This is a genomic window from Nocardia sp. NPDC057668 (genome assembly GCF_042799795.1).
GTDB lineage: Bacteria > Actinomycetota > Actinomycetes > Mycobacteriales > Mycobacteriaceae > Nocardia.
Window position 1 is genome coordinate 111983 of record NZ_JBHVIC010000002.1, and the last position, 57671, is coordinate 169653.

49 protein-coding genes and 1 tRNA gene (2 of these 50 running past the window's edge) are annotated in these 57671 nt (G+C 69.4%); 19 read left to right on the forward strand and 31 right to left on the reverse strand.

From position 1 onward, the window contains the following. From ACFVBH_RS13480 to ACFVBH_RS13495, 4 genes are all read left to right on the forward strand, one after another. Positions 1-386, forward strand: the 3' portion of a protein-coding gene (locus tag ACFVBH_RS13480) for a hypothetical protein (protein ID WP_354991270.1). Its footprint begins 190 nt before the window's first position; 386 of the gene's 576 nt are visible here — the last part of the coding sequence; its start codon lies off the left edge, out of view; its stop codon occupies positions 384-386. Positions 387-498: 112 nt separating this feature from the next. Beyond that, complete coding sequence (locus ACFVBH_RS13485; RefSeq protein ID WP_379001890.1) at positions 499-1992, forward strand: PepSY-associated TM helix domain-containing protein; 1494 nt, start codon at positions 499-501, stop codon at positions 1990-1992. 177 nt (positions 1993-2169) lie between these two features. Then, complete coding sequence (locus ACFVBH_RS13490) at positions 2170-2874, forward strand: hypothetical protein (protein ID WP_379001892.1); 705 nt, start codon at positions 2170-2172, stop codon at positions 2872-2874. A gap of 186 nt (positions 2875-3060) precedes the next feature. Then, a complete protein-coding gene (locus tag ACFVBH_RS13495) occupies positions 3061-3561 on the forward strand; it encodes a hypothetical protein (RefSeq protein WP_379001894.1) in 501 nt (166 codons plus the stop codon). Between the two features lie 74 nt (positions 3562-3635). On the opposite strand, the gene ACFVBH_RS13500 is transcribed toward ACFVBH_RS13495, so the two are convergent. Both ACFVBH_RS13500 and ACFVBH_RS13505 read right to left on the reverse strand, forming a co-directional pair. Beyond that, a complete protein-coding gene (locus ACFVBH_RS13500) occupies positions 3636-3950 on the reverse strand; it encodes a winged helix-turn-helix domain-containing protein (protein WP_379001896.1) in 315 nt (104 codons plus the stop codon). 46 nt (positions 3951-3996) lie between these two features. Beyond that, positions 3997-4218: a hypothetical protein gene (locus tag ACFVBH_RS13505; protein WP_379001898.1), complete on the reverse strand. Its 222-nt coding sequence runs from the start codon at positions 4216-4218 to the stop codon at positions 3997-3999. A gap of 189 nt (positions 4219-4407) precedes the next feature. Between ACFVBH_RS13505 and ACFVBH_RS13510 the strand changes: the two genes are divergently transcribed. Further along, a complete protein-coding gene (locus ACFVBH_RS13510; RefSeq protein WP_379001900.1) occupies positions 4408-5019 on the forward strand; it encodes a HEAT repeat domain-containing protein in 612 nt (203 codons plus the stop codon). Here ACFVBH_RS13510 and ACFVBH_RS13515 read toward each other — a convergent pair. From ACFVBH_RS13515 to galK, 3 genes are all read right to left on the reverse strand, one after another. Beyond that, positions 5016-5261, reverse strand: coding sequence for a hypothetical protein (locus ACFVBH_RS13515; RefSeq protein WP_354990690.1), 246 nt, complete (start codon positions 5259-5261; stop codon positions 5016-5018). The genes ACFVBH_RS13510 and ACFVBH_RS13515 overlap by 4 nt on opposite strands. A gap of 13 nt (positions 5262-5274) precedes the next feature. Continuing rightward, complete coding sequence (locus ACFVBH_RS13520) at positions 5275-7020, reverse strand: sodium:solute symporter family protein (protein ID WP_379001902.1); 1746 nt, start codon at positions 7018-7020, stop codon at positions 5275-5277. A gap of 350 nt (positions 7021-7370) precedes the next feature. Next, positions 7371-8483, reverse strand: a complete 1113-nt coding sequence (gene galK, locus ACFVBH_RS13525) for a galactokinase (protein ID WP_379001904.1) — start codon at positions 8481-8483, stop codon at positions 7371-7373. A 406-nt stretch (positions 8484-8889) separates the two neighbouring features. Between galK and ACFVBH_RS13530 the strand changes: the two genes are divergently transcribed. Together ACFVBH_RS13530 and ACFVBH_RS13535 are read left to right on the forward strand one after the other, a co-directional pair. Then, entirely contained in the window at positions 8890-10410 is a 1521-nt protein-coding gene (locus ACFVBH_RS13530; RefSeq protein WP_354990687.1) for a GGDEF domain-containing protein, read from the forward strand. A gap of 41 nt (positions 10411-10451) precedes the next feature. Continuing rightward, positions 10452-10967, forward strand: a complete 516-nt coding sequence (locus ACFVBH_RS13535; protein ID WP_379001906.1) for an excalibur calcium-binding domain-containing protein — start codon at positions 10452-10454, stop codon at positions 10965-10967. Between the two features lie 160 nt (positions 10968-11127). On the opposite strand, the gene ACFVBH_RS13540 is transcribed toward ACFVBH_RS13535, so the two are convergent. From ACFVBH_RS13540 to ACFVBH_RS13560, 5 genes are all read right to left on the reverse strand, one after another. Further along, positions 11128-11916, reverse strand: coding sequence for a DUF6319 family protein (locus ACFVBH_RS13540; RefSeq protein WP_354990685.1), 789 nt, complete (start codon positions 11914-11916; stop codon positions 11128-11130). Positions 11917-12198: 282 nt separating this feature from the next. Beyond that, positions 12199-12468: a hypothetical protein gene (locus ACFVBH_RS13545; protein ID WP_354990684.1), complete on the reverse strand. Its 270-nt coding sequence runs from the start codon at positions 12466-12468 to the stop codon at positions 12199-12201. A 511-nt stretch (positions 12469-12979) separates the two neighbouring features. Then, positions 12980-13870, reverse strand: coding sequence for an SGNH/GDSL hydrolase family protein (locus ACFVBH_RS13550; RefSeq protein ID WP_379001909.1), 891 nt, complete (start codon positions 13868-13870; stop codon positions 12980-12982). Positions 13871-14048: 178 nt separating this feature from the next. Beyond that, positions 14049-16487, reverse strand: coding sequence for an MFS transporter (locus ACFVBH_RS13555; RefSeq protein ID WP_379001910.1), 2439 nt, complete (start codon positions 16485-16487; stop codon positions 14049-14051). 166 nt (positions 16488-16653) lie between these two features. Next, a complete protein-coding gene (locus tag ACFVBH_RS13560) occupies positions 16654-17313 on the reverse strand; it encodes a PhoU domain-containing protein (protein ID WP_354990681.1) in 660 nt (219 codons plus the stop codon). A gap of 173 nt (positions 17314-17486) precedes the next feature. Between ACFVBH_RS13560 and ACFVBH_RS13565 the strand changes: the two genes are divergently transcribed. Beyond that, positions 17487-18686, forward strand: a complete 1200-nt coding sequence (locus ACFVBH_RS13565) for an AI-2E family transporter (RefSeq protein WP_354990680.1) — start codon at positions 17487-17489, stop codon at positions 18684-18686. Positions 18687-18707: 21 nt separating this feature from the next. Here the strand turns inward: ACFVBH_RS13565 and ACFVBH_RS13570 are convergent, their stop codons facing one another. Beyond that, positions 18708-19067, reverse strand: coding sequence for an immunity 51 family protein (locus ACFVBH_RS13570; protein ID WP_354990679.1), 360 nt, complete (start codon positions 19065-19067; stop codon positions 18708-18710). 96 nt (positions 19068-19163) lie between these two features. Between ACFVBH_RS13570 and ACFVBH_RS13575 the strand changes: the two genes are divergently transcribed. Continuing rightward, complete coding sequence (locus ACFVBH_RS13575) at positions 19164-20528, forward strand: DUF2252 domain-containing protein (protein WP_379001911.1); 1365 nt, start codon at positions 19164-19166, stop codon at positions 20526-20528. Positions 20529-20642: 114 nt separating this feature from the next. Further along, positions 20643-22904 carry a bifunctional serine/threonine-protein kinase/ABC transporter substrate-binding protein gene (locus ACFVBH_RS13580; protein ID WP_354990677.1) on the forward strand — a complete coding sequence of 754 codons (2262 nt, stop codon included), beginning with the start codon at positions 20643-20645 and terminating at the stop codon, positions 22902-22904. A 248-nt stretch (positions 22905-23152) separates the two neighbouring features. Here ACFVBH_RS13580 and ACFVBH_RS13585 read toward each other — a convergent pair whose 3' ends face one another. The 5 genes from ACFVBH_RS13585 to ACFVBH_RS13605 all read right to left on the reverse strand — a co-directional run bounded on the left by ACFVBH_RS13585 (position 23153) and on the right by ACFVBH_RS13605 (position 26773). Next, complete coding sequence (locus tag ACFVBH_RS13585; RefSeq protein WP_379001912.1) at positions 23153-23917, reverse strand: PP2C family protein-serine/threonine phosphatase; 765 nt, start codon at positions 23915-23917, stop codon at positions 23153-23155. A gap of 138 nt (positions 23918-24055) precedes the next feature. Next, positions 24056-24823 (reverse strand): trans-aconitate 2-methyltransferase, encoded by a 768-nt coding sequence (locus ACFVBH_RS13590; protein ID WP_379001913.1) that lies wholly within the window; start codon positions 24821-24823, stop codon positions 24056-24058. A gap of 79 nt (positions 24824-24902) precedes the next feature. Then, positions 24903-24976, reverse strand: a tRNA-Met gene (locus ACFVBH_RS13595). Between the two features lie 101 nt (positions 24977-25077). After that, complete coding sequence (locus ACFVBH_RS13600) at positions 25078-26070, reverse strand: ion transporter (protein ID WP_379001914.1); 993 nt, start codon at positions 26068-26070, stop codon at positions 25078-25080. A gap of 148 nt (positions 26071-26218) precedes the next feature. Beyond that, the gene (locus tag ACFVBH_RS13605; RefSeq protein ID WP_354991744.1) at positions 26219-26773 is read right to left on the reverse strand and encodes a TetR family transcriptional regulator; all 555 of its coding nucleotides are present in this window, start codon (positions 26771-26773) and stop codon (positions 26219-26221) included. 79 nt (positions 26774-26852) lie between these two features. On the opposite strand from ACFVBH_RS13605, the gene ACFVBH_RS13610 reads away from it, so the two are divergent. From ACFVBH_RS13610 to ACFVBH_RS13620, 3 genes are all read left to right on the forward strand, one after another. Next, positions 26853-27320 carry a DUF4334 domain-containing protein gene (locus ACFVBH_RS13610; RefSeq protein ID WP_354991745.1) on the forward strand — a complete coding sequence of 156 codons (468 nt, stop codon included), beginning with the start codon at positions 26853-26855 and terminating at the stop codon, positions 27318-27320. A gap of 2 nt (positions 27321-27322) precedes the next feature. Continuing rightward, a complete protein-coding gene (locus ACFVBH_RS13615; RefSeq protein ID WP_379001915.1) occupies positions 27323-28423 on the forward strand; it encodes an NAD(P)-dependent alcohol dehydrogenase in 1101 nt (366 codons plus the stop codon). A gap of 165 nt (positions 28424-28588) precedes the next feature. After that, positions 28589-29659: an alpha/beta hydrolase gene (locus ACFVBH_RS13620; RefSeq protein ID WP_379001916.1), complete on the forward strand. Its 1071-nt coding sequence runs from the start codon at positions 28589-28591 to the stop codon at positions 29657-29659. Position 29660: 1 nt separating this feature from the next. Here ACFVBH_RS13620 and ACFVBH_RS13625 read toward each other — a convergent pair whose 3' ends face one another. Further along, complete coding sequence (locus ACFVBH_RS13625) at positions 29661-30452, reverse strand: SAM-dependent methyltransferase (RefSeq protein WP_354991747.1); 792 nt, start codon at positions 30450-30452, stop codon at positions 29661-29663. A gap of 186 nt (positions 30453-30638) precedes the next feature. On the opposite strand from ACFVBH_RS13625, the gene ACFVBH_RS13630 reads away from it, so the two are divergent. Further along, positions 30639-31043: a hypothetical protein gene (locus ACFVBH_RS13630; RefSeq protein WP_354991748.1), complete on the forward strand. Its 405-nt coding sequence runs from the start codon at positions 30639-30641 to the stop codon at positions 31041-31043. Positions 31044-31101: 58 nt separating this feature from the next. Continuing rightward, positions 31102-31536, forward strand: a complete 435-nt coding sequence (locus ACFVBH_RS13635; protein WP_379001917.1) for an SRPBCC family protein — start codon at positions 31102-31104, stop codon at positions 31534-31536. A gap of 48 nt (positions 31537-31584) precedes the next feature. Here ACFVBH_RS13635 and ACFVBH_RS13640 read toward each other — a convergent pair whose 3' ends face one another. The 6 genes from ACFVBH_RS13640 to ACFVBH_RS13665 form a co-directional block, all read right to left on the reverse strand. Further along, positions 31585-32070 carry a lipopolysaccharide assembly LapA domain-containing protein gene (locus ACFVBH_RS13640; RefSeq protein ID WP_379001918.1) on the reverse strand — a complete coding sequence of 162 codons (486 nt, stop codon included), beginning with the start codon at positions 32068-32070 and terminating at the stop codon, positions 31585-31587. Between the two features lie 325 nt (positions 32071-32395). Beyond that, the gene (locus tag ACFVBH_RS13645; RefSeq protein WP_379001919.1) at positions 32396-34858 is read right to left on the reverse strand and encodes a hypothetical protein; all 2463 of its coding nucleotides are present in this window, start codon (positions 34856-34858) and stop codon (positions 32396-32398) included. Positions 34859-34889: 31 nt separating this feature from the next. Further along, complete coding sequence (locus tag ACFVBH_RS13650; RefSeq protein WP_379001920.1) at positions 34890-36272, reverse strand: SWIM zinc finger family protein; 1383 nt, start codon at positions 36270-36272, stop codon at positions 34890-34892. Between the two features lie 40 nt (positions 36273-36312). Next, the gene (locus tag ACFVBH_RS13655; RefSeq protein WP_354987453.1) at positions 36313-37206 is read right to left on the reverse strand and encodes a metal ABC transporter permease; all 894 of its coding nucleotides are present in this window, start codon (positions 37204-37206) and stop codon (positions 36313-36315) included. A 1-nt stretch (position 37207) separates the two neighbouring features. Then, positions 37208-37987: a metal ABC transporter ATP-binding protein gene (locus ACFVBH_RS13660; RefSeq protein ID WP_354987454.1), complete on the reverse strand. Its 780-nt coding sequence runs from the start codon at positions 37985-37987 to the stop codon at positions 37208-37210. After that, positions 37984-38925: a metal ABC transporter substrate-binding protein gene (locus ACFVBH_RS13665; protein WP_354987455.1), complete on the reverse strand. Its 942-nt coding sequence runs from the start codon at positions 38923-38925 to the stop codon at positions 37984-37986. The genes ACFVBH_RS13660 and ACFVBH_RS13665 overlap by 4 nt, the downstream gene beginning before the upstream one ends. A 492-nt stretch (positions 38926-39417) precedes the next feature. On the opposite strand from ACFVBH_RS13665, the gene ACFVBH_RS13670 reads away from it, so the two are divergent. The 4 genes from ACFVBH_RS13670 (at position 39418) to ACFVBH_RS13685 (ending at position 48429) form a co-directional block, all read left to right on the forward strand. Then, positions 39418-44835: a glutamate synthase-related protein gene (locus ACFVBH_RS13670; RefSeq protein ID WP_379001923.1), complete on the forward strand. Its 5418-nt coding sequence runs from the start codon at positions 39418-39420 to the stop codon at positions 44833-44835. Between the two features lie 11 nt (positions 44836-44846). Beyond that, positions 44847-46583 carry a sulfite reductase flavoprotein subunit alpha gene (locus ACFVBH_RS13675; RefSeq protein WP_379001925.1) on the forward strand — a complete coding sequence of 579 codons (1737 nt, stop codon included), beginning with the start codon at positions 44847-44849 and terminating at the stop codon, positions 46581-46583. Next, positions 46573-47412: a hypothetical protein gene (locus ACFVBH_RS13680; protein ID WP_379001927.1), complete on the forward strand. Its 840-nt coding sequence runs from the start codon at positions 46573-46575 to the stop codon at positions 47410-47412. The genes ACFVBH_RS13675 and ACFVBH_RS13680 overlap by 11 nt, the downstream gene beginning before the upstream one ends. Positions 47413-47556: 144 nt before the next feature. Beyond that, a complete protein-coding gene (locus ACFVBH_RS13685) occupies positions 47557-48429 on the forward strand; it encodes a class I SAM-dependent methyltransferase (protein ID WP_379001929.1) in 873 nt (290 codons plus the stop codon). Positions 48430-48578: 149 nt separating this feature from the next. Here ACFVBH_RS13685 and ACFVBH_RS13690 read toward each other — a convergent pair whose 3' ends face one another. From ACFVBH_RS13690 to ACFVBH_RS13725, 8 genes are all read right to left on the reverse strand, one after another. Beyond that, positions 48579-49736, reverse strand: coding sequence for a lipase family protein (locus ACFVBH_RS13690; protein ID WP_354987504.1), 1158 nt, complete (start codon positions 49734-49736; stop codon positions 48579-48581). 201 nt (positions 49737-49937) lie between these two features. Next, the gene (eutC, locus tag ACFVBH_RS13695; RefSeq protein ID WP_379001931.1) at positions 49938-50801 is read right to left on the reverse strand and encodes an ethanolamine ammonia-lyase subunit EutC; all 864 of its coding nucleotides are present in this window, start codon (positions 50799-50801) and stop codon (positions 49938-49940) included. Beyond that, positions 50798-52210 (reverse strand): ethanolamine ammonia-lyase subunit EutB, encoded by a 1413-nt coding sequence (locus ACFVBH_RS13700; protein ID WP_379001933.1) that lies wholly within the window; start codon positions 52208-52210, stop codon positions 50798-50800. Before ACFVBH_RS13700 ends, eutC begins: the two co-directional genes overlap by 4 nt. After that, a complete protein-coding gene (gene eat, locus ACFVBH_RS13705; RefSeq protein ID WP_379001935.1) occupies positions 52207-53634 on the reverse strand; it encodes an ethanolamine permease in 1428 nt (475 codons plus the stop codon). Before eat ends, ACFVBH_RS13700 begins: the two co-directional genes overlap by 4 nt. A 219-nt stretch (positions 53635-53853) precedes the next feature. Continuing rightward, positions 53854-55035: a glycosyltransferase gene (locus tag ACFVBH_RS13710; RefSeq protein ID WP_379001937.1), complete on the reverse strand. Its 1182-nt coding sequence runs from the start codon at positions 55033-55035 to the stop codon at positions 53854-53856. After that, positions 55032-56420: a glutamate-1-semialdehyde 2,1-aminomutase gene (locus ACFVBH_RS13715; protein WP_379001939.1), complete on the reverse strand. Its 1389-nt coding sequence runs from the start codon at positions 56418-56420 to the stop codon at positions 55032-55034. The genes ACFVBH_RS13710 and ACFVBH_RS13715 overlap by 4 nt, the downstream gene beginning before the upstream one ends. Positions 56421-56439: 19 nt before the next feature. Then, positions 56440-56997 carry a YdcF family protein gene (locus ACFVBH_RS13720; RefSeq protein WP_379001941.1) on the reverse strand — a complete coding sequence of 186 codons (558 nt, stop codon included), beginning with the start codon at positions 56995-56997 and terminating at the stop codon, positions 56440-56442. Next, positions 56994-57671 carry the 3' portion of a GNAT family N-acetyltransferase gene (locus ACFVBH_RS13725; protein WP_379001943.1) on the reverse strand. 564 nt of this gene lie beyond the right edge of the window, so the window shows 678 of its 1242 coding nt (coding positions 565-1242); its start codon lies off the right edge, out of view; it ends in the stop codon at positions 56994-56996. The genes ACFVBH_RS13720 and ACFVBH_RS13725 overlap by 4 nt, the downstream gene beginning before the upstream one ends.

A 57671-nucleotide genomic window follows, 5' to 3' on the forward strand; every position in this document is an offset into this window, starting at 1 on the left:
TCGCGGGGATCGGTGTCCTGCGCACCACCCGGCTCGGGCTCGTCGCGGCGCTGCTGGGCGGGCAACTGCTCGGGCACTTCGCCATGCTGTGGGGTGCGCCGGGCGGCGGGCATCACGGCCATCACCAGGCCTCGGTCTGGAGTCCGGCCATGCTGGCCGCGCACCTGAGCGCCGCCTGCGTCGCGGCGGTGGTGATTCTGGGCGCCGAGGCCGCGTACCGGATCGTCAGCGGTGTGCTGACGTGGGCGCTGCCCGTTCCGATTTCGCTGCCGGTGCTGTCCGGGCCGCCCGCGCTGCCCATTCCGCACCGCGATCGCGTCGTGCTGCGCGTGCTCGCGGCCGACGCCTTCCGCACCCGCGGGCCACCCGCCTTCGTTCGAGGCTGATCTTTTCTCCGGGGCTCGATCGAGTCCCGCATCCCCGTGCGCACGGTGCTGTTCTCCGTGTGCCATCGCCGTATTCGGCGACCGGGGTATTTCCTCGAACGAAAGACCGCTCGTGACAATCACAGAAAGCGGTGTCGATTCCTCGGCACCGCAACCTTCCCCTACCGGAAAGTCGGACGCGACGGAGAACAAACCGTCGACCGGCTCCACCAAACGCGGCGCGGGCAATGCCTTTCAGGCGCTGATGCTGCGACTGCATTTCTACGCCGGCGTGTTCGTTGCGCCGTTCATCCTGATCGCGGTGGTCACCGGTGCGCTGTACGCGATCGCGCCGCAGATCGAGAACTTCGTCGATCGCGGGCTGCTGCACACCGATTCGACGGGTGCGCCCAAGCCGCTCGCCGAGCAGATCGCCGCGGCCACCGCCCAGGTTCCGGACCTGTCGCTGGCGGCGGTCGCGCCCGCGCAGAACGCGGGCGACACCACCCGGGTGATCTTCACCGATCCCTCGCTCGGCGAGTCCGAGCGGCGGGCGGTGTTCGTCGACCCGGTGACCGCGCAGCCGCAGGGCGTGAGCGTGGTCTACGGCAGTTCGGGTCAGTTGCCCACGCGCACCTGGATCGACACCCTGCATCGCACTCTGCACCTGGGTGACCTCGGGCGCTACTACAGCGAGATCGCCGCGTCCTGGCTGTGGCTCATCGCGCTGGCCGGGCTGGTGCTCTGGTACCGCCGGGTGCGGGCGCGGCGCGAACGCCGGTCCGCGGGCTGGCTGCTGCGGGTCGATCGCTCCAAGCCGCGCGCTCGCACGCTGAATTGGCATGCGGTCGTTGGTTTGTGGGTGCTGCCGGTGGTGCTGCTGCTCTCCGCGACCGGTATGACCTGGTCCAAGTACGCCGGTGAGAATGTGGGCGAGCTCCGCAAGGAGCTGAGCTGGATGACCCCGGCGATCGACCAGAAGCTGCCCGGCGCGACCGGTCCGGTCGCGGCCGCCGGTGGCGACCACGCCGATCACGGCGGCAAGCCCGCCGCGCCCAAGCCCGCGGCGAACAAGGCCGCGCAGGCCGACACCGCCTACGCGGTGGCCCGGGCGAACGGGCTCGAGGGACCACTGGAGATCAGCATTCCGGCGGCGGACAACACCGCGTTCGTGGCCAAGGAACTGCGGCGGCCCTTCGTCTACACGCAGGATGCGATCGCGGTGAACGGCGAGACCGGTGTGGTCACCGACGTGCTGCGCTTCTCGGACTGGCCGCTCATGGCCCAGGCCACGAACCTCGGCATCGGGCTGCACATGGGCGTCACCTTCGGGCTGATCAATCAGCTGGTGCTGCTGGTGGCCATGCTCGCGCTGCTGACCGTGGTCGTGCGCGGCTACCTCATGTGGTGGCGGCGCCGGCCGACCAGGGAGACGAGCAAGCTGGGCGCCGGTAAGGCGCCGCGGCGCGGGGCCATGCGGCAGACGCCGCTTCTCGTGCTGGTTCCGTTCGTGGCGGTGGCCGCGGTCGTGGGCTGGTTCGCACCGCTGCTCGGCATTCCACTGCTGGGGTTCCTGGCGCTCGACGTGCTGGTCGGCTTGGCAGCCCGCCGGGCCGCGTCCGCCTGATCTCCCGCTGATCCGCTGCCCGGCAGCGGTTTTCACACATTCACAACCGAATCCTGCCAGCGACACCGCCTTCCGGCCGTGCCGCCGGATTCGGACGCCCTGTCACGATCCGGCGCGCTGGATCGTCACCACTGCACTGCGGAACCCGACCGCACAAGACGCGAGGAACTACCCCTGATGAAGATCAAGATGTTCGCCCTGTCCGCCGCCGCCGTCTCGAGCATGCTGGCCGTGGGCGCGAGCACCGCGCACGCGGCTCCCGCTCCCGAGGCGAACGCGGACGGCGCGATCAACTACGCCGTCACCACCACCGGGGAGCACACGGTCGTCAACACCGACGCCGGTTCGCTGGTGGTCGAGGACGGTGTGTTCAAGGTCAAGGCCGACAACGGCGTCACCGTCGCCGGCACCGAATTGAGCGTTCGCGTAGACGATTTCGTCTTCCCCATCGCCGCCGACATCACCGGCCGCACCGCGACCCTCACCCCGCGGTTCGACCTGGCGCACGCGGTCTACCAGCCGGTCGCGCTGCCGTTCGAGAACTCGGCGCCGTGGAAGTCCGAGTACGACCGCGAGGTCGCCGCGTGGTCACGCATGACCAGCACCATCTCCCTGGGCGCCAGCATCGCGACCCTGGTCGGCGGCATCGGCGGCGCGGCCCTGGGCTGCGTCGCCGGCGGGATCGCCGGCGCGGCCCTGACCGGCCCCCTGGCCCTGATGTTCGGCGCGGGCCCGGTAGGCGGCTGCCTGATCGGCGCGGCGGCGACCGGGTTCCTGGGCACCCTCGCCGGCCAGATCTTCATCACCGCTCCGGTGGCGATCCTGGCCGCGGCCCAGTACTTCACCACGATCAACCAGCCCTTCACGGCCCCGGCGAAGTAGTTCTGCACGAAAACTGAAGCGGGGCTGTGGATCTCGTACCGCCACAGCCCCGCTCCATGCGCACCACACCCCAGACGTTCTGCCCCGGCGACGATCTGCTTCACCCCCTCGAGGTACCGCTAGCCCACGAAACCGGGGGCGGCCGAAATCATGTGAGCCGTTAGTGCTTCAGAAATAATCCCGGCCATGAACAAGATATTTGGACGTCTCGCCGCCGGTTGCGCGGTGGCGGCCGCGGTTCCGCTCTCGGCCGGCACCGCGACGGCCGTACCGGGAGATCAACCCGTTTGGCTCTTCCTGGATCGCAATGCCGATCTGCTTTCCTGTGATGCGACGACGGTGGCGTGCGGGCTGAACGTGCTCGTCTTCGACATGACTACGCCGATCACCATCAGCGTCGACGGAAAGACACTCGTTTCCGGTGCGCCACTGCCGAATACGGTGAATCACGGCACCAAGCACACCGGGACACTCGCCACGACGTGGATTCCGCAGACCGCGGGTAAGCATGTGGTGTCCGCACAGCAGGGTGGCGAGAGTCAGTCGATGACCTTGACGATCATCGGCAACAACTCACCCGAAGCCATCGCGAGGCGGACCGTCAACGCCCTGCGGCCGGTGGTGTGCGGCTCGGGGTCGGGCACCCTTGTCGGCTCGGCCGTCGGTGGGTGCCCGCTCGATCTATGAGTCGGCGCGCCCGGCACTCCGGAGTGCCGGCCCGGCGGGGGTAGCGGGCCGGCCCGGAACTGAACACCGGTGTCTCAGGTCCTCCTGCTGGCATGCCGAGCGGCCGTGCGGCCCGCGTCCGTGAGGGTCCAGACTCCCCTGACGGTCACTCCGGCGACATACCGCTCCAACAAACCTTCCGCCACCATCGTGTTGCGTTCCCAGGCGGTTTGGTTTTGCCACTTCGGCTCCCCGTTCGAGTCCTGAGGTAGCCAGTCGACGTCGGTGAAACGCTTCCCGAACCGTTCGTTCATCCGTGTGAGAACAGCCTGCTTATGCGCTGTGCCTTCGAGCTCCAACAACGCGACGAGCAGGTAGTTTCGCAGTGTGGTTTGAGGCGTCAGCTCCATGCGCGCCCCGCTTCCCGCGGATCGCACCGTCCCGGTCCGCGACCGCTCACAGACCGCAGTTGAACAGGTGCACCACCGCCAGCACCTGTTCTCCCGATCGCACGGCCGCCAACTGCTCGACGGTGAGTTGTGCGCTCGCTTGCTCTTCCGCCGAAGGAAATCCGGTGGCGAACCAGATCGACGCCGCACACTCGCTCGGTCCTCGGCCTCTGGCGACGATGGTCTCCCACGGATTCACGATCGGGGGCGTCAGCGGGTACAACTCCATTCCCGGAACCACAACCGCCGTAAGCGGATCCGGCCGCGGGGCGGGCCCGATGAACCACGCGCTCGCGAAGGTCACGGCATCGTAGTTGTCTCGATCATCACCTGTCCCGACCCAACTCCTCGGCGGCCACCATGGCCCGGCCTTCCACCCTTCGGGCACGATAGTCGTCGTGCGCAGGGATGTGAACCGATGACGAATCTGCCTCCCGCCGAACAACTCCTGAGTGCCTACCGTGCGGCCGGTGGGTACGCTCGGGGGCTTGCCGATCTGCCCCGTCCGCCGCGGCATCCTGCCGGAGCCATCGCGGTTCTCGCAGAGTGGCTCGCCGATCTGGAGGCGCGGTGGCCAGGGCCGGACACGGACCGTGACACCGCCCGGCTCGTGCTTGTTCAAGCCCTCAACCGGCGCGAGTCACGGGCATCGGCCGCCATCCTCGCACTCATCGCCCAATTCGACGCTTCGAAGGCCATCGGCGAAAACGCCCGCTGGAGTGCGGGAAACGCGCTCTACGAGATTCCGGCGGGTGACAAGTACTTCGATGAACTCGCGGGGATCGCCGCCAACCGGTCCCTGGGCATGTCGCGACAGATGGTCGTGAACTGGCTCGGTAAGTCGCATCGACCGGAGGCCGCGACCATCGCGGCCGACCAGCTCGGTGACGAATCGGTGTGCGGGCATGCCCTCGAGGCCCTGGCGAGCCTGCGAGCCCAAGGTGTCCGCGAACAGGTCGAACCTTTCGCGAACTCGAAGAACAAGTGGCACCGGAGGACCGCCGAACGGATTCTGCGCAATCTGCGCTAGTCGACGGCGTCCTCGTCGACCGGGACCGGGGAGCCGGTCAGGGGGCGGACCGGGCGGAGGCGGACCCAGGCGAAGAAGACCAGGGCCGCGGCGGTCATGCCTATGCCTGCCCAGAGGTTGATGTCTATGCCGCCGGTTTTCGCGCGCTGGTATTGGGTGTCGTAGCTGAGGGCCACGATGATCAGGATTACGCCGTAGCAGGCGAGCAGTCCGCCGACGATGGTGCGAATATCGAACAGCATTGACGCGCCTTTCTTATCCGATGAAAACGTTGAGGGCGATGACGATTGCGAGGGCTATCCCGGCCAGGATCGCGGGGCGCTGATACCAGGGCAGGGTGTCCGCGTCGGGATCGGTGCGGACCGACTTCGGGGTTTCGGAATAGACCAGGCCCACCAGTTCGGCGGCCGGTTTGGGGCGGGTGACCTGGGTGACGGCGACGCTGACCACGATGTCGACCGCGAAAGCGACCCCGGCGGCCACGAAACTCGTGCCCTGACCGGACAATTCGAAGACGCCCGCCTTGCCCATGACGAACACCGCGATCGCCGCGCCGGTCCCGCTCACCAGGCCGATCCAGCCGGCGGCCGGGGTCATCCGCTTCCAGAACATGCCCAGGATGAAGGTGGCGAACAGCGGGGCGTTGAAGAAGCTGAACAGGGTTTGCAGGTAGTCCATCATGTTGGAGAAATTGCCCGCGATGAACGCGGTGCCGATCGCGCCGACGGTCGCGCCGACCGTGGCCAGGCGGCCGACCCTCAGGTAGTAGCCGTCCTCCCGATCCTTGACCGCGTACCGCTGCCACAGGTCGTAGCTGAAAACGGTGTTGAACGCCGAGATGTTCGCGGCCATCCCGGCCATGAACGCCGCGAGCAGCCCGGCCAGGCCCACACCCAGCAAACCGTTGGGCAGGACGTCTTTCATGAGATAGAGCAGCGCCTGGTTGTAGGTGACGTCACCCTCGAAATCGGGATTCGCCGTGACCTGGGCCTTGAACTCCGCGATCTGCGGCACCAGCACCGCGCTGATCATTCCGGGAATCACCACGATGAACGGAATGAACATCTTCGGATACGCGCCGATGATGGGCGTGCGCTGAGCGGCGGAAATGGAATGCGTCGCGAGCGCGCGCTGGACCTCCACGAAATTCGTTGTCCAGTAACCGAAGGACAGCACGAACCCGAGCCCGAACACGATGCCGATCACCGAGGCGATGTTGCTGGTGAAGCCGGTCATCTCGTTGCCGGGCCACGCCTGCAACTGCTCGGCCCCACCCGGCCCCTCGATCACTTTGCCGCGCAACCCATCCCAGCCGCCCACCTTGTGCAGGCCGACCAGCGTGAGCGGCAGCAGCGCGGCCACGATGATGAAGAACTGCAGCACCTCGTTGTAAATCGCCGCCGAGAGCCCGCCCAGGGTGATGTAGGACAGCACGATCACCGCGGCCACCATCACCGACACCCACAGCGGCCAGCCCAGCAGCACGTTCACGATGGAACCGAGCAGATACAGATTGACCCCGGCGATGAGCACCTGCGCCACCGCGAAACTCAGCGCGTTCACCAGATGCGCGCCGGGCCCGAACCGCCGCAACATGAATTCCGGCACGCTGCGGACCTTGGAGCCGTAATAGAACGGCATCATCACGATGCCCAGGAACAGCATGGCCGGCACCGCGCCGATCCAGAAGTAGTGCATGGTCGGCATGCCGTACTGCGCGCCGTTGGCGGACATGCCCATGATCTCGACCGCGCCCAGGTTGGCGGAGATGAACGCCAATCCGGTCACCCAGGCGGGGAGCGAGCGTCCCGACAGAAAGAAGTCCAGACTGGAGGACACTTGACGGCGCGCCAGCCAGCCGATCGCCAGGACGAAGCCGAAATACAGTGCGATCAGCGCGTAATCGATCGGATCCGCATCGAGCCGCAGCCCGCTGCCCGCCGCGGCCACGGCATCGGCGTACGCGTGTACCTCGACGGGCACACTGGCGTCGAACGGCATACGACTCTCCTGTCGAAACACTGCACGAGATGACGCGGGCACGACTGTTGTCTGACGCGAGCACTGCTGTGACTCGAAGATCCCCGGCTATGGATCCGGTCCGTGACGGGCAATACTAGCCGCGAGTTCGCTATTGCCGGGGAGGATCGCCGACGCCATGAAAGGCCATCGGAAAGCGCCTGGTAAACAAGGTATTCAAGCGTCAAAGATGTAGTTGCTCGCCAGTTTCCATTGCGATTTCGGTGCGCCACGCGGGCGCCGAACTACCAACAGGCCATGGCTCGCTCGTTCCTGATGTGCGAGTGGAGGGTTCCTGTTTCAGGTTAAGCCTCCGCCGCCACGCGCGTGGCCTAAACGAGCCGGTGCGCACCCGGCGCGGGCGTGACCTCGAAGGTGCGCGGAGCATCGAATCCCATGCGGGCGAACGCGTCTCGCACGGTCGCGATGACCGCGCCGGCAGCCTCCCGATCGACCAGGGCGATCACGCTGCCGCCGAATCCACCGCCCGTCATCCGAGCGCCGTGCGCCCCGGCCCGCAGCGCGCTGTCCACCGCGGTGTCGAGCTCGGGCGCGGAGACCTCGAAATCGTCGCGCAACGACACGTGCCCCGCCGTCAGGATCGGGCCGATGTCACGGGGATCCGCACCGGCGCGCAATTTTTCGGCTACCCGCAGCACCCGCGCGTTCTCACCGACCACATGCCGGGCGCGCCGGCGCAGCACCGGGTCCGCCAGGCGTTCGACCTCCGCGAGATCGGTGACATCCCGCAAAAACAGAACGTCCAGTTCCTCAGCGGCGGCAGCACATTCGGCCCGCCGCGCGGCGTACTCGCCGTCGACCAGCCGATGCGGACTACCGGTGTCGAATACCAGCAGTTCCAGCCCGAACCGCTCGAGCTCGAACGGAATCTGTTCGTACTCCTGGGTGCGCACGTCCAGGAAGAGCAGATGCCCGGCGGTGCAGAGCATGGAAGCCGACTGATCCAGCACACCCGTGGGCACCCCGACGTACACGTTCTCGGCGGTGCGCGCGATGTCGATGATCTCGGCGGCCCGCACGCCGGGCGCGAACAGATCCCGCAGCGTGATGGCCACCGCGCAGGACAGCGCCGCCGAAGAAGACAGCCCCGCACCCATGGGCACGGTCCCGTCCAGCTCGAGTTCGAGCCCGCGCACCTCGTGCCCGCGCCGCTCGAACTCCCGGATCACCCCGAGCGGATAGTGTGCCCAGGTGGGCAGTTCGGACCAGCCCCCCGTTCCCAGATCGCACAGGGTCATATCGACCCCGTCGCAGGGCGCCTGGCGCGAGCGCAGCCGGATCACCGGCTCGCGCAGCAGGGTCGCGGAGCAGGTCACCCCGAGCGGCAGCGCCATGGGCAGGACGTAACCGTCGTTGTAATCGGTGTGCTCACCGATGAGGTTGACCCGCCCGGGCGCGTGCCACCGCCCCGCCGCTGTCCCCACAATGCCCTCCGCTCCGCTTCGGGTTGGTCCGACGGCCCGGCGCCCGCAGGGCTTCCCGCAGAGTCATGCAGGCCGTACGGTTCGATTGGCAGGCAGCATAGCGAGTCACGCGGACCGTGATCCTGCGGGTTCGGCGGACTCGCCTACAGAGTGCGGGCTTTCGTGTAATGATCGACGCGGTTGCCCAGATCTCGATGGCAGCGCTCCCTCCCCCGTGGACACGGCCGCCGTCGGCTGGGACCTATGCTCGTACAGCAACACTCGGTTTTCGATCGCCGGGGCCCTCGAGCACCGCGCGGTACGTCCGCGAGCACGCTCGACGAGTTCGACGGTCGTGACCCCGTTGTGCAAGATGCTGATCGACGGACGGCGTGGTTCTGGGGACGGAGCGGAACGAGGGGGGCTGGTGACACCAGAAGGAGAACCGGCCGGTCAGTCCGGACTGCGGCACCGGATCTGCTGGCGCACGATGGGACTCGGCTGCGGGCTACTGATCCTGCTCCTGCCCCTGGTCAGCGACTCCCGTCCACTGGCACTCGCGACGCTGTTCGCCTCGGTCGCCCTCAGCCTCATCATGATCGGCGCGGGCGTGCACAGATTCCGCCCCCGCCATCCGCTGCCCTGGTATCTGCTGTCCGCCTCCGCCGTGCAGTTCACCGTGGGCACCGCGCTGCGCACCCTCACCGAGTGGCAGCGCCACCCCTTCGACGATCTGTTCCTGCTCAGCGGCTACTGCCTGATCGGCGCGGCCGCGGTGCTGTGGCTGCGACCGCGCCAGAACAGCACCGATCACGATCTGCTGCTGGATTCCGGCCTCATCGGACTCGGCGCGCTGCTGCTGTCGTGGACCTTCCTGATCTCCCCCATCCTGCACGCCGCCGGCGGGCTCACCCTCACCTCGCTCACCGCCTGCGTCTACCCGGTGGTCGACGCGCTGCTGCTGACCGTGGTGGCGCACTCGGTGGTGACCTCCGCGCGCTCGGAAACTTCACTGCGCCTGGTGTATCTGGCACTGCTCGCCATTCTGGCCGGCGATCTCGGCTACAACCTGGAGGCAGCCGGTTCGGCCGACCCCAGTCGCCAGATGCTGCTCATGCCACTGCAATTGGCCTACACGCTCATCGGCGCGGCGGCCCTGCACCCCAGCATGGTGGTGCTGGGCGGCCCGCGCGACATCCACGCGCACCGCTCCCGCCAGCGCGCCAGCATCATCGCCATCACCATGATCGTGGCCGCGCTGGTGCCGGTGGTCGGATCCAGCCTGGACATGATGGATCGCGTCGTCGTCTCCTCGCTGTTCGCCCTGTTGCTGTCCGGTGTGCTGCTACGCAGCGAACGCGCCATCGAACGCAGCGCCCGGAGCGAACGGCGCGCGCAGTACCAGGCCGATCACGACATGCTGACCGGACTCCTGAACCGCGCCGCCCTGCTCCGGGCGCTGCATCGTAATCGGGACAGATGGGGTGATCAGCCGCTCGCGCTGCTGTTCATCGATCTGGACGGCTTCAAGCGCGTCAACGACAACTGGGGCCACGCGGTGGGCGATGAGCTCATCGCCAATGCCGCGGCGCGTATTCGGCGCATCATCCGCCGCGACGACGCCGCCGCGCGCTACGGCGGCGACGAATTCGTTGTGCTCGCCCCGCTGGGCCGCCAGCAGGCGCTACTGCTGGCCGAGCGGCTGCTGGCCGCCCTCGGGGAACCCTTCGAGCTCAGCGCCGCCGAGGTGCGCATCGCCGCCAGCATCGGCATCGCGTGCAGCGGTCCGCGCGGCGTCGATACCACCGTGTATGAGCTTCTGCGCGAGGCTGATTCGGCGATGTATCACGCGAAGGAATACTCGCTGGGGTACGTTTTTCATGCCGATCTCAGGCACGGTCATCCGGAGTCCGGTCCGCGCACGTGGCGCCGGGAGTCCGCGGTCTGACATCGCAATTTGCTGTCACCGCACGGATATTCGGGTACCTCATGCAGTATCGATCATTCACCGCCGAGCCGGCACGGACCGGATTGATTCGGCTCACCGCCACCCTGGCGTGTTCGACCGCCGTGGTTCTCGCCGGCACGGGCGTCGCGCTCGCGGATCCGCTGGAACTCGAAACATCAACGCTCAACGCGGAAGTGGGCCCCGCCGCGCCGTCCGGTGGCGAGATCGCGACCGGCACCGGTTCGGCCAGCCTCTCGGCGAATCCCGGCTCGGCCTCGGGCTCGGCCGGAAGCGGCTCGGGCGCAAGCGGTTCGGGCACGCTCCCACCGGGCACCGGTTTCGGCACCCTGGGCAGCGGTTCGGCGAGCAAGCTCGGCCTGCTGGGGCCCACCATCGCCAATGGCATCGATTCCCTGATGCGCGGCCTGGGATTCGCGCCCGGCAACTACACGAGTTGCGCGGACGTCGAACGCACGGGCGTGGGTCCGCTGCTGCGCGGCACGCCCGGCTACAACGCGCTGCTCGATCCCGACGGCGACGGCGTCGCCTGCGAGTGAGCCTCGCCGCGCGCGCGTCCGATCGCGACATCGGCACGGCGCGCCGGGTGGGTCCGGATCGAACTCACGTGGTGAACCAACGACCGAGGCCCGGCCACAAGTGACCGAGCCCCTGTCCCGCGCCGCGTGAGCGGCGTCGGTGAAACCTGCCGAGAACCGCTCAGCCGGCCAAGTCTTCGAGCAACCGGCGCGCGTTCTCCAGCTCGGCTTGCAGGGCCTCGACCTTGGCGCGCTGGGCCAGCCGGACCGACTCCAGAATGCCGTCGACCACCTCGGCGACCTCGGGATGCAGCAGCTTGGCGGCCTGCGAGACCGACGAGCTCGGTACCGACAGGCCCTTGATGGTGCGCTTCTTGCCGTTGACGACGTCGAGCGTCCACTCACCGTCGGCGGTGCCGCTCAGGGTGACCGTCACCTCCGGCGCCTTGGGCTTGCGAGCCGCAGCCGCGGTGGTGGCGGTGTTGCGGGCGGGCTTGGGGGCCGCCGGCTTCTTGGCCTCGCCACTCGTGCTCGCCGCGGCCGAATCCGTGCCGTCCTGCGGCAGATCCGGTTTGGCCGCGGGCGGGGTACTCGGAACGCTCTGGACACTCGGAACGCTCGGCGGGGCGGTGGTGGTGCTCACCGTCGACGGCATCGTCACTGTGGGGTCCTTCCTGGTAGCCGTTTTCTGTTTCACACCGACGGCGGCTTGGGGCCGGGCCGGCTTGGTCAGGGTCACCTCGGTGGGGCCGAAGGACAGCACGTCCTTCGAACCGGTCGGCTTCACTTGCAGGAAATCTCCCTCGGACGGATCACCGAGCGAGATCACCTTTCCGGAACGGCCTTCCGGCACGCCGACCGCCACCGCCGTGAACCACACCATCGGCGGACGGCCGGCATCGATCTGCTCGCCGATCTGCCGAATCTCGGTCTCCGACAAGGGCTGTGGTTTGGTACTACGGGACGACATGGGGCTCTCCGGGCGGACGATTGGACATCTGCGTGCACAGAGCATGCCCCATGGCACCGACAAATCCACATCCAGAGAACCCGCACCGCTACCAACGCACCGGTTGGTGAACGTTCAGCAATTCCGATTCGTTCGGCCCACCGAGCATGGCCGGCGGGTCCGATCGTAGGCGCTGCGCGGTGCCGGCGCGCAACTTTCAGCGCCGGCCGCCCGCGTTCGCCGGGGCGCCGAACCGGGCGAACGGTCGATTCGCCCGGGTTGTCGCAACCGGTCGACAGCAGGTCAGAGCTGTTCGACGCCGCGCAGTACACAGCGCAGCGACTGCGGCCGGGTGACCGGGTCGAGCTGGGTCTCGGTGGTGAGTTCCTGGGTCGCGCCGGGCGGCACGGTGACCTCGGTGCTGGTGCGGTCCAATACCGCCGACTCCGGTGTCATGAAACTGATCACCACCAGATATCGGTGTTCGACCTCGTCCCGGTTGCTCACCACCGCGGTCGCCTGCCAGCCCGCCGACGTGCCACCGCACCCCGTGACGAACGCACTGCGCTGCATTTCGGATTTATCTCTGTGAGACTCGGGCATATCGGCCACTTCGGCCTCAACCCTCCCCACATCGGTGTGGCCGGATCGGGCACAACCCGCCAGGACAGCAGCCAATCCACACACCACACCGACGAGCCTCAGGTAGGGGGCGATCATGAATCTCCCTTTCCACCGCGCACTTCCGCCCCCCGCACCGCTGTTGCCGCTAATTAGCCGCGCGCAGAGACTACCCCACCGGCACAGCGTGTCGTGGAATACCGAGCCAGGCGTGTCGTACAGGAAGACTCGGTGTTCACTCCCCGGACCCGCGCCGTGCGACGGTATCGCCTCCACCTCTCCGCTCACCCCAGACAGCCGGCCGTCTCCTGTTTCGCAGCACCGAAATCATTCCCGTGTATGCAATCACGACAACGCCCGGCATGCGCGCGCGTCGTCACAATTCGCGGGAGCGCGGGGGAATTCCCGAACCGCGGGACAACGGCCCGGGTGCGCACGCCCCCGGGCATCGGGGTCGGGTCGGTCAGCCCGCGGCCGACAGCGCCTCGAGGACGCGGCGGGCCTGGTAGTCGGCGCCGAGCTGGTTGGGGTGGAAGGGGACCGCCAAGCCGAAGGGGTTGCCGGAGAACGGCATCAGGCCCTCCACCCAGCGGGTGCCCACGGGTTGGCAGGCGTCGTGGCCGTTGCTGCCCTCGTAGGTGTTCACGAACTCGACGCCGGTGGCGGCGGCGACGCGGGCGAGCATGGCGTCGATTTCCAGGAGTTTCGATCCCAGCCAGACCGCGTCGGCGTCGGAGATCGGGATCTCCGGGAAGCAGCCGCCCTCCAGGCCGATCCCCTCGAAATAGTCGAGCAGCAGGATGCGCGCGTGCGGCGCGCGCTCGCGAATGCCGTCGATGGTGGCCGTCACCCGCGGCTCGGCGGCCGCGATGTTGATCGACATCTGATCGACGCCGTTGCGGACCAGGGTGTTCAGACAGGGCGAGACGGCCGGATCGAGGGTGACGCAGTCGGTGACGGTCGCGGCCAGACCCGCGTCGTTGCCGCCGATGCCGATGGTCACCAGATCGGTGGTGGGGGTGAGCCGGTCGAACTGCGGCGGATTGCCGGACTGCGGTGCGGTCATGTTGTGGGTGGTCGCGCCACCGCAGGTGGCATCGCGGAAGACCGGGACGGCCAGCGCCGCGGCCACCTGCTTCGCGTAGTTGCGCGCGCTCTGCACACAGTTGAGCGGGGCGAACACCGTGGTGATCTGACTCAGGGTGGCATCGGCCGCCCACGAATCGCCCAGTGCCACATATTCGCCGAACGCGGGACCGCCGTCCGCCGGTGCGGCCGCGGCTCCCCCGGCCGAGAACGGGACCGCCGCGGCCACGAGCACCGCGAGCAGTGATACGACGCGTGAGAACTTCATCGGCTGTCTCCCCTGACTGCCCGGCGCGAAGCAAACTGGACTTCCGTCCAGTGACGAACCTAACAGCAGGTCAGTGCCTTTGCGGGCAGAACGGGAAAACAGCCCGCGCGGGGTCGCGCGCGGGTGAACGGGACACGAGTGACCCGGCCCCGCTCCCCCGCATCGCACCGCGGTCCCGTCACACGTGGTCGACGGCCTCACGACGCTCGTAGCCGAGCAGCACATCGTGTGCGACCGCGCCGTCCACCACCGTCACCCGGCTGAAGACCGGCGGGTACCCGCGGGCCATGACCGTGTAGCGGCCGTCGGCCAGATCGGGCACCACGTAGTGCCCGGTGTCGTCGGTGCGGGTGACGGCGATCAGATCGCCCGACTCGTCCAGCACGGTGATCTGCGCGTCCGACACGGACTGCCCGCTCTCGGTGCAGGCCGAGCCCGCCAGCACCGCGCGCGGCAGCAATTCCACGTCGTGGTGCAGCATTCCGCTCTCGGGCACGCTCAGGGTCGCGGCGCACGGGCGCATGTGCTCGGCCACCGCCACCAGCGTGTAGGTCCCGGCCAGCACACCGCGGCAACCGTACGCGCCGTCGGCTTCGGTGACGTCCGAGCCGACCACGTCGCCGTAGGCATCGGTGAGGGTGACGGTCGCGCCCGCCACCGGGACTCCGCGAACGGCCGAGCGCACCACGCCGCCCACCTCGCCGGATCCGGACAGCGCGATATCGAGCATGTGCGGGCGGCGGCCCACGGTGATGCTCACTGCGGCGGGCTGATACCCGTTCGCGGAGACGATGAGCACGTAGTCCCCCGCCCGCGGCACCCCGATCGCGTAGATGCCGTCGGACTCCCCGATGGCCCGCGAAACCTGATGTCCGCGTTGATTGATCAGCGTCAGCACGACGTCGGGCACGCCGGGCCCGTCCTCGCGGTGCACGCAGCCCGAGACCGACAGGAAGCTGGCCGCGCCGATGTGCACCTCGTCTCGCGGTTCGGGCTCGGGTTCGGCCGCGGCCTGCGGCTCGGGCTCGAGTTCGGGTTCGGGTTCCGGCTCGACGAACGGAACCTCTGCGGCGGCGATCGGCATGTCTTGCAGCGGAACCTCTTTCATGAACATGAGCACGACGGCGGCGACCACCGCCGCGGCGGCGGCCACGAAGAAGACCCCGCCCATGGCGTCGGTGAAGCCGATCAGAATGGGAGCGCGCAGGTGGTCGGGCAGTTCGGCGATACCGGTGGTGTTGCTCTGGATCTGCCCGAGCTGTCCGGCGCCGAACTCCGGCGGCAGCGAGCCGCCGAACGCGGCGATGATGCGGTCGGGCAGCAGGTTGAACAGAATCGTCAGGAAGATGGCCACGCCGAGGGTGCCGCCCATTTGGCGGAAGAAGGTGGCGGCGGCGGTGGACACGCCCATATCCGAACGCGGAGAGGCGTTCTGGGCCGCGATGATCAGCGTCTGCATGCAGCCGCCGAGCCCGAATCCGATGATGCCGCAGAACACCAGCGGCTGCCACAGCGGGCTGTCGTAGTGCACGAGCGCGAACAGCACCGAGCCGGCGGCGATGATCAGCGAGCCCAGGACCGGCAGGAACTTGTAGCGGCCGGTGAATTTGGTGATCAGCCCGGCCAATTGCGCGCCGATCATGATTCCGACCACCAGCGGCAGCATCATCAGCCCGGCCTTGGTCGGTGAATAGCCGCGCACCACTTGGAAATACAGCGGGACCAGCACGATCGCGCCGAACATCGCGATGCCGACGATGAACCCGCCGACTATGGCGATGCTGAAGGTGGCGCTGGAGAACAGCCGCATGGGGATCAGCGCGGCGTCGCGCATGAGCAGTTCCACGATGACGAACAGCAGCAGACCGACCACGGCGATGCCGTAGCAGAGCAGCGCGCGATCCGAGCCCCAGCCCCACTCGCGCCCCTGCTCGGCGATGAGCAGCAGGGGCACGGTGCCCATGGTCAGGGTGATCGCGCCCAGCCAGTCGGTGCGCTGCCGCTGTCTGTGAAAGGGGACCTCGAGCACCTTGGCGACCACGACCAGGGCGAGCAGGCCCACGGGCACGTTCACCAGGAAGACCCAGCGCCAGCCCTCCAGTCCCAGCAGGTGGTCGGCGTTGGAGAACCAGCCGCCCAGCACCGGCCCGAGCACCGTGGCGATGCCGAAGACCATCATGAAATAGCCCTGGTAGCGCACTCTCTCGCGCACCGGGACGATATCGCCGATGATGGTGAAGGCCAGCGACATCAGTCCGCCCGCGCCCAGGCCCTGCACCGCGCGGAAGCCCGCCAGCTGGTACATGGTGGTGGCGAAGGTGCAGGCCACCGAACCGAGCACGAAGATGCCGATGGCGACGAGATAACAGGGTTTGCGGCCGTAGATGTCGGCCAGCTTGCCGTACAGCGGTGTGCTGATGGTGGCGGTGATGAGATATGCCGTAGTGGCCCAAGCCTGTTCATCGAAACCGTGCAGGCTATTCGCAATGCGAACGATGGCAACGCTGACAATGTTCTGATCCAGGGCAGCCAGGAATACGCCCAACAGCAGACCGGACATAATGGTCAAAATCTGCTTGTGCGACAGCTGCGTTCCGGTATCGGCATCCAAAGACATTGGAGCCGACGAAGACTCGATAGCGGTATTCGTCACTTTTGGGGCCCTTGTCGGATTTCGGGTGCGAAATGTGCCGTGCTACTCGAAAAGACCTCGCCATGAAGCAATTCGGGCAGCTTACCCGTGCCGACAGAACCTATCGCGACATACCCCCGCGATGAGGTGGTTACGCCTCCGCTTGTGCGTAGAGCGGAATTCCGGTGTGGAAGAACCGGATGAGCTGGCCGATGCGCACCGAGTGATCCGCGCAGCGGCCGTAGTGGTGCACCAGCATGGCCGCGTCGATGGCCATGGCCGAGCCGTGCGCCCAGCCCGGATCGGCCACCAGTTCGGCGATCTCGGCGCGCAGGCGGTCGGCGGTCTCGTCCCGCGTCACCAGCACTTGATCGCGCGGCGGATGCTGGGCCGCGATCACCCCCACGACGGTCTCGGCGACCACCACCGCACCCCCGGCGACCTCGGTGAGCATCGCGATGAGTTCCTGCGTCGCAACGGGGTTCGGGTACCGGCGCACCGCGATGTCGGCGACCCGGCTCAGCGCGCCGCCGATCGCGAGCAGATCGTCCGCGATCTGGATGGCGGTGACGACATGACGCAGGTCGCGCGCCACCGGCGCTTCCAGGGCCAGCAGGATGACCGAGCGGTCCTCGCACCTGGCGTGCTCGAGTTGTAGTTTCTCCTCCAGCGCGAACACCTCGTAGGCGGCGGTGAGATCACTCCCCGCCAGCGCCACCGCGGCGCGTTCGGCCGCCTCCCGGGTCAATCGCGCCATATGCGCCAGCTCATCGGTCAACGCCATGAGCTCGATGGAGAATTTCGTCCGCACCCGCATAGTTTGTCCGCCCACAAGCACCCCTGCACACTATCGCGGCAAAACCCGTACGGCCGAATGCCTCTCGGCCTGTCGCCCGACTCGAAAAACCAACCGCCCAGCCTGTTATTGCGGAATTCCGGTGCGTCGCAGCGAGCAAACACCCGCCCGTGCCCGACACTGAGCCGGTGTCCACCCAACCCCCAGTTTCCGAACCGGGCGAGACCCCCGGGGACCGCGCCGAGGACGACGACGGCGGGGCGGCGCCGGTCCCCGCGCCGCCGGGGAGCCGCATGCCGGGCTGGCTTCCGCGCGCGATGGTGCTCGCATTACTGCTGGTCGGGCTGTTCCAGCTCGGCGATTGGGCGGCACATCGGCTGATCGGGATCGGCATCATTCTCGCGGTGGCCTTCTTCGTCTCCCTGGCCATGGAGCCCGCCGTCGACTCACTCGCCGGGCGCGGGCTCAACCGCGGAATCGCGACCGCCCTGGTGTTCGTGCTCGCGCTGGCCTGCACGGTCGGCTTCGTCGCGACGGTGGGCATCCTGCTGGTCAAAACCGTCGGCGATGTGGTCCAGGAATTGCCGCGGGTGCTCGAGGAAACGGTGAACTGGATCAATCACACTTTTCATCAGGAATTCACCGTCACCGAACTCCGCAATCGGATGTTCGAGGACTCCGATGTGATCAATCAGTACGCCGAACGCGCGGCCGGAAACGCCTGGGGCGTATCCAATACCGTGCTGGGCGGGTTCGCGAAGGTCGTCACCATCGCGCTGTTCAGCGTCTACATGACCGCCGACGGCCCCAAGCTGCGCCGCTCGGTGTGCTCGCTGCTGCCCCCGGCCCGCCAGGGCGCGGTGCTGCACGCCTGGGATCTGGCCGTTCGCAAGACCGGCGGCTACCTGTACTCGCGCGCCCTGCTCGCGGTGATCTCCGGCGTGGTGCACGGGGTCTTCCTGTGGCTGCTCGGGCTGCCGAACGCCTTCGCGCTGGGGATCTGGTTCGGGGTGGTCGCTTCCTTCGTGCCGACCATCGGCACCTACCTGGCGGGCATCCTGCCGGTCCTGGTGGCGCTCACCGTGGATCCGCTCGACGCGCTGTGGCTGGTCATCTTCGTGGTGGTCTACCAGTGGATTCAGGACTACGTGCTGCAGCCGCGCATCACCGCGCGCACGGTGGACGTGAATCCGGCGGTGGCGCTGCTCGCGGTCATGGTGGGCGCGGCGCTGCTGGGCGCGGTGGGCGCGCTGCTGGCGATACCGGCGACCGCGACGGTGCAGGCGTTCCTGAGCGAGTACGTCAAACGCTATGCGGTGACCGAGGATCCGCGCATCGAGCGGGCCGGCGGCGGTCGTCGCGGCGCGCCGGCCGCGCCCGATTCCTGACGTGCGCGGCGAGCGGGCGGATCAGTCGAACCACTCCGGATCGCCCTCGGCGATCAGTTCGGTCAGCACGGCGGGATCGTGGAACGCGGTGTGCAGCACCGTTCCCAGGCGGCGCAGGGCCTCGACATCCTGCCCGTACCCGACGAAGGTCCCGGCCTCGGGATCGAACTTCACGTGCTCGGCGATCTCGGGCAGGCGGTTGCGAACCGCGGATTCGGCCACGCCGGTCCAGCCGTAGCCGTTGCCCTCGTACCCGGCGGCGGCGAAGGTCTCCTCGCGCTCGACCATGAAGCGGTCCGAGAGCATCAGGCAGTAGTTCCCGGGCCGGTGGTCGTACTCGAACAAGATCAGCGGCGCGTAGGTTTCCCGATCATCGATCACGCGGCGAACGATATACGCGCCCGCCGACAGCCATCGGACACGCCGGGATCGCGCGCAGGTCAGAACCACTCGCACCGGGAACTAGAGTCCGAGAGCATGCCGATACCGGACGTCGAACCCACCGAACCGCAGCCGACCGCGGCCGAAGCGGGTCGCGCCGCGCGCAAGGTGGTGCCCCGGTCCGGACTGGCCGGGTGGGAGCCGGCGCCCGATCGAGCCGATCCCATCGAGATCCTGGAACGCCAGGCCGCCACGCGGGTGCCCGAACTGGTGCGAATCCGCTACGCGCGCATGGCCGCCGGGCAGTTCCCGTACTACCGGGGCGCGCCCGCCATCATGGCGGCCGACCTGGCACAGGGACCCAACACCGGCCTGACGGTACAACTCTGCGGCGATGCCCATCTGTCCAACTTCGGGCTGTTCGCCTCCCCCGAGCGCGCACTCGTGTTCGACCTCAACGACTTCGACGAAACCCTGCCCGGCCCGTTCGAATGGGACGTGAAGCGGCTGGCCGCCAGCGTGGTGGTGGCGGCCCGCGCCAACGGCTGCTCCGACACCGACGCCGCGGCCGGGGCGCGTGCGGCTGCCCGTGCGTACCGCGAGACCATGACCCGGCTGGCCGGGATCGGCGAGACCGACGTCTGGTACGAGAAGGTCGACGCCGAGAAGGTGGCGGCCCTGGTCGGCCGGGACGCCCGCAAGGCCACCGCCAAGGTGCTGGACAAGGCACGGTCGCGCACCAGCATGCAGGCCCTGGAGAAACTGACCGAGCCCGGGCCGGACGGCGCGCCGTGCATCAGGCACGATCCGCCCCTGATCATGCCCATCTCGACGATCGAAGCCGCGGCGGTGGATTCGGTGCTCAGCGACTACCGCGCGAGCCTGCCCGAGGAGCGCCGGGTGCTGCTGGACCGGTACCGCCTGCGCGATACGGCCATGAAGGTGGTCGGGGTCGGCAGCGTCGGCACCCGCTGTTTCATCGCGCTGTTCATCGGCCGCACCACCGGGGACCCGCTCTTCCTCCAGGTCAAGCAGGCCGAGGACTCGGTGCTGACCCCGCACACGCGTTCCAGCGTCTTCCGGCATCAGGGGCACCGGGTGGTACACGGGCAGCGCCTGACCCAGACCGCCGGGGACATCTTCCTGGGCTGGGCCACCGGGCCGGACGGCCGGCACTACTACTGGCGGCAACTGCGCGACATGAAGGGCTCGGCGACCATCGAGGACATGGGCGCACCGCAGTTGCAGCAGTACGCGGCCCTCTGCGGGCACACCCTGGCCCGCGGGCACGCGCGCTCGGGCGACCGGGTCGCGATCGCGTCCTACCTGGGTTCGGGCCCCGGATTCGACCACGCCATCGCCGATTTCGCGCTCGCCTACGCCGATCAGACCGCCATCGACCACGCCGCCCTGCTGGCCGCGATCGAGTCCGGGCGGCTGGACGCTGCCGAGTCGATCTAGCGCTCCATCGGTCCCGCCCAATTTTCCGCCAAAACCGCTGTCCGCCAACGGCGATGCGGATTCGCTCACCGTGAAGCGGTAGGGTGCGAGAGGTTTTGCGGTGTTAGGGGTCTGATGGTGCGCGTGGGCGAGGAGTTCGCCGGGTATCGGATCGAGCGCAAGCTCGGCGGCGGCGGAATGGGGGTGGTGTACCTCGCCCGGCATCCCCGGCTGCCCCGATTGGTCGCGATCAAGCTGCTGGCCCGGGAGCTGGCCTCGGACAACCAGACTCGGGCCCGCTTCGAGCGGGAGGCCGAGCTGGTGGCGCGCCTCGACCACCCCAACGTCGTGACCGTGCACGACCGGGGCGTGGAGGACGGGCGGCTCTGGATCGCCATGCAGTACGTCGACGGCGGGGACGCCGCGGCGCTGGACCCGGCCGCGCTCGCGCCCCGGGACGCGGTGCGGGTGATCGCCGAAACCGCCAAGGCCCTGGACTACGCGCACTCCATGGGCGTCATCCACCGCGACGTGAAGCCGGCGAACATCCTGCTCACGCGGGCGACACCGGGCCAGGAGCAGCGAATCCTGCTGACGGACTTCGGCATCGGACGACTCCGCGACGACTCCGCGCACCTGACCCGGACCGGCACGCTGGCCGCCACCATCACCTACGCTTCGCCCGAACAGCTCTCCGGCGGAGCGCTCGACGAGCGCTCGGACCAGTATTCCCTGGCGTGCACGTTCTTCCGGCTGCTGACCGGAGCCACCCCCTTCCAGGCGGAGACCGCCGCGGCGGTGATCGCCGGCCACCTGCACCATCCGCCGCCGCGCGTGACCGATCGCCGCCCGGAGTTCCCGGCCGCGCTGGACGAGGTGCTCGCGCGCGGGCTGGCCAAAGAGCCCGACCGGCGGTACGACTCGTGCCGCGACTTCGCCGAGGCCGCGGCACAGGCGCTGTCGATGTTCGCCGACTCGGTGCCCGCGCCCATCGCGCTCGGCGACACGACACTCGCCGCCCTCGGGCGGGCGAGCGCCGACACCGTGCTGACCGGCGCCGACAATGCCGAGCACGCCACCATGGTGCTCCCGGTGCTGCACGACCTGACCCCGGCCGATACCACCGAGCCACCGCGGGATTCGACCGCCCCGCCCCGGCGCGGACGCGGGCGCTGGATCGCCGCCGGGGTGGGCGCGGTGGTCGCCGCTCTCGCGACGGGCGCCGGAATTCTCTACGGCGCACAGGATTCCGAAGCCTCGGGCGAACAGGATCCGCCACCGGCCTCGATTCGGGCGCCCGCCGCCGTATACCCCGGGTTCGTCCCGCTGACCCGAATCGACGCACAGGGCAGACCGGTGGCCGCCCCGGTCTCGATCCAGGACCCGGCGAACGACGGCAGACTGCAGTGCGATCCGGTGTCGATCGCGGCGGCACTGCCGCTCTCAGGCGATCAAGCCGCGCTGGGCCGCACCGTGCTCGGGTCGGTGCGGCTGGCGGTCGCCGAACTCGTGCGCGGCGGGAACAACATGTGCCCGGTCACCGTGCGCGAGTTCGACACCGCGGGCACGCAGCGTACGGCGGCGCAGGTCGCGGCGAGCATCGCGGGCGACGAGTCGATCGTGGCGGTCATCGGCCCGGCGCTGTCCAACGAGGTCATCGCGACGGGCCGGATCTTCGAAGCGGCGGGCCTGTCGTTCTTGACCCCGTCGGCGTCCAATCCCGCACTGGCGCAATCGGGTTGGACCGGGTTCTTCCGCGGGCTGGCCAATGACAACGCGCAGGGACCCGCGGTGGGCCGATATCTGGCGGGCACCGCGGGGTACTCCCGGGTGTGCGTGGTCCGCGACAGCGGCGGCGGCTTCGGCGACGAACTCGCCGATACGGTCACCGAGGGCCTCGGCGCGGCCGCGACCTGCGAGGTCGGTCTCACGACCGGCGCCGAGAGCCGGGCGGTCACCGCCGTCGCGGCCGCCCGCCCGGACGCGGTGTACTACTCCGGGCAGGCCGCGGCGGCGGCCGACCTGCTGACGCGACTCCGGAAAGCCGGTGTCACAGCGCCTTTCATCGTCGGCGACGGCGGCTACGATCCGGCGCTGCGCACCTCCGGGGAGACGCCCGCCACCGGCACGCTGGTGTCCTGCCAATGCGGTCCGGCGACCGAGCGCTTCCGCACCGACTATCGCGCTGCCACCGGCACCGATCCGGCGGCACACGCGGTCGAGGCCTACGACCTCACCGCGATCGTGCTGCGCGGCATCGTCTCCGGGCAGGGCGGCCGCACCGAACTGCGCGAGTTCCTGCACGGCTACGCCGGTGACGGCATCGCGCAGACCTACGGTTGGTCCGCGACCGGCGAACTGACCGACCCCCGCATCTGGCTGTACCGGCTCGATTGATCGGCGCGAGCCCGCACCGGATCGGGCTCGGCCGCACCGGATTCAGCAGCGCAATCCACCTGATCCAGCCGAGGACCGCCGAATCGAGCTGCCCACGCGGGATCGAGCGGCAGCAGGGCCGCCGCGGGCCGGAGCCGCGCCGCGATCGAGCCGAGGTCGGGCCGAATCAGTGCGGAGCCGCCTGGGATCGAGCCTGATCCTGAAAGGTCAGGGTCGAGCCGCATCGAATCGCGCCCGGGCCTGCCGGATCAGGCCGGGGCCGCGCCGATGTCGAGCACCATCGCCGTCGCGTTGTCCGTGCCGCCGGCCGCCAGTGCGGCCGCGACCAGGGACTCCGCGGCCTCGGCGGGTGTATTCGGTTCGGCCAGCAGGGCTTTGATGTCGGTCAGCTCGAGCCGCTTGGATACGCCGTCGGTGCACAGCAGCAGCCGGCCCAGGCTGGTGCCGGTGGCCGCGGAGCCGATGTCCTCCGCGTGCGCGGTGCGCGCGGAAGTCGTCACCAGGTGCCCCATCCCGGGCAGCGGCTGGTGGCCGCGGGCCCGGAAGTATTCCGCCACGGTGTGATCGGTGGTGATCTGGTGCAGGATCCGGCCGTTCCAGCGGTAGGCGCGGCAGTCGCCCACCCACGCGATGTCGATGGGTCCGTCCGGATGTCCTTCGGCGGGCAGCACCGCCACGACCAGCACGCTGTCGGCCGCGGCCTCCGGTAGTTCGCGCAGCAGTTCCTCCTGCGCGGCGAGGATTCCGGCCTGTGCGCCTTGCGTGAGGGCGATCCGGGCGGCGGTGCGGGCGACCAGGCGGGCGGCCCGGGCGGCGGCGAGATGATCGCCGACGCCGTCGGCGACGGCGAACGCGGTGCGGCCGAGCGCGCTGTCGGTCACGGTGGCGAAGGAGTCGGCATTGAGCTTGCGACCCCCGACCCGGCTCACCGCCGAGCCGCTCACCCGGCCGAGCCGGGCGCCCTCACCCGGTTCGATGGGCACGACACCGATCTCGACTGCTGCGTTCTGCATGGCCCGACCTCCTCGGCCTTCCCGGTGCCGCGTCCATCAGCACTCCCCCATTCAACGGCGCAAACCCGTGCGGTGCTCCCGAAATTACCTGTGCGCTTGCTGTGGAAAACATATCGTGACCAGCACGTGACCAGAAATTCAGCATGCGGTGCGGGCCACGGTGAAAACCCGGCGGAACGGCAGCCAGGTGCTGCCGTCCGGGTGACGCGGATAGGCCGCGCTCAGCAGGGGTGCGAGCTGGCGCCGGAACTCGGCCCAGTCCGGGTCCTCCAGCACGGTGCGCACCGGGGTCAGCGTGGTGCCGGTCACCCACTCCAGCACCGGGTCCTCACCCTCGAGCCGCTGCAGATACGTTGTCTCCCAGGCGTCGACCGTGCAGCCCGCGGTGGTCAGCAGGGCGGCGTAGCCCTCGGGGTCGAGCACCGCGCGGGGTTCGAGCAGCCCCGCGGGCGCCAGCCGGTCCTGCCACTGCTCGCGGCCCGCGAGTTCGCGGATGGCGCGGTGCGATGGTGCGTCGAAATTACCCGGCACCTGGAAGGCGATCCAGGCCCCCGCGGGCAGCTCACGCGCCCAACCGGCCAGCAGCTCACGATGTTCGGGCACCCACTGCAGCACCGCGTTGGACACCACCACGTCGGTGTCGGCGCTGGGCCGCCAGTCCACCACGTCCCCGGTCTTGGCGTCGATTCCGCGTTCGCGGGCCGCGGCGACCATCTCGGGTGAGGAGTCCAGCGCCTCCAGGGTGGCCTCGGGCCAGCGCTGGGCCAGCGCCGCGGTCAGATTGCCCGGACCGCACCCCAAATCGACCACCCGGCGCGGGGTTTCGGCCCGCACCCGGGCGACCAGGTCGAAGAAGGGACGTGCGCGATGATCATCGAAAGCGAGATACTGCTGCGGATCCCACATGGCTGCTCCATCTCTGGTCACCCACCGTGCAAAGAAATCAGGCCGGAGAATCATCGATTCTCCGGCCTGAGCTACGTAGTAGCGGGGACAGGATTTGAACCTGCGACCTCTGGGTTATGAGCCCAGCGAGCTACCGAGCTGCTCCACCCCGCGTCGGTGAATACAACCCTACACAGGGCCATGCGGAGCAGCCTAATCGTGTGGTCGGAGCGGGTTTTTCGGGCCGAAAGCCGCGTTTCCGGCGCCGGCGCGGATCAGCCCCGGCGGATGCCGCGGCGCGCGAGGCCGGTGCGCACCGCCGCGAGACTGGCGTTGAGCTGTTCGGCGATCCGGGCCGTCGATTCCCCGTCCCGGTACAGCGCCACGGCCCGGGCGATCTCGCCGTCGCTGAGCTGGCGGCCGGGACCGGGCCGGTTGTTCGGCGTGTAGATGACCGTGGTGCCCGCGCCCTGGGCGGCCGGCCGCAGCGCCGCCACCTCGGTCCGCAGGGCCGACAGCTCGTTCAGAATCGTTGCCAGGGTGGCGTCCTCGTCGGCGTTCTCCTGCTCGTGCCGTTCCCGGTTCTCGACCTCGCGCACATCGTCGGCCGCGCTCACCATCACCGCGAGGAACAGATTCAGGACCACGAAGGTGGACAGCAGGATGTAGCACAGGAAGAAGATCCAGGCGAAGGGCTTCTCCACCATGACCTCCCGGGCGATGTCGGGCCACGCCTCACCGGTCATGATCTGGAACAGCGTCCACATCGACGTGCCGAGACTGCCGAAGTATTCGGGGGTCACCGCGCCGAACAGCTTGGTGGCCATGACCGCCGCGACGTAGAGCACCAGCGCGAGCAGACCGAGGATCGAGCCCATCCCCGGGAGCGCCGCCAGCAGGTTGGTGACCACCTTGCGCATGCTCGGCGTGGCCGAGACCAGCCGCAGCGCGCGCAGGATGCGGAAGGCCCGCAGCACCGAGAGCCCGCCCGAGGAGGGCAGCAGCGCCACACCCACGACGGCGAAATCGAAACAGTTCCAGGGATCTCGGAAGTAACCGAATCGGTAGACGTACAGCTTCAACAGCATTTCCAGGACGAAAATCACCAGCGCCGCGGTGTCGACGAACGAAATGAATCCGCCCGCAAGGGACATCAGCGTCTCGGAGGTCTCCGCCCCGAGCGAGACGGCGTTGACGAGAATTACCGCGACGACAAATCTCTGGAATCGCGGGGAATCAACCAGCTTTCGTGCACGTTCGCGTAGCAAAACAGACCGCCTCCTGTTTCAGCACTATGCAATTGGGTAACACCGGAATTCGAGCCGAGCAGCTGTGTTTCGGCCGAAATTCTACGATGCGGGGCGCGACGGCCCCGGCGGTTTCATCGCAATCAGCCCGGTGGTGGCCGAGACCGCGCTACGGGGCGATGAGGCGCTGTGCGGCGCGCACGGTGGAGGAGCGGCGCTCGGCCACATCGGATTCCGGGGCGCCCAGGGCGTGCAGGGCCGAGGTGCGCGCGAGATCGGTGAGCAGGGTCAGCAGGGTGAGCGGATGGAAGGCGTCGGTGATCAGGCCCGCGCGCTGGCCCCGGCGCAGCTCGGCGAGTTTGGGGGCGACGGCCCGGGCGATCGCCGCCTCCGCCTCCGGGATCGCGGTGCGCTCGATATCGGCCCAGGTCTGCAGGCGGGCGTTGTCGGGGTGCGCGAGGTAGTGATCGAAGAGCCGGCCGGCGTACGCGGGCAGGTCGCCGGCGTCCAGGGCGGTGACCCGGGAGGTCTCGGTGACCCACTGATCGGTGACCGCGGCGTAGAGCTCGTTCTTGCCTGCGAAGTAGGCGTAGAGGCGATCCTTGCTGGCCTGCGCGGATGCCGCGATGCGATTGATGCGGGCCCCGGCGACGCCGTGTTCGGCGAATTCGGCCTTGGCGGCGGCGAGAATCCGCTCCCTGGTGGCGTGTCCGGCTGCGCGCATGGCGGCATCCTATCTTGCCGAACCAAACGGTTCGGGTGTAGGTTTCCCGAACTGAATGGTTCGGGAAACAGGAGGCGTCATGGCGGGCACGGTCGAACGGTGGCGGGAACTGGCCGCACAGCCGGAGGGGGTGACCGCCGCGGAGCTGGACGAGATCTGGGCGACCCTGGAAACCGTTCGCGCGCAGGACATCCTGGGCGAATGGCGGGGCGCGGCCTTCCGAACCGGCCATCCGCTGTGCCGCGCCCTGGATCGCAGTCGCTGGTACGGCAAGAACTTCCGGTCCCTGGCCGAGGCCGAACCGCTGATCTGCCGGGCCGAGGACGGCTCGCTGTTCTCCGACGTGAAGCTCGGCGACGGCATCGCCAGTCTGTGGAACATCGAGTTCCGCGGTGAGGTCACCGCGACCATGGTCTACGACGGCCGGCCCGTCTTCGACCATTTCAAACGGCTCGACGATCAGACCCTGATGGGCATCATGAACGGCCGCGCCGAGCAGGTGCTGGCCGGCGGCGAGCACTTCTACTTCCTGCTCGAGCGGGTCTGATCATGCCCGTCACCACCGCCGCGCTCTCGCGTGACCCCCGCGCCGGATTCCACATCGAACCCGTCGTCGTGGACGACCCACGCGCGCACGAGATCCTGGTGCGCGTCGAGGCCGCCGGAATCTGCCACACCGACCTGGTCTCCCGCGCGGCCGGGAGCGACGAGCGCCCGGTGCTGCTCGGGCACGAAGGCGCGGGAACCGTTGCGGCGGTGGGCTCGGAAGTCACCGGGGTCCGGCCCGGCGATCGGGTCGTGCTGACCTTCCGGCACTGCGGCGCCTGCCGCAACTGCCGGCTCGGGCGGCCCGCATACTGCGCGCAGTCGGTGCGGCTGAATCAGTTCGGCGCCCGCCCGGACCGGACGCCGCGGGTCACTGCCGCGGGAAAACCGGTGCGGGACGGCTTCTTCGGACAATCCAGCCTCGCCGGGTACGCGCTGAGCACGCCCGACAACACCGTCGTGGTGCCGCCCGGAACCGACCTCGCCGTCGCCGCCCCGCTGGGCTGCGGGTTCCAGACGGGCGCGGGCGCCGTACTCAATGTGCTTCGCCCGGAGCCCGATTCAACGTTGGTGATCTTCGGTGCGGGTGCCGTGGGCCTGGCCGGACTGCTCGCCGCGCTGACCCTGCCGGACACCCGGGTCATCGTGGTCGAGACCGCCGCCGCCCGCCGGGACACGGCGCTCGAACTCGGCGCCGTCGCCGCACTCGACCCTGGCACGGTCGATGTGTCCGCCGCGATCGGCGAACTCACCGCGGGCGGCGCGACGCACGCGCTGGACACCACCGGCCGGCCCGACGTCCTGGCCACCGCGGTCGGCGTGCTCGGGGTCGGCGGCGCGGCGGCCGCGGTCGGGCTCGGCGCGGGCATACCGCCGATCGACGTCCGCGACCTGGTCCTGTCCGGAAAGTCGATTCACGGCTGCCTGGAAGGGGATTCGATTCCCGCGCGCTTCATTCCGGAACTGCTCGCGCTGCATGCCGCCGGACGTCTGCCGCTGGATCGCCTGGTGCGCACCTATCCGCATACCGATATCGACCGCGCGCTGGCCGATCAGCGCGCCGGGCACATTGTCAAACCGGTACTCACCTGGGCGACGGTGTAGCGGCCGGCGAAACTCCGATATAGCGAATATGCACCGATTCGCAACGGGCACAGCGCGACTCGGCTGATCCGGAAATCGTCGGCGCTTGTAACGTCCACGAAGATTCCCGCGATGCGGGACCGGGCGGGACCTCGATACGAGCCTGCGGAGAACGAAGGGCTTGAATTGAGACGCGGATCGATCACCCGGATCAAGGCGCTGGCACTCGCGGGGGTCGTCTCGGCCACGCTGGCCACCGCGTTCGGCAGCGGCGCGGCCCTCGCCGACGACACCGACCCGATCATCGCGACGCACAAATTGCTGGCCGATCCGACCGCGCCCAACGGCTCGAAAATCGTCTCCGGCACCATCGACGGCCGCAATCTGACCCTGCAGGTCTTCTCCGTGGCCATGGACAAGAAGATCACCGTCAAGGTGCAGCGGCCGCGCGACGCCTCGACCGCGCGGCCCACCCTCTACCTGCTGAACGGCGCGGGCGGCGGCGTCGACCTCGCGACCTGGTGGCACAACACCGATGTGGGCGACTTCCTGGCGACCAAGGACGTGAACGTCGTCATGCCGATCGGCGGCGCGTTCGCGTACTACGCGGATTGGCTGCGCGAGGACCCGAGCCTCGGGGTGAACAAATGGCAGACCTTCTTCCTCGACGAGCTGCCGCCGCTGATCGACGCGGCGCTGGGCACCAACGGGCTCAACGCCATCGCCGCCAATTCCATGACCGCCACCTCGATCCTGCAGATGGTCATTCGCAAGCCCGGGTTCTATCGGGCGGCGGCGGGATACAGCGGCTGCGCGCAGACCTCGGATCCGATGGGCAGGCAGTTCGTCAAGATGGTCGTCGAACTCTACGGCGGCGGTGACGTCCAGAACCTGTACGGCGCGGACGGCGATCCCGCCTGGGTGGCCAACGATCCGGTGGTGAACGCCGAAGGTCTGCGCGGCACCAGCCTTTTCGTGTCGACGGGCACGGGACTGCCGGGCCCGCACGATGTCATCGACAGTCCCTACACCATGAACAAGACCCAGGTCGGCATCGCCAACCAGCTGATCGTGGGCGGGGTCATCGAAGCGGCCACCAACTGGTGCACGCGCAATCTGCAGTCGAAACTGAACGAGCTCCGGATTCCGGCCACCTTCGACTTCCGCGAAACAGGCACGCATTCGTGGGGCTACTGGCAGGACGCGTTCCACCGCTCGTGGCCGATGCTCGCCGCCGGGCTGGAGATGCCCGAATAGGTCAGGGTTTCCGGCCGACCGCGCAGTAGCAGGAGACCTTGCGGTCGAAGGTCGCGGAGATATCCATGGTCTGCTCCAGCCCCCAGCGGTGCGGGGGCACCACACCGGGTTCGACGAGTTCCAGCTCGGCGAACCAGGACGACAGCTCGGCGTGGGTGCGGACCTGGGCGGGCAATTTGCGCACCCGATAGACCTCCTGCGCGGCCTCCACCTGCTCGGGCGCGAAATCCGCTGTGATGGTGCAGATCACGAGGAACGAGCCGGGGGCCAGCGCGCTCATGAAGGTCCGGACTATGCGCTGGATGTCGTCCTCGACGAAATGCAGCAGCGCGATCATGCTGACCCCGACCGGCTCGGACATATCGAACATCTCGACGAGTTCCGGTGCGCGCAGGATGGATTCGGGGTCGGTGACGTCGCCGTGGATGTAGGTGGTCGCGCCCGATTCGCCGTCCGCCATCAGGGCACGGGCGTGCGCCAGCACCAGGCGATCGTTGTCGACGTAGACCACCCGCGCGTCGGGCGCGGTCTCCTGGGCGATCTGGTGCAGATTCGGCTCGGTGGGGATGCCGGTGCCGATGTCCAGGAACTGCTTGATGCCCGCCTCGGCCAGGTATCGCGTACTGCGGTGCATGAACTGGCGATTGACCCGCGCCGCGATTCGGATGTCGGGCCACACCTTCAAGATTTCCTGGGCGGCTCGCCGATCGGCCTCGTAGTTGTCCTTGCCGCCGAGAAAATAGTCATAGACGCGGGAGGTGTGCGGCACGTCCAGCGAGAACTCCCCATTCATTTCCAAGCACCGTTCAATCGACCGATCGAGCGCAAACCCTTCGGACAGGCTAGTCGGCGCAGCGGGCCAACCGTGAGGTTTCGTGCGCGGGACTTTGCTCGCAATATTCGCCGGATTACGGGGTATCACGACACCGGGACCGACCCGGCCCGTGCGAAGCGATTCGATTGTTCCGGAAGAGGAGCCATGCGCCGCCACCTGATCGCCGTCTGCCTGTGTGCGACGGCCCTGACGATTTCGGCCTGCGATTACATCGGCGGTGATTCCGGCGCGACACCGTCGGCGCTGTCGACGACCGAGGGGGCGGCGTCGCTGACAACCTCGAAAAACCTTTTGCCGCCGGAGAATACGCGCTCGGTTTCGGTGCCGTCCGGGATCGCGCCCGCGGTGCTGCGCCGCGAGACCTGCGAGAAGTTCAGCGAGCGTTTCGAGACGATCCGCCGGGACTCCGGGCAGGCCGGCGTCGATCGGGCCGTCGCGGACGCGCTCGCGGACTTCCCGGGCACGCCCGACTGGCAGGTCTTCACCGAGGAACAGCGGCAGGCTTCCCTCGACGGCGCACGCGACGCCGGGACCGGCAAGTGCGAGTGACGCGCGTAACCGCTGTCCAGGTTAATAGATACGACTTGTAACAGATACCATCTGGTCCGTGGCCAAACTGAAGGTTTCCGTAGATGTCCCGATCCCGCCCGACCAGGCCTGGGCGCACGCCTCCGACCTGGCCGAACTGGACAAGTGGCTGACCCTGCACGAGGGCTGGCGCGGACCGGTCCCCGAGGGGTTGACGCCCGGCACCAAACTGGTCGGCGTCGCCACCGTGAAGGGCTTCCGCAACCGCGTCACCTGGACGGTCAAGACCGCCGAACCGCCGAACCGCCTGGTACTGACCGGCGCCGGGATCGGGGGCACCAAGTTCGGCATCGAGCTGAGCGTCAAACCCTCGCGCACCGGGTCCGATGTCACCGCCAATTTCGAGCTCGGCGGCGCGCCGCTGTTCGGGCCGATCGGATCCGCGGTGGCGCGGGCGCTGCGCGGTGACGTGGAGCGATCGCTCGACAAGTTCGTCGAGCTGTACGGGCGCTAGCGGCTCGCGCCCGCCCGCGGCGACTGGATCGCCGCGGGCGGGCCGGGCTCACCCCTGTCTCTGACGCGCCGCGGAGCGATTCAGCTTCGAGAACGCCTGCCGCAGTTGAATGATGCGGATGCTGCCCGCCACCGCCATCACAAGCAGGCCCACGACGGCGGCCACCAGGATCGCGACGCCGATCGGCAGGTTGAAGTGCCAGCCCAGGAAGCCCAGGCGCACACTCTCGGTGTTCTGCACGACGAAGATCAGCAGGGCGACCCCGAAGAGTCCGCCCGCCGTCAGGCTCACCCAGATGCTGCCCGCCCGAGTACGGCGGACGCTGGGGTGCGGGGGCTCGGATTTCGGCTCGACCGGCGGGGCCGAGGGCGGCTGCGCGGGCGGGGCCGCGGGCGGATGAGCCGGCGGGGCCGAGGGCGGTTGCGCCGCCCGTGGTTCCGCATTCGGCAGCGTGGGCTCGCCCGGCCTGGACACCGCGGGGATGTCCCGCGTCGGCCGGTCGGGCGGCAAGCTCTGATCTCCGGGTTTCACCATGACCTCCTCCGGTCTCTCGCGACCGGCGAGTTCACATGCGTCCCAGCACCGGTCCGACATCTTGGAAGTGCCCGAATATCGGCCGCTGAATCGGCCGGCGTACCGGGCGGTTCCCGCACGGCGACACCGGCGGACCCGTCCGCGGGTAGCACCGGCGGACGGGTCCGCGGTGGTACCCGCGGAACCGGCAACGGAAACCCGACGGATGCGCCGCCAGGTGACACCCACCGGGACCGCCGCGTTGCGCGGGAGATCCCCCGGGGCCTCAGCAGCGTTCAGGGCCTCTCGCACAGTGCGGGCTTCGATGACGCGGCGGGCGGCGCCGCTAGGCGACACCCACCGGGGCCGACGCTGTGCGCGGAAGATCCACGGGGGCCGCAGCGGCATTCAGGGTCTCGCGCAAAGTCTGGGCTTCGGCAGCGAGGCGGGTGGCGCCGCGACGGTCGGCCAGGGGGTGCAGGGCCGGGTAGTCGGCCGTGGCGCCGCAGCGGCGGGCGCAGTCGGCGGCGACCGCGAGCACGTCCGCGAGGCCGGTGGTGCCGTCCGCCCCGAGCAGGACAGGCAGGACGGCGTCGATGATCGGCCAGGCGCGATGCGGGCCCAGCGCCGAAACCGCTTCGCGCAGCGAACCGGCCAGCCGCTTGTTGGGAGTCTCCGGGCGCAGGCATTTGGCCAGCACATGCGGTTGCAGCTCACCGGCGGCGGCCAGGCTGACCAGGGCGTCGATGCCCGCTGTCCGGTACCGGGCGTCGTCGCCGCTGAGCGCGCGCACGACCTGATCGTGCACGGCCCTGCCCTTGGGCCCGGGCAGCTCCGCCAGCAGCAACACGACGTAGGGCACGCTCGAATCCCAGAAGTCCCAGCGGGCGAGCACTTCCGGCTGGGGGTACTCGATGGCGGCGATGGAAAGGTAGTCCCATCTGCGGGTGGGGCCGCGGCGGGCGGCGCGCAGCGGTTCCGGAAGTTCGGCGGGCGGCTGCCCGGCCAGGACCGCCGCCAGCTCGATGCCCTCGGGCGTGCCGAGCGCCGCGGCCGCGGCACCAATCGCGGGATCGGCGCCGGGCGCGACGCGCACCAGGGCCTGTGCGAATTCGATCGGGCCGGGCCGGATCCCGGCCGCGTGGAGCAGGCGCAGGCGCGCGAGCAACTCGGCGGCATCGAGCTGCCCGTTCTCGTAGGTCGGGGTGGCGAGCGCGCACGGCGGCAGCGGCGCTTTCGACAGGACGAGCCCGGCCCATTCGGCCATGCGCTCACCCAGCACGGTGGCTCGCCGGTCCAGCGCCGGGCGGTACCCGATGATGCCGAGCGCGATGGCCGCCGTGGTCAGCGGCCCCCACGGCTGCTGACCCCACCAGTTGCGCTGCCGCGCTGCGGATTCGATGGCCCGTACGGTGCTCAGATCGTGGTCCAGCGCCGGGCGCAGGGCGGCGTCCAGGCCCGCGGGGTCCGCGTGCGCGAAGCGCACCAGGCCGTCGAAGAATCGCTCTCCGCCGCGTGGGTCGCCGCCTGATCGGGCCGATAGCCAGCGGTAGATGTCCGCCAGATCACCAGGGGTGGAGGGGATTTCACTCAGCGGTGCGGGCGCGAGCGGTGGCGGCAGTTCGAAGGGCTCCTCGATCTCCGGCTCCGGCGCGACGGCCAGATCCATCCGGGTCTCGTCGTCCGCCTCGGGCAGATAGCGGGTCACCAGCTTCTCGGCACGGGCGCGCAGGGTGGCGTCCTCGATCGTGGCGGCCAACTCCGCCCACAGACGCACCGCCGCGGAAACGTGCTCGGGTTCGGCGCGCACGATGCGCTCGAGCCAGCTCAGCTGGGCGCGAACAAGTTTCTTCTCCGGCCGCGCGAGTACCGCATCCGAGAGAGCGACCACCTCGGCCGCGGAGTAGCTGCCCGCCTCGTGCAGGGCGATGAGCACACCCTGCGCGTGCCCGGCCACGGTCGAATGGCTCTCGGCGAGCAGCCGCGCGTAGGTCTCGGCGCGGACGGCGCATTCGGCGGGTTCGGCGCGCAGGGCGACGAGAACGTTCAGCCTGCTCGTCGTGTCGGAGGCTCGCCCATCGGCGCGCAGCAGCGCGTTCAGGGTGCAGGTGTGCAGTTCCTCGCGGTCGACGACGCCCGCGCGGGACAGCTCGTTCAGCGCGTGCGGCCACGAACTGTGCTGGACATCCGGGTCATTGAAGAGATTCAGGCCGTTGACCTCGACCAGCCGGCGCGCCAGGGCGGGCAGGAAGGGGTCGGCGCGCAACTGCTCGCGCAGGTTCACCCCGATCGGCAGCTGATGCTCGTGCCACCGCGGCGACAACCGCACCGTTGCCCCGTCCCGGCGGCCGGCCCAGGCCTGGACGAAGGCATCGTCGGTGGGCACCGGCGCGTCCGAGGTCCGCACCAGGTGCACGATGAGCGGGAAGTACGGCAGACCCTGCCACCTTTCGGCGCGACCGGCGGCGAGCTTGGCCGCGAGTTCGGCGCGCCAGGCATCGTCGCGCTCTCCGGCTTCGAGGCAGGCGAGCAGCGATTCGGGACGGGTGTCGATCTGCCGGGTGACACCGGCCGAGAGCCACTGGGCCACGGCCGTGGGGGTGGACAGGCAGCCCAGCCCCCACAGCTGCACCGCCGCATGGGGTTTCGAGTAGGACTCCCACCAGCCGCGGCGCGGCAGCGCGGAACGCGCGGTCTTCAGCGCGGGCGCCAGTGCTCGGCGCTCGGCGACGGACATGGACGCGACGAGGTCGGCGATTCGGGAGGGACGCGTGTTCGTCAGCTGCTTCGCGTCGAGGATCTTGGTCATGAATACCCTTGGGAAAGACTAGGTTCGGTGATCAGAGCGCGGCGGTAGCGCCGTTGCGGGCGATGCGCACGGCCAGCGCGTGCCGGCAGGGGCCGCGCCCGCCGCCGGTTCCGGCCCACCAGTCGCAGGTGCACTGGAACGCGCCGTCCGCGGCCAGGCGGACGCGGTGCACGAAGCTCCCGGAGACGACGTCGGCCATCTCGCCCGGTTCGAGTCGCACCGCGCCCGCCGCGACCAGCTCGCGGGCGGCCTTCAGCCGCGGGTTGTGCCGTTCGACTCGCCCTGTGGCATAGGGCAGTTCACGATGGTAGTGCGCGGCTTCGGCGAGGTCGTAGCCGATGCGGCCGTCGACCCCCAGCCGCGTCAACGCCGATCGGACCCGCTCGACCGCGAGTCCGGACTGTGCCGCGAGCAGGCCGAGGTCGATACGCGGATCCCAGGCCAGCAGCACCGACAGCAGCTCGGCGTCCGATTCGGTCTCGGCATCGGCCAGGGCGTTCAATACCGTGCCCTCACCGGAGAATCCGCGCCCGGTCTCGGGTGAGAGGGTGAGCGTGAGCCGCATTCCAGGCAGGCCGATCTCCCACGCCGAGGCCAGCAATCCGCTGCCCGGGGCGGCCGGCGGGCCGTACAGTCGCAGCGAATCCGCCTGGCGCAGCACCCGATGCAGCGCGGCCAGCCGCTGCGGACCCGGCAGGCATACCGTCCCCGCGGCCGGGCGCGAGGTGAGCCGCAGCCTGCCCCCGGCCGCCGCCACCCACTGCCCGCCCCGCGCGGCGTTGCCGCCCGAGCGCGGCAGCGACCGCAGGAAGCGCACCGCCTCGGCGGCGGAGACCTCCGCGCGCAGCTCGAATCCCGCCGCTATCACCTGGGTTTCGGCGAAGCCGCGCAGCCAGCGGTCCGGCAGCGGCACCTTCTTCTCAACCACCCGGTCGCCCAGGGTGGCCACGGCCAGTTCCTGCGGGCCGACGGTGAGATGCAGCGGATCGCCCGCGGTGACGCCGTTGAGCGCGTCGCGCAGCGGGGTGTTCACATCCACATTCGTTGTCCCGTGGCCGATCTCGCCGTCCAGGCCGGAGTCCAGCACGTCGAGCCGCGCGTGCACCCCGCAGCACGCCGAGAACGATTCGAACCGCAACCGGTCGCCGTTGCCGGTCACCACCGGGTCCAGCAGGCCCGAGCCCGTCCGGCGCGGGTCGTAATACCGAGCCGCGGCCACGTCGGCGACCGCGAGCAGGCCCGCCGCCGCTACCGCCGGATCCTTCAGAAACCCTTGGAAGAACGTGGGATTGGCGACGTCGCCGCCGGGGGTGCGCCCCCCGCTGGTCTGCAGGCCGAGCAGGTCGCGCCCACCCGAACGATCGAGGCCCGACGGCCGGAGGTAGGTGAGCGAATGCGTCGCTGTCGAACTCATGCGACGCACGGTAGAGCGGGGTACCGACAGCGAACGCGGATCAGGCCGCGGGTGCCGCGGCCACCCCCCGCACGGCGTTCGACCGCCGGCGCGCCGCGCCGATCCGCTTGCCTATCACGCCCTGTCGCGGCGCGAACAGGTAGACGAGCGTGAAGACCGCGCCCTGCACGACCACGATCATCGCGCCGGACGCCGTGTCCAGGTGGTAGCTCAGGTACAGGCCGGTCACCGCGCACACGGCCGAGACCGTCGGCGCGATCAGCAGCATGCGGCCGAAGCGATCGGTGAGCAGGTAGGCCGTGGCCCCGGGAATGATGAGCATGGCGACCACCAGGATCACCCCGACCGCCTGCAGCGCCAATACCGCCGTGAGCGCGAGCAATCCGAGCAGCGCGGTGCCGATCAGCTTGGGGTGCAGGCCGATCGCGTGCGCATGAGTGGGGTCGAAGGCGTAGAGCGTGAAGTCGCGGCGCTTCAGGTACAGCGCGGCCAGCACGATGACGGCCAGCACCGCGACCTGGATCAGCTCCGCGCGGCTCACGCCCAGCAGATTGCCGAAGATGATGTGGTTCAGGTCGGTTTGGCTGGGCGTCACCGAGATCAGCACCAGACCCGAGGCGAACAGGGTGGAGAACACGATGCCGATGGCGGCGTCCTCCTTGACCCGGCTGGTGCTGCGCACCACGCCGATCAGGGCGACGGCCAGGAAGCCGAAGATGACCGCGCCGACGGCGAAGGGCGCGCCCACGATGTAGGCCAGCACCACCCCGGGCAGCACGGCGTGCGAGACCGCGTCACCCATGAGCGACCAGCCGATCAGCACCAGCCAGCAGGACAGCATGCCGCACACCACGGCGGTGATCACGCTGGTCAGCAGCGCGCGGGTCATGAACTCGTAACCCAGTGGGTCCAGCAGCATTTCGGACAGGCTCATCTCAGCCCGCCTTCGGCAGCGCGTCGCGGACCGGCAGGTCCCGGTCCGGCACGTCGCGGTCGAGCACATCCATGCCGAAGGCCAGCGCCAGGTTCTCCGGGCGCAGCACCTCGCGCGGATCGCCGTGCGCCAGCACCCGCCGATTGAGCAGGATGGCCTCGTCGGCGAGACCGGGCAGCGCGTGCAGATCGTGGGTGGAGATGAGCACGGTGACCCCGTCCGCGGCGAGTTCGCGCAGCAGGGTCGTGATGGTCGCCTCGGACCGCTTGTCGACCCCGGCGAAGGGCTCGTCCAGCAGCAGCACCGTTGCGCCCTGGGCGATTCCACGCGCGACGAAGGCGCGTTTGCGCTGTCCGCCGGACAGCTGGCCGATCTGCCTGCCCGCCAGGTCCGTCAGTTCGACCCGCTCCAGCGCGTGCGCGACGGCTTCCCGGTCCGCGCGCCGGGGTCTGCGGGTGAAGCCCATGTGGCCGTAGCGGCCGGTCATCACCACGTCGCCGACCGAGAGCGGGAAGCTCCAGTCCACGTCCTCGCTCTGCGGAACATAGCCCAGGACACCGGATTTGCGCGCGGCCGCCGGGGCGGCGCCGTTGATCAGCACCGTGCCGCGGTCGGGGCGGACGAGTCCCATGATGGATTTGAAGAGCGTCGACTTGCCCGAGCCGTTCATGCCGACGAGTCCGCAGATCCGGCCGCTGCCCACGGCGACGGTGACGCCGTCCAGGGCGAGCAGGTCGCCGTAGTGCACGCTGACGTCCGCGACGTCGATCGCCGCGCTCATGACGCGCGTCCGGTCAGCGCGGTGGTGATGGTGGCGGCGTCGTGCCGGATGAGATCGAGATAGGTGGGCACGGGACCGTCACTCTCCGAGAGGGAATCGACGTACAGGGTGCCGCCGAACCTGGCGCCGGTCGCCTCGACCACCCGCCGCATGGGCGCGTCGGAGACGGTGGATTCGCAGAACACCGCGGGCACCTTGTTGGCGCGCACGAAATCGATGGCCGAGGTGATTTGCTGCGGGGTCGCCTGCTGCTCGGCGTTGACCGCCCAGATGTACTTCTCGGTCAGCCCGGCGTCGCGGGCGAGATAGGAGAACGCGCCTTCGCAGGTGACCAGCGCCCGCTCGTTCGCGGGCAATCCGGACAGCGTGCCGACCAGATCGGTATGCACCTGCTGCAGCTTCGCCTTGTAGGCGTCGCCGTTGGCGCGGAAGTCCGCGGCGTGCGCGGGCGCGAGCTGCTCGAACGCGCGAACCATGTTGTCCACGTAGATCTGCACGTTCAGCGGCGACATCCACGCGTGCGGGTTCGGCTTGCCCCGGTAGGCGTCCTCCCCGATCGCGATCGGGGACACCCCGTCGGTGACGACCACGTGCTCGACCTTCGCGTCGGTGACGAACTGGGAGAACCACGCTTCCAGGTTCAGCCCGTTGTCGATGATCAGATCGGCCTTGGCCGCCTTGCGGATATCCCCCGGCGTCGGCTCGTACCCGTGAATCTCGGCCCCCACCTTGGTGATCGACTCGACCGCCAGGTGCTCCCCCGCCACATTGCGCGCGATATCGGCCAGGACGGTGAACGTGGTGAGCACCGTCGGCTTGCCGTCACGATCCGATTCGCCGCCGCACGCGGTGAGCGCGAGCAGCAGCGCGCACACACCGCCGATCGATGTCAGCGCGCGCAGCGGCACACGCCCGGACCGCCGAATCCAAACCTTCATCACCTGAATATAAAGTTCGGTTCCCCGAACTTTCAAGACCGGGCGTTCGAATAACAGCTGGATCACAGTCTCGGCATACCCGCCCGACCGGGCGTTTCCTGCTCGTCCAGCCAATCGGGACCCCGATATCCGGGTGGGTTGCTGATTATTAGCTCTGACATTGAACCGCAGCCCCGAAAACCTCCGGGAATCAGCATTCAACGGACCTACCGTCGGTCATCCGGATGCGAGAATTCGGCACGCGCCGAATCGGACCGCGCCGGGCAAACACCGCGCGACCACCCCGTGTTCGGGATGTGACGTGCGCCGCAGGAGCTATCCGCGGGCGATTTCTGAGGTTAGCCTATCCTCGCTTGAGGCTGGCTCGTTGTCCTGTCGGTTCCGGCGCGGAAGCCGGGCAAGGCCGGGGCGAGCGTGCGCGGAGCCGGCGGGACGAGTGAACCATGTCGTTCGTTGGCGCGTCGTTCGCGGCGCCGGCTGAGGAGAACTCGTGTGATTGGACTGTACGACCCGGAGCAGGAGAAGAGCAGTTGCGGCGTCGGGTTCCTGACCCGCAAGGACGGCGTCCAGACACACGAGATCATTCACAAGCTGCACGAAGCGCTGTGCGCCGTGCCGCACCGCGGGGGCATGTCCTCCGAGGGCGTCGGTGACGGCGCGGGCGTGAATCTCGATCTGTCCCTGCGGTTCTTCGCCGAGCTCACGGGACGGGCAGACCTGCGACTCGGAGAGTTCGGGGTGGGGAACTTCTTCCTGCCCGCCGAGCCGGAGCGCGCCGCCGAGGCCGAGGCCGTCATCGAGAACGCGCTGCGCGCGCAGGGATTCGAGATCCTGCTGACCCGCGACGTGCCCACCGACGACAGCGCCGTCCGCCCGGCCGCGGTTCGCTATCAGCTACCGGTGCGGCAGTGGGTCTTTCGGGCCGACTCCGACCGGCGCATCCACGACGCGCTCATGGCGATCGAGGCCGTGGCCTACACCCGCCCGGAACTGCGCGGGCTGTACCCGCTCTCGCTCAGCGCCCGCACCCAGGTGCTCAAGGGCAGGCTCAACTCGCACGAGGTGGTTCCCTACTTCCGGGATCTGAACGATCCGCGGATGCAGGTGCACTCGCTGTTCTTCCATACGCGGTTCTCCACCAACACCGCGCCCGATTCCACGATGGCGCAACCGTTCCGGTTCATGGCTCACAACGGCGAGCTCAACACTGACAAGAAGAACCGGCTCTCGGAGAACGCGCTCGCCCGCGCCCGCAGCCGCGCCATCGTGCGCCCGGCGGGCCAGTCCGACAGCTGCCGCCTGGATCAGACCCTGCAGAACCGGGTCATCGAGGACGACCTCGACCTGGTGACCGCGGTGGTGGCCATGATGCCACCCGCCTGGGAGAACGACACCACGCTCTCGCCCCGGGTCACCGCCATGCTGGAGTACTTCAGCCTCTACGAGGAGAAGAACGACGGCCCGGCGGCGCTGGTCTTCGGTGACGGCGTGATCATCGGCGCCCGCCTGGACCGGCTCGGCCTGCGCCCGCTGCGCACCGTCGAGACCACCGACTACCTGGGCGTCATGTCCGAGGCCGGGCAGGTGTACTTCCCGCCCGAGCAGGTGCTGGTGCGCGGGCGCATCGAGGCCGGCGGCATGCTGTTCTTCGATCACGCGGCCGGGCGCGCGTACGGCACGACGGCGGCCCTGGAGATGCTGGCGGCCCGCCACGACTACCCGGCCCTGCTGACCGCCGCCCGGGTGAACATCGCCGACCTGCCGCCCGTCCCGCCCGAGAACCAGAGCGCCCCCGCGCGATACGACGGCGACCTCACCCGCCCACAGCGCTACGTCGCCTACTCGCTCAATCAGGAGAGCTTCAAGTTCCTGATGGATCCCATGCTGGCCACCGGCCAGGAGAAGATCTCGGCGATGGGCTACGGCGCGGCCATCAACGCGCTCTCGGACCAGGAAGGCGGTGTGGCCAAGTACTTCTCGCAGCGCTTCGCGCAGGTCACCAATCCGCCGCTGGACAGTATTCGGGAAGCCGACGGCATGACCCTGCGGGTCGCGCTGGGCGCCAAGCCCAACAGCGGCGCGCAGGCGGCGCCGCAGATCGTGGTCCGCTCCCCCATCCTCAACCACCGGGACATGCTCAAGATCCGTGAGCAGGGCGATACGCCGGTGCGGCGCTTCGGCATGCGCTACCGCGCCGATCTCACCGATCCCGCCGCCAATGCCGCGGCCCTGGTGCGCGCGGTCGACGAACTCTGCGAACAGGTACAGGAATTCGCCCGTGAGACCGGCGGCATCGCGATCATCACCGACCGCCACGTGTCGGCCGAACGCGCCGCGCTGCCGCTCATCCTGGTGGTCTCGGCCATCAACCAGCGGCTCATCGAAGAGGGTCTGCGCCTGCGGGTTTCGGTGATCGCCGAGAGCGGGCAGCTGTGTTCCTCGCACCACGTCGCCGCGGTGCTCGGGTTCGGGGCATCCGCGGTGTACGCGCTGTCGGTGCAGATGCGCGCCGAGGAGAAGTACGGCGACGACGCCGACAGCGCCTTCGCCCGGTTCGCCAAGGCGGCCGAGAAGTCGCTCATGAAGACCATGGGCCGGGTGGGACTGTGCACCGCCGAGAGCTACATCGGCGGCGAGTTCTTCGAGCCCAACTACCTCGACACCGCGGATCCGGTGCTGCGCAGGTACTTCCCGAACGTGGTGTCGCCGGTGGCGGGCGTCGGATTCGCGACTTTGGCCGCGGCGGTGGCGGATTGGCACGCCCGTGCCCGGACGGTGCGCGGCGAGCAGGACATCCCGCTGCTCGGGTTGTTCAAGGAGCGCGCGGAGGGGGCCGGGCACTCCTACGGCACCACCGCGGTGCGCGGTTTCGTCGACATGACCGAGGAGGCCATCTCCTTCGACGACACCGCACGCCCGCACAATCCGGCGATGGCCGACCCCGCTCACCTGCGGCTGCTGCCGCTGAACCAGCTCGAGGGCGCGTTCGGGCTCGACGACAATGCCTACCGCAACACCAGTTTCGACGAGCTCACCCCGCGCGCCATCGACAGCTTCGACATCACGGCGGGCTATCGCAATTTCGTGCGGGCCATGAACGCCGAGCGCACGCGGCGGCCCGCCGCGCTGCGCGACGTGCTCGCCCTGCCCGCGGATGTGAACTTCGTGCGCACCGCCGACGAATTCCGCAGCGAGATGGGGCAATTCGCGCGCTCGGGCAACAATTCGTTCCTGGTTCGCGGACTGACCCGCGAGCAGCAGGGTGATGTGTTCACCCTGCGGCTGGCCCACACCCCGCACCGGCTCGCGGCCCTGGCACAGTCGCTGCGCGCCCGGTTCGGCGCGGACATCGCCGAGGCAGAGGTCAGCGCCGAGCACCTGCGCGTGCGTGCCACCGGCGCAGCGGCGGCCTATCTCGCGGCGGTGGACACCGCCCCCGCCTCGATTCCGCTAGCCACGGTCCAGCCCGCCAGCGAGATCACCGCCACCCTGGCCTCGGGCGCGATGAGTCACGGCGCGCTGGTCGCGCCCGCGCACGAAGCGGTAGCGCACGGCACCAATATGGTGGGCGGACTGTCCAATTGCGGTGAGGGCGGCGAGCACATCACCCGCTACGGCACCATCCGCGGCTCGCGCATCAAGCAGTTCGCCTCCGGGCGCTTCGGGGTGTGGGCGGGCTATCTCGCCGATCCGATGCTGCGCGAACTCGAGATCAAGATCGGGCAGGGCGCGAAACCCGGTGAGGGCGGCCAGTTGCCGGCGCCGAAGGTGACCGTCGAGATCGCGGCCGCGCGCGGCGGCACCCCGGGCGTAGAGCTGGTGTCCCCGCCGCCGCACCACGACACCTACTCGATCGAGGATCTGGCCCAGCTCATTCACGACTGCAAGGCCGCCCGGGTGCGGGTGATCGTGAAGCTGGTGTCCTCGGAGGGCATCGGCACCATCGCGGTCGGGGTCGCCAAGGCCGGGGCCGACGTCATCAATGTCGCGGGCAACACCGGCGGCACCGGCGCGGCCGCGGTCACCAGCCTGAAGTACGCGGGCCGCTCCGCGGAGATCGGCGTCGCCGAGGTGCATCAGGCGCTGTGCGCCAACGGTATTCGACAGAAGGTCGTGCTGCGATGTTCGGGCGCGCATCAGACCGCGAGCGACGTGGTCAAATCCGCGCTGCTCGGGGCCGACAGTTTCGAATTCGGGACCACCGCGCTGATGATGCTGCGCTGCGTGATGGCGAAGAACTGCAACATCAAGTGCCCGGCCGGTCTCACCACCAATCCCGAAGTGTTCGAGGGTGATCCGCGCGCGCTGGCGCAGTACCTGCTCAACATCTCGCACGAGGTCCGGGAGATCCTGGCCACCCTGGGCGTGCCCTCGCTGCGGGCGGCGCGCGGGCGCAGCGATCTGCTGCACCTGCTCGACCACCCGTCCTCCATCGGACGCCTGGACCTGCGCCGAATGCTGGCCGTGGCAGCGGAATTCGTCGTCGAGAACCCGATTTACATGGAGAAGGACTACGCGATCGACGACTCCTTCCTCGCGGCGCTGAGCCTGGACGGTGCGGTGCTGCCGCCGGTCGCGCTCACCAACCGGAACAAGGGCGTCGGCGGTCAGCTCGCCATCGACATCGAGCGCATGCTCAACCACGGCGACGCCGACGGCGCGGCGGTCGTGACCGACGACCGCGGCCGGCGACATCTGCAGCCCGGCAGCGTGGAGATCACCACCACCGGCTCGGCCGGCCAGAGCTACGGGCTGTTCTGCAACGACGGAATCAGCCTGACCCACATCGGAACCTGCAACGACGGCGTGGGCAAGAGCGCCTGCGGCGGCGTGATCACCGTGCGGTCGCCGGGCGGCGGCTCCACCGCGCCCGGGGGCAGCGTGCTCATCGGCAACTTCGCGCTGTTCGGGGCATCGGGCGGACGGCTGTTCGTCGACGGCGAAGCCGGTGACCGGTTCGCGGTGCGCAACTCCGGGGCCTCGGCGGTCGTGGAGGGCGTCGGCGAATTCCTGTGCGAGTACATGACCAACGGCGCGGTGCTCAATATCGGCGGCTTCGGCAAGGGCGTCGGGAACGGCATGAGCGGCGGCTTCCTCTACCAGTACGACCCCGAAGGCGCGCTGGGCGCGAAGGTCAGCGCGGATTCGGTGCTGGTGCTGCCGATCACGGACGCGCCGTTCCACGAGCAGGCCGCGCGCACGCTGCTGGAATGGCACGTCGAGGCGACCGGGTCCGAGCGCGGCGCGGCGCTGCTCGCGGACTGGGAGGGCACCCGCGCGCACCTGGTGTACGCCATGCCGCGCGCACTGCTGCAGTACCAGGACGCCGACGCGATTCTGGCCGCCAAGACCCGCAGGGAGCTGCTGGACGAACTCGCCGCCGCGCTGTCCGGGCATCAGGTGCGCAAGTTCAAGCTGTCCTACCGCGAGTCCCGCACGGTGCTCGGCGGTGCGGTGCCCGGATACGGCGACACCGATACCGAGGAGATGTACGCGCTGCTCAACACCTACACGGTGCTGAACATGGCGCAGCAGCTGGCGATGTCGCGGCTGCCGGAGGTGACCGCGGTACAGGATCCGCGCATCGGGGCCGCGGTGCGCAATCTGGTGCTCACCGAGGACTTCTTCCTCATCCAGAAGTTGCAGAAGTACGCCCGCGAGGCCATCGACGGGTTCAGCGACGAGGACCTGGCGGTCATGGTCGCGGACAAACGACTCACCGACTACAAGCGGGCGCTGAGCGAACGCAATGTGCGCTCGATGGACAGTCCCGGCACCTACGGCTGGATCCTGTTCCAGAGCGCCAAGAACATCGACCGCATCGGCCGCCTGCCCTCCTTCGAGGAACTGTTCGCGCACAAGGCGATTCCGGTCGTCGCGCTGTCCGGTCCTTCCCTGCAGACCACCTGAAGAGCGAGTACATGAAGATCGCCTACATTCCCGAGGACGCGCCGTTCAACGAGGACCAGCGCGCCTGGCTCGCCGGCTTCCTGGCCGGCCTGCACTCCCGGCTCGCCATGGCGCCGGCCGCCGCCCCGGCGAGCACCGAAACCGGTGCGCCGCGACCGTCTCTGCGCATTTTGTACGGCAGCCAGACCGGCAACGCCGAAGGGCTCGCGGCCGACACCGCGGCCGCGGCCACCGCGCAGGGGTTCGACGCGCGGGTCAGCGGGCTCGACGACATCAAGCTCGACGAGCTGGTCGGATTCAAGTACGTGCTGGTCATCACCTCCACCTACGGTGAGGGCGAGATGCCGGACAATGCCGAATTGTTCTGGGAAGCACTGTCTTCGGAGACAGCGCCGCGTCTGGAAGGGCTCGCCTACGGCGTGCTCGCGCTCGGCGACACCGGCTACGACGGCTACTGCCAGGCGGGCAAGCTCATCGACACCAGGCTGGAACAGCTCGGGGCGCATCGGGTCGTGGGGCGGACCGACTGCGACATCGATTACGAGACACCGGCGGCCGAGTGGGTGCGCGGCGCGGTCGCCACGCTGGTGACCCTGGCCGGGGCGGGCGGCACGCCCGGGACGCCGCCGCCCAGCACCCTCGCGCGGTCCGGGTGGACGCGCAAGAATCCGTACGTGGCGCAGCTGCCGGTGAACCGGCTGCTGTCGGGGACCAAGTCCGGCAAGGAGATTCGGCACGTCGAGTTCGCGCTGGCGGACAGCGGCATCGGGTACGAGGCGGGTGACGCGCTGGCGGTGTTCCCGGAGAACAACCCCGCGCTGGTGGCGGCCATCGCGGAGCACTTCCGGGTGTCGCCGGACACCGTCGTGGACGGCGAGCCGCTGAGCGTGCTGCTCGGCGGTCGCTACGAGATCAGCACGCCCGCCAAGGATCTGCTCAGCGAGGTGGAGAGCCGCGCGGAGAACGAGGAGCTCTCGCACGTGCTGCGCGGCGGGGTCAAGGACGTGCTCGACCGCTGGCTCTACGGCAAGGACATCCTCGACATCCTGCGGATCGGGGGTGACGTGCTGGCGCTGGAGGAGTTCATCGGACTGCTCAAACCGCTGCAGCACCGGGCGTATTCGATCTCCTCGAGTTCGCTGGCGCATCCCGAGCGCATTCACCTGACCGTGGCGGGGGTGCGGTATCAGCACGCGGGGCGCGATCGCGGCGGCGTGTGCTCGACCTATCTCGCCGATCGGTGCGGGGAGGCGCGAATCTTCTTGCAGCCCAACAAGTCCTTCCGGGTGCCGAGTTCGGACGACGCGCCGATGATCATGGTCGGTCCCGGGACCGGGATCGCGCCGTTCCGGGCGTTCCTGCAGGAGCGGGAACAGCGCGGTGCGGGCGGGCGCAATTGGCTGTTCTTCGGGGACCAGCATCGCGAGCACGACTACATCTACGCCGAGGAGCTGACGGCCTGGCACGGGTCGGGGCTGCTGGACCGGCTGGACCTGGCGTTCTCGCGGGATCAGGCCGACAAGATCTACGTGCAGTCCCGGATGCGCGAACACGGTGCGGACCTGTTCGCGTGGCTGGAGGAGGGCGGGCACTTCTACGTGTGCGGCGACGCCACCCGCATGGCCAAGGACGTGGACCGGGCGCTGCACGAGATCGTCGGTGAGCACGGCGGATTCGACGCCGAGGCCGCCGCGGACTACGTCAACACCCTCAAGCGCGAGAAGCGGTACGTCCGCGATGTGTACTGACGGCCACCGCTGCGAACACTGCCCCGCCCGCCGGGTGGCCGGCGGGGCGCGGGTCGTCGCCCAGGCACTGCCCGCCCTCGGGATGGTGGTCACCGCGACCGCGAACGCCGCGGCCCTGCTCAGCCACACCGGCGAGTATCTGCCGCCCGCGTTTCCGGGCGAGGCGCTGTCCTGCGGCGCAGACCGGATCGCGCTGCGCCTGCACCCGGGCCGGATCGCCGACATCCACCTCACCCCCCGCGCCCTGACCCTGGCCGACGCGTCGGGCACCCACCGCGCCTACTTCACCCCGCGGTCCGATCCGATGCTCATCGAGGCGATCGCGCTGGCGCCCGCCGCGCCGCCGGAGCCCGAGACGCCGCTGCGCTGGTCCGAGCTGGATTGGCGGGACACCGACCAGATCACCCACCTGGACGCCCTGACCACCGAGCGCTACCACGTGCTGCCGTTCACCGGCGCGCGCCGCGTGGAGCCGCGCGTGCTCCCGCACCTGCTGGCCCACCTGGCCGACCTGTCACTGCCCTTCACCGTCGCTGTCCCCGGCGGCGGCTGCCTGCAACTGCATCGCGACCGCGCCGCCCTGGTCGAACACGAACCCGATCACGTGTCGGTGGTGTTCGGCGCCGCCCGCTACGCGGTAAGCCCCCTGCACATCCGCGAGTGCTGGCTGACCCACTCGCACGGCCCCACCGGCGTCACCTCCGCCCTCGAGCTCTACGACCACGACAACCGCTGCGTGACGGTCCTGACCCAGACCGGCTCGATCTGCCCCCACCTGCACGGCGCATGGGAAGCGATCGCGGCCTCACTCCCCGATCCGGGCGCGTGAGGGCGCGGCGGATCGGCTGTCAGGATTCGGCGGATAAGCCGAGCCGGCTGAAATAGCAGGCCGGACAGCGGGCGCGGGGCCGCGCCGGCCGAATCGAGATGGTTCGCCGCGGCGATCGGGGGATGGGGTGGGGCGGGGGCGGATATGGTGGGGGCGAACCTAACTCGGTGCGAGGGGGACGGCGTGGAGCAGGGGCGGGCCAGCCGGACGGCGTTGTCGATCGCTTTGATCCGGGCCGCGCATCGGGGGGATTCGGGAGCGCGGCTTTTCGATGATCCGCTGGCGGCAGCCATTTGCGGAGTGGCGGACGGGGAAGTGGCGGCTGCGCAGGAGAATTGGATCCCGGACGTGTTGCATCCGTGGATCCTGGTCCGGTTCCGGGTGGCCGAGGACGCGATCGGGGCGGCCGTCGCGGCGGGGGTTCGGCAGCTGGTGATCCTGGGGGCGGGGCTGGACACCTTCGGGTACCGGAACCCGTATCCGGGGCTGCGGGTGTTCGAGGTGGACCATCCCGATACGCAGGCGTGGAAGCGAGAACGGTTGCGGGCCGCGGGGATCGGCGTGCCGGAGTCGGTGGCGTTCGTGGCCGCGGATTTCGAGGGGGACGACCTGGGAGACGCGCTCGGGGCGGAAGGGTTCGACCGGACGGCGCCGGCGATCTTCGTCTGCCTCGGGGTGGTGATGTATCTGAGCAGGGCGGCCACGCTGCGGCTGTTCGCCTTCGCGGCGGGGCTCGACGCGCACGCCGAACTCGTCGTCGACTACAACGATCCGGCCGCCACCCGATCCGCCGAACGCCGCGCGATGGGGGCGGACGTGCTGACCAGGGTTGCCGATCAGGGCGAGCCGTGGCAGACGTTCTTCGCACCCGCCGAGCTGGCCCGCGAACTCGAAAAACTGGGCTTCGACGGCATAGTCGACACCTCGGTGCCGGAAACCCTGTCCCGCTACGGATTCGACCCGGACCCGAAGTACGACGTGTTCGCCGGGCGCATCGCGCACGCCGTCCGGCGGTAGCGCCGCCCGCGGACCGAGGAGCCGAGCAAAGACCGTAAGCCGACCGCGGTCACGGGCCTGGAACACGCGAATGCCCCGGGTTCGAATGGTTTTCGAACCCGGGGCACGCGGGTGGTCGTCCCGGCCGATCGTCTATCGGATCGGATCGATCAGCAGCTGGTCGGCACCGGATCGTTGCGGAAGCGCGCTTCCACGTAGTTCCACGCGTCCACGAAACCCGCTACGGCCGTGGTCATGTGCTCCGCGATGTCGAACGGCCGGAAGTCGACCGGCGCACCCGCCTTGCAGTAACGATCCGCCACCTCGGCCACCGGGCCGAACGAGGTCAGGGTGTCGAAACGGCCCTGCCACAGGTAGGTCGGCGCGGTGGGCACGCCCGGGTAGTGACGCAAACTGTTCTCGCGCAGCACCGCCCGCGCTTCCTGGCTGTCCATCAGGGACTTCGACGCCGCCAGCTGCTCGGCGTTGCGGAAGGCGCCGTGGAACAGCAGGAACCGGCGGCACGCGTCGTGGGTGAACTCCCGGAACCACAGACCCTCGGGGTTGAGCTGGTCCGAGACCGGAAGCCGGTCCGGGTACTCGCGCTCGAGGCCCATCGCCGCGGCGAAGGCCAGGCCGAAGCCGGGGTGCGGTGCGAAACCGAGCGCGAGCGCCATCTCCTCGAGGTCGGCGGGGACGCCGCCGGCCACGACCGCGGCGATCTTCAACTCGGGTGCGTAGGTGGGCGCCAGCGCGGCCGCCCACGCGGAAGCCATTCCGCCGCCGGAGTATCCGGCGATGGCCACCGGCGACGAGCCGAGGCCGAGTTCGGTCGCCTTCTGCACGGCCCGGACGCTGTCCAGCGTCATCATGCCGCTGAGCTTGGCCGCACCGTAGGCGGAGGTGGGACCGAGGTAGTCGGGCAGCGAGACCGCCCAGCCCCGGCCGATCGGCAGCATGGCGCCGGGCGCGTCCTGCAGTTCGCCGTTGAACAGCGACCGCGACGGATTGCACTGCGTGCCCAGGGAATTGATCAGCGCCTGGTACGACACCAGCGGCGGATTCGCCACCCCGGCTGGCAACAGCACGGTGGTGACGCCCATGACGGGGCCGCCGAGCGAGTTGGTGGAACGGAAGGCGACCTGCCAGCCCTCGGTGCCGACGTACGGACCGGTGTCGATCTTGCGGGTCCGAACGACGTCGCCGGGCTTCAAATTTCCCAGGTCGGCGGGCTGAGCGTAGAAGGCATCGGGATCGGGGGTCGGGTACAGCGGGGCGGCTTGCGCGGGCGCGCTCACCACTCCCAGGGAAGCGACCGCACTCAACATCAGGACCGCGGCCCTGAAGGCAACTCTGAACAAGACTTTCCTCGTATGGTCAGCCGCCATCGAACGCTGATTCCTCGGCCCCGACACCTCGAACTCAGTGCGTCGTACGGACCGGCACTTCTGAACTGTGAATCACACCGACTATTGCGTGCCCTGCGTCTACAGCACGAATCGAAAATGTGAATCTGTCAGTTTCACAATCTAGCTCAAGATCGTTTGGTCGGCTGCACAACGACTGTTGGGGCTTGCGCCGGGCTCCAGCACCATCGCGTCCCGCTCGGCGAGTTCCGCATCGTCGGAGGTGTCCTTCAACTCCACTCCCGACCGCCCGATCCGGCGCGCACCCTCGATCAGACCGCAGGCTACCCGCGCGGCCCGCGCGTAGCCGAGCCCCTCCGGCGGATGGATATTGGAGATGCAGTTGCGCTCGGAATCGGCGCGGCCGGGCCGGGGCAGGTGGGTGAGGTAGATGCCGAGACTGTCCGCGACCGACAGCCCGGGACGTTCGCCGATGAGCACCAGCAGCGTTCGCACCCCGAGGGCGTGCCCGATGTGGTCGCCCAGCGCCACCCGGGCCTGGGTGGCGATGACCGGCGGCGCGAGGGTGTAGCGGTCACCCAGCTCCGCGGCGAGCGCCAGCAGCATGGGCGCGCCGTGATCGGTGAGGGCACGCGGGGACAGGCCGTCCGCGAGGACGACCCCGACGTCCGCGCCGGTCGATTCGATGCCCGAAAGCCCCTCTCCGGTAGTGCTTTCCGCGGGCAGACGACCCAGATCCGGCCTGCGCAGGTACTGCGAGCGATCAACGGCCCGGCTGGCGACGTGCACCGGCTCCCCGAGTCCGAGCGCGCGCACCCGCGCCATCAGGCCCGGCACGTCGAGCGGGTTGTGCACGGCGTCGCGGGCGGCGGCGTGCGCGGCCCGGAATTCCAGCACCTCCGCGGTCGGCAGCGCGTCGCCCGCCCGGCCGAGCCCGATGCGGGCCTGCGTGCTGCGTCGCAGGCCATCCCAGAATGCTTGGGCGGCAACCGATTCCACTCCCGGCACGGGTCTCGTCCCGCTCATCCCGCAATGGCCAGCGTGTGCAGGGGCGAGGAGAGCGGCTCGATCGGCAGCACCCGGCCGTTCGAGTCCAGCATCCCGAGCCGCTCCAGCCAGGCCGCGAACTCCGGAGCGGGTTTGAGCCCCAATACTTTTCGAGCGTAGAGGGCGTCGTGATAGGCCAGGCTCTGGTAGCCGAGCATGACGTCGTCCGCACCCGGCACCGCGATGACGAACGCGCACCCGGCCGCACCCAGCAGGGTGAGCAGGGTGTCCATATCGTCCTGGTCGGCTTCGGCGTGATTGGTGTAGCAGACGTCCACGCCCATGGGCAGGCCCAGCAGCTTGCCGCAGAAGTGATCCTCGAGCCCCGCGCGAATGATCTGCTTGCCGTCGTACAGATATTCGGGACCGATGAACCCGACAACGGTATTGACCAGCAACGGATCCAGGTCCCGGGCCACGGCGTAGGCCCGCGCCTCGAGGGTCTGCTGATCCACCGGACGGCCGCCGACGCCCAGGTGCGCACCGGCCGAAAGCGCCGAGCCCTGACCGGTTTCCAAGTACATGACGTTGTCGCCGACGGTTCCGCGGCGCAATGACCGTCCCGCCTCGTTGGCTTCGCGCAGCAGCGAGATGTTCACGCCGAAGCCCGAATTCGCGCCCTCGGTGCCAGCGACGGATTGGAAGACCAGGTCCACCGGCGCACCGGCCTCGATCAATCCCAGGGTCGTGGTGACGTGGGAGAGCACGCAGGACTGGGTGGGAATGTCGAAGCGGCGGCGCACCTCGTCGAGCAGGTGCAGCAGATCCGCCGTGGCCCTGGGTGAATCGGTGGCCGGATTGATGCCGATCACCGCGTCGCCGCAGCCGAGCAACAGCCCGTCCAGCACCGCCGCGGCGATGCCGCGCGGATCGTCGGTGGGATGGTTGGGCTGGAGCCGGGTGGCCAGGGTGCCGGGCAACCCGACGGTGGTGCGGAATCCGGCCCGCACCTCCACGGCCTTGGCGACGGCGATCAGATCCTGATTGCGCATGAGTTTGCTGACCGCGGCGACCATTTCGGGGGTGAGCCCGGGCGCGACCGCGGCCAGGGTCGCGGCCGCGCCCGGGGCGGCGGCCACGTGCAGCAGCCAGTCCCGCAGGCCGCCCACCGTGAGGTGGGAGACGGCCTGGAAGGCCCGGCGATCATGGGTGTCGATGATGAGCCGGGTGACCTCGTCGGTTTCGTACGGCACCACCGGATCGTTCAGGAAAGCGGGCAGCGGCACCTCCGCCAGCGCCCATTGCGCGGCCGCGCGTTCGGCATCCGATCCCGCGGCGCAACCGGCGAGTTCGTCGCCGCTGCGCCGGGGTGTGGCCTTGGCCAGCAGGTCGACCAGACCGTCGAAGGTATAGGAGGCGCCGCCGATCATCTGGTGGTAGCGCGTCATTCGAGCTCCTGTTCGGCGCGCGCCAGCACGGCGAACTCCTCGTCGGGTGAGTTGGCGACCAGGCGGTGCCGGCTGTACAGGCCGAAATAGAGCAGGAAGGCGCAGAAGGCGGCCAGGGTCCAGCCGGCCGCGACCGGGTCGACCAGGAAGGTCGCCACCACCGACACGCACGCCACGATCAGCGCGAAACCGGTGGTCGCGACGCCGCCGGGGGTGCGGTACGGCCGGCGCATGCCCGGCTCGCGCACCCGGAGCACGATGTGGCTCACCATCATGAGCACGTAGCTCAGGGCGGCGCCGAAGACCGCCATGTTCAACAGCATCGCGCCCTCGCCGGTCAGCGACAGGCCGAAGCCGATGACGCCCGGCACGATGAGCGCGAGCATCGGCGCCTTGCGCCGGTTGGTCACCGACAGCGACTTGGGCAGGTATCCGGCTCGCGAGAGCGCGAAGGTCTGCCGCGAGTACGCGTAGACGATGGAGAAGAAGCTCGCGACCAGACCGGCCAGCCCGATGTAGTTGACCGCGGTGGCCGCTCCGCTGTCACCCAGCGCCTCGACCAGGGGGTTGCCGGAGGTCGAAAGCTTCTCCGCGCCAAGGGCTCCCGTGGACAGCAGCAGCACCGCGCCGCCGGTCACCAGCAGCACCAGCATCGCCGCGATAATGCCCTTCGGCACGTTCTTCTCCGGCTCGCGCGCCTCCTCGGCGGCCAGCGGCACGCCCTCCACGGCGAGGAAGAACCAGATGGCGAAGGGAATGGCGGCCCAGACCCCGAACGCACCGAACGGCAGGAACGAGGAACTGCCCAGCGCGTCGGGATCGGCCGGGATATCGGTGAGATTGGCGATCTCGAACTCCCCCCAGGCCGCGACAGCGAAGATCACCAGACCGGCCAGCGCCACCACGGTGATGGCGCACATGACCTTGAGCGCCTCCCCCGCACCGGCGAGATGGATGCCGATGAACAGCGCGTACACCGCCAGGTACACCCACCACCCGTCGGTGATCCCGAACAGGTTCAGCGATTCGACGTAGCCGCCGATGAAGGTGGCGATGGCGGCGGGCGCGATGGCGTACTCGATGAGAATGGCCGCGCCCGTGGCGAATCCGCCCCACGGTCCCAGCGCCCGCCGCGCGAAGGTGTATCCGCCGCCCGCCGCGGGCAGTGCGGCCGACAGCTCCGCCATCCCCAGCACCATGGCCAGATACATCCCCGCGATGAGGACGGTGGCGATCAACAGCCCCCCGAACCCGCCCTGTGCGAGTCCGAAATTCCACCCCGAGTAGTCCCCCGAGATCACGTAACTGACCCCGAGCCCCGCGAGCAGCACCCACCCCGCGGACCCCTTCCGCAGCGTTCTCTTGGCCAGATAGTCGTCGGAGGCGGCTTCGCCGATGAGGTCGGTCCGGGTCGCAGCAGTCATAGAGAGACTCGCACTCCTCACACACTGAGCTGGGCATACGCCCAGAAAGGTTTACCCGCCCAACTTCCCGCACCGATGTTGCTGAATTGTCACCGCCGCCTTCCGCCGAAATTACCTCGCGTTACGTCCCGCGCTCGGCATGCCCCGAACTCGGCGCCCCCGAACACGAGAACGGCCCGGAATCGAGTGATTCCGGGCCGATCGCGGGGCAGCAGGGCGCTACCGTCCTCCGCTCATCGCATCCGTGCCGGGAGGGGCCACCCGCCCGGGCTCCAGGACGTCAGCGACCACCGCGGCCACCCGGTCGCGGAACGAGGCGGGGCCGAACGACTCCGCGTGGGCTCGAATCACGGACGAGTCGAAGGTCGCCGAGTCGAAACCGGTCATCCGCTGGGCCAGGTGTTCGACGACCTCCTCGTCGGAGCCGGGGGGCACGTACTCGCCGGTCACGCCGGGGCGGACCGTGTCCAGGGCGCCGCCTTCGGACACCGCCAGGACGGGGGTGCCGCAGGCCATCGCTTCCACGGGGACTATGCCGAAATCCTCGATCCCGGGCATCAGCAGGGCGCGGCAGCGGCGGTACATGTCCACCAGGACCTCGTCGGGGGCCGCGCCGAGGAAGGTGGTTTCCGGGCCGGCCAGCTCCTCGAGTTGGCGGCGGAAGCGGCCGTCCCCGACCACCATCAGGCGGCAGCCCGCGCGGCGGGCGGCTCGAATCGCCAGGTCCGGACGTTTGTAGGGCACGAGCCGGCCCGCGAACAAGAAGAAGTCCTCCCGTTCGACGGTGGGATCGAGGGCGAAGCGATCAAGGCGCACGGGCGGATTCACCACCGTCGCGGGTAATCCCCACCAGTCCTGCACCCGCTCGGCGACCGCGTGCGAGTTGGCGATCACCCGGGTCAGGTGCGGGGCCGCGCGCAGCTCGGCGCGCCGGGCGATGTGGCCGAGGCCGGTCAGGGCGAGCTGCCCCGCGCGGCCGCCGCCCTCCTGCGCGCGAAAAGCCCTGTCCCAGGCCCAGCGTGCCGGGCTGTGCACGTACGCCACCACCGGCGCGTCCGTCGCGAACACCGCCTGGGTCGCGAAGGCGTGATGGCTGACGACCACCGCGTCGAACCGGCCGGTCAGGGGCAGCCCGCGGAACGCGCGCGGCGCGAACGGCAGCAGCGGCGCGTGCGATCGGCGGCCGGTCGCGGCGTGCGCGCGGGTGAGCCAGGTGTCCTCGATGTCCCCCCACGGCATCGCCAGGTTGTCGGCGGGCGGCGCGGGCGAGCGGGCGACATCGACGATGGGCGCGAAAACCCTTGCGCCGGGCCAGGTTCGGGTGAACTCCGCGACCACCGCCTCCGAGCCGCCGTACTCGGTGAATCGTTCGTGCACGAGTCCGATCCGCGGCGCGCTCATTCGGCGGCCTGCCCGATGCGCCGCGGTGCGGCGAAGCGGCGGATCGCGGGCGCGGTGGGGCGACCGCGCAGCAGCCCGTCGACCCCGCCCTGATCGAGCGCCCTGCGGTAGATCACCGCGGCGGCCCGGCAGGCCGCCGCGGTCTGATCGATGTCGGCGTCGGTGTGTGCGGCGGAGGTGACGAACGATTGCCCGAGCACCCCCCGCTCGAGCATCTCCTGCATGAACAAGGTGCGAAACTCCTGTGCGGGTTGTCCGGAAGCGTCGTTCGTGCGAAAGATCAGGCAGGACGGGCGGCCCGCCACCTGCAGGTGACCGGCGATCCCGGCCTCGGCCGCGACGGCGTTGACGGCGTCGGCCAGGCGACGGCCCGCGTGTTCCATCCGGCCGATGGGATCGGTGGTCGCGTAGGCCCGCACCACCGCCCGGAACGCCGCCAGCCCGGCCGATTCCGCGCCGTGCGTGGTGGAGAGCAGGAAGACCCGGGCCCGCTCGGTGCGCAACCCGCCGAGCTCCATGAACTCGCGCTTGCCCGCCAAGGCCGAGATCGGGAACCCGTTACCCATCGCCTTGCCCCAGCACGAGAGATCCGGGGTGACGCCGTACACCGCTTGGGCGCCACCGGCCGCCCAGCGGAACCCGGTGATGATCTCATCGAAGATCAGCAGTGCGCCGTGCCGATCGCACAGGGCGCGAACACCTTCCAGATATCCGGGTGCGGGTTCGGCCAGCGCAGTGGCCGCCTCCATGATCACGCAGGCCACCTCGTGCCCGGCCAGCAACACCGCCAGCGCCTCGAGATCGCCGTACTCGAAACGAACGACGTCGCCGGTGTCGGGGATGCCGCCGTTCATCGCGGTCGTGCCGATGAACCAGTCGTCGGTGGAGAAGAACGGCTGATCGCACACCGCCACCGTGGTGCGACCGGTCGCGGCCCGCGCCAATCGCACGGCCGCCGTGGTGACGTCGGAACCGTTCTTGGCGAACTTCACCATGTCCGCTCCCGGCACCAGACTCAGGAAGTCCTCGGCGGCAAGCAGTTCCAGCTCGGTCGGGCGGGAGAAGTTGACCCCGTCCGCGATCGCCGCCGACACCGCCTCGACCACCGGCCGATACCCGTGGCCGAGGGTGACCGAACGCAGGCCCATGCCGTACTCGATGTACTCGTGACCGTCGACGTCCTGTACCCGGCACCCGTTGCCGCGCACCAGCACCGGGGCCATCGCCTCGGGGTACTGATCGTCCCCGCGCGCATAGGTGTGCGCGCCGCCGGGCACCAGTTCGTGCAGCCGGGCGCGGGCGGCGGCGCTGGCGGCGAGGTGCGCGTACGACGGGCTCGAAGCGGGCGTCCGCTCCGGCGCGGGCGGGCCGGAGGAAGTGATCATCGGTGCGTGCCTTTCGGATTCAGCATCGGGGCTCGGCGAAAGCTTTGAGATAGCCCGCACTCTGGCGCAGGTACATCCAGGACCAGAACCGCGGACCGGTGGGCGTGGGGCTGGCGACCATGGTCAGCTCGCCATCGAAGCACTTGCCGAGGATGTACCGGGCCCGCGAGATGTGCGGGGTGAAGGTCACGACGATGATGTGCCGCCAGCCGAACCGCGCGGCGCGCCTGCCGACCTCCTGCGCCTCGCCCTGCGTCGTCCAGGGATCGGGCTCGAAACAGCTGACCTGGAAAGCGAAGTGGCCGTCGCAGTATTTGGCCATCTCCGGGTCGTCGGCGCCGGTCGAGCGCGAGATCAGCAGTTGCGGCGCGTATCCGCGCCGGGCCAGCTCGAGGCCGAGGTCGAAGCGCTCGTACGGCGTGCCACCCAGCACCACGATCGCGTCGGCGGGCCGCAGCGGATCCAGTTGCGGATGCACGTACACCGGAAGTCCGGCCACCGCGACCGCGCCGCACACCGTCACGGCGGCCGCGAGCCGGACCGCCCACCGCCGTCGCCGCCTGCCGGATTCGGTCATGCCGGCACCGAACGCTGCCGAGCGCCGGCCTCGACGGTGACCGCCCACAGCTCGTGATCGCCACGACGCCCGCCGGGCCCGACGATCTCGCGCAGTATGCCCTCCGACGCCATCCCGGCCCGTACCGCGGCCGCGGCCGTCGCGGGGGCGCCCGCCGGCGCGGTCATAGAAAGCCGCAGGACGCCGAACCGCTCGAACGCGGTGTCGATCAGAGCTCGCAGGGCGGTCGCGCCGATATCACCGTCCGGGTCCGGCACCGCGAGGTGAAGATGCACGCGCGCACTGCGATTGAAGCGATCGAGGCCGTACAGCCGGGCCTGCCCGACCGGAACGCCCGCGCGTTCGATCACCAGGATCAGACCCGGATCGGAGGTCAGCCCCGACCAGCCGCGCAGCTGCGTGGTCAGCTCGTGAATCATCGAATGCTCTTTGGGCACAGCCGGTCTACAGACATCGGCCAGCGTGCGACTGCGCAGCACCACGTCCGGCCGCACGCCGGAGGTGATCAGTTCGTGTGTGCCCCTGCGCAACCGCCGCAGTCTGCGCCGCAACCACCCCAGGGCGAAACGCACGACCCCGGCCGCCAGCGTCGCGGGGCCCGGCGCGCGCTCGGGTTCCAGGGCGACGAGCCGCTCGACCGGGTCCGCGTCCATGCCGGCGTACTTCTCGACGGT

Coding starts and splice junctions, on each gene's coding strand:
- ACFVBH_RS13490 (WP_379001892.1), top strand. CDS start 2,170: ATGAAGATCAAGATGTTCGCCCTGTCCGCCGCCGCCGTCTCGAGCATG.
- ACFVBH_RS13545 (WP_354990684.1), bottom strand. CDS start 12,468: ATGCAGCGCAGTGCGTTCGTCACGGGGTGCGGTGGCACGTCGGCGGGC.
- ACFVBH_RS13710 (WP_379001937.1), bottom strand. CDS start 55,035: ATGAGCGCGCCGCGGATCGGACTCGTGCACGAACGATTCACCGAGTAC.
- ACFVBH_RS13520 (WP_379001902.1), bottom strand. CDS start 7,020: ATGCCGTTCGACGCCAGTGTGCCCGTCGAGGTACACGCGTACGCCGAT.
- ACFVBH_RS13500 (WP_379001896.1), bottom strand. CDS start 3,950: ATGGAGCTGACGCCTCAAACCACACTGCGAAACTACCTGCTCGTCGCG.
- ACFVBH_RS13645 (WP_379001919.1), bottom strand. CDS start 34,858: ATGACCAAGATCCTCGACGCGAAGCAGCTGACGAACACGCGTCCCTCC.
- ACFVBH_RS13640 (WP_379001918.1), bottom strand. CDS start 32,070: ATGGTGAAACCCGGAGATCAGAGCTTGCCGCCCGACCGGCCGACGCGG.
- ACFVBH_RS13685 (WP_379001929.1), top strand. CDS start 47,557: ATGGTGGGGGCGAACCTAACTCGGTGCGAGGGGGACGGCGTGGAGCAG.
- eat (WP_379001935.1), bottom strand. CDS start 53,634: ATGACTGCTGCGACCCGGACCGACCTCATCGGCGAAGCCGCCTCCGAC.
- ACFVBH_RS13605 (WP_354991744.1), bottom strand. CDS start 26,773: ATGCGCGCAGCCGGACACGCCACCAGGGAGCGGATTCTCGCCGCCGCC.
- ACFVBH_RS13555 (WP_379001910.1), bottom strand. CDS start 16,487: ATGTCTTTGGATGCCGATACCGGAACGCAGCTGTCGCACAAGCAGATT.
- ACFVBH_RS13690 (WP_354987504.1), bottom strand. CDS start 49,736: ATGTTGAGTGCGGTCGCTTCCCTGGGAGTGGTGAGCGCGCCCGCGCAA.
- ACFVBH_RS13655 (WP_354987453.1), bottom strand. CDS start 37,206: ATGAGCCTGTCCGAAATGCTGCTGGACCCACTGGGTTACGAGTTCATG.
- ACFVBH_RS13550 (WP_379001909.1), bottom strand. CDS start 13,870: ATGAAGTTCTCACGCGTCGTATCACTGCTCGCGGTGCTCGTGGCCGCG.
- ACFVBH_RS13575 (WP_379001911.1), top strand. CDS start 19,164: ATGCCGATACCGGACGTCGAACCCACCGAACCGCAGCCGACCGCGGCC.
- ACFVBH_RS13510 (WP_379001900.1), top strand. CDS start 4,408: ATGACGAATCTGCCTCCCGCCGAACAACTCCTGAGTGCCTACCGTGCG.
- ACFVBH_RS13680 (WP_379001927.1), top strand. CDS start 46,573: ATGTGTACTGACGGCCACCGCTGCGAACACTGCCCCGCCCGCCGGGTG.
- eutC (WP_379001931.1), bottom strand. CDS start 50,801: ATGAGCGGGACGAGACCCGTGCCGGGAGTGGAATCGGTTGCCGCCCAA.
- ACFVBH_RS13675 (WP_379001925.1), top strand. CDS start 44,847: ATGAAGATCGCCTACATTCCCGAGGACGCGCCGTTCAACGAGGACCAG.
- ACFVBH_RS13615 (WP_379001915.1), top strand. CDS start 27,323: ATGCCCGTCACCACCGCCGCGCTCTCGCGTGACCCCCGCGCCGGATTC.
- ACFVBH_RS13495 (WP_379001894.1), top strand. CDS start 3,061: ATGAACAAGATATTTGGACGTCTCGCCGCCGGTTGCGCGGTGGCGGCC.
- ACFVBH_RS13580 (WP_354990677.1), top strand. CDS start 20,643: ATGGTGCGCGTGGGCGAGGAGTTCGCCGGGTATCGGATCGAGCGCAAG.
- ACFVBH_RS13540 (WP_354990685.1), bottom strand. CDS start 11,916: ATGTCGTCCCGTAGTACCAAACCACAGCCCTTGTCGGAGACCGAGATT.
- ACFVBH_RS13715 (WP_379001939.1), bottom strand. CDS start 56,420: ATGATCACTTCCTCCGGCCCGCCCGCGCCGGAGCGGACGCCCGCTTCG.
- ACFVBH_RS13665 (WP_354987455.1), bottom strand. CDS start 38,925: ATGAAGGTTTGGATTCGGCGGTCCGGGCGTGTGCCGCTGCGCGCGCTG.
- ACFVBH_RS13660 (WP_354987454.1), bottom strand. CDS start 37,987: ATGAGCGCGGCGATCGACGTCGCGGACGTCAGCGTGCACTACGGCGAC.
- ACFVBH_RS13610 (WP_354991745.1), top strand. CDS start 26,853: ATGGCGGGCACGGTCGAACGGTGGCGGGAACTGGCCGCACAGCCGGAG.
- ACFVBH_RS13630 (WP_354991748.1), top strand. CDS start 30,639: ATGCGCCGCCACCTGATCGCCGTCTGCCTGTGTGCGACGGCCCTGACG.
- ACFVBH_RS13650 (WP_379001920.1), bottom strand. CDS start 36,272: ATGAGTTCGACAGCGACGCATTCGCTCACCTACCTCCGGCCGTCGGGC.
- ACFVBH_RS13535 (WP_379001906.1), top strand. CDS start 10,452: ATGCAGTATCGATCATTCACCGCCGAGCCGGCACGGACCGGATTGATT.
- ACFVBH_RS13515 (WP_354990690.1), bottom strand. CDS start 5,261: ATGCTGTTCGATATTCGCACCATCGTCGGCGGACTGCTCGCCTGCTAC.
- ACFVBH_RS13625 (WP_354991747.1), bottom strand. CDS start 30,452: ATGAATGGGGAGTTCTCGCTGGACGTGCCGCACACCTCCCGCGTCTAT.
- ACFVBH_RS13700 (WP_379001933.1), bottom strand. CDS start 52,210: ATGACGCGCTACCACCAGATGATCGGCGGCGCCTCCTATACCTTCGAC.
- ACFVBH_RS13505 (WP_379001898.1), bottom strand. CDS start 4,218: ATGGAGTTGTACCCGCTGACGCCCCCGATCGTGAATCCGTGGGAGACC.
- ACFVBH_RS13720 (WP_379001941.1), bottom strand. CDS start 56,997: ATGACCGAATCCGGCAGGCGGCGACGGCGGTGGGCGGTCCGGCTCGCG.
- ACFVBH_RS13585 (WP_379001912.1), bottom strand. CDS start 23,917: ATGCAGAACGCAGCAGTCGAGATCGGTGTCGTGCCCATCGAACCGGGT.
- ACFVBH_RS13590 (WP_379001913.1), bottom strand. CDS start 24,823: ATGTGGGATCCGCAGCAGTATCTCGCTTTCGATGATCATCGCGCACGT.